This window comes from Mesorhizobium sp. B2-2-3, assembly GCF_006442405.1.
Taxonomy (GTDB): Bacteria; Pseudomonadota; Alphaproteobacteria; order Rhizobiales; family Rhizobiaceae; genus Mesorhizobium.
In genome coordinates this window covers 1-55,773 of record NZ_VFWC01000017.1, presented here as the reverse complement: position 1 = coordinate 55,773, position 55,773 = coordinate 1, and the positions used below count along the sequence as shown (strand labels likewise).

The following is a 55,773-nucleotide window of genomic DNA, read 5'->3' as shown; positions in this document are numbered from 1 at the left end:
CATCTCGCCGATGACCAAGTACCGCGTCGAGGGACCGGACGCCCAGGCCTTCCTCGACCGCGTCACGCTGCGCGACGTGACCAGGCTGAAGCCGGGCCGCGTCCATTATACCGCATGGTGCGACGACGAGGGCTTCGTCCTCGATGACGGCACGCTGTTCCGGCTCTCGCCGATGCGGTTCCGGCTGTGCTCGCAGGAGCGGCATTTGCCTTGGCTGCTCGACAGCGCCATCGGGTTCGATGTGACGGTGGAGGAAGAGACCGAAGCCGTCGCGGGCCTGGCACTGCAAGGTCCGACCTCTTTCGCCGTGCTGCGTGATGCCGGTTTTGCCGATGTCGGAAAGCTGAAGGCATTCGACCTCGCCGAATTCCCGCATGATGGCGAAACCGTCACCATCTCGCGCACCGGCTTCACCGGCGACCTCGGCTATGAATTGTTCATGCCGGTCGACAAGGCGCTGAGCCTGTGGGACCGGCTGATGGCGGCCGGCGAACTGCGCGGCATCCGCGCCATCGGCTATACCGCGCTCAACCGCGCCCGGATCGAGGCCGGGCTGATCGTCGCCAATGCCGACTTCACGACAGCCGAACACGCCATCCGTGCCGACCGCTTGCGCATGCCCGACGAGATCGGGCTCGGCTTCATGATCGACCTGGAAAAGGCCCATTTCAACGGCCGTCGCGCCATCTTCGAGGGACGCGCCAAGCGCACGCTGCGGCATGTGCTGGTCGGGCTGGAGATCGAAGGCAACATCCCGGCCGAACACGCCATCGTCTATCACAGAAAAAGCCAGGAGGTCGGGCTGGTCAGCGCCGCCATGTGGTCGCCGATGGCCAAGCGCAACATCGCCATCGCTTCGCTGGCGCGACCACATGGTGATACTGTCGTCGACGACCTCTGGGTCGAGATCTACGCCATGCGCGAGCTGCAATACCAAAAGCTGATGAAGCGGGCCAAGGTGGTGCCGCGGCCGTTCATCAAGCTCGATCGTCGCACCGCCAATCCGCCGGCGGATTTCTGACCATGGGCGAGGAAGCCGACAAGCAGCAAGAAGAGGCGGCCGAACAGTGGGAACTGGTCAACACGCCACTCGGCGAAAAATGGTCGGGCCGCACACGCTATGCCGCCGCCATGTTCTTCTACAAGCGCGGCGAGATGAGCGCCGAGACGCTTGAGGTCTACCGCATCTGCGCGCGGCTCGATTCGGAAAACCCGCTGCCGATCATCCGCGACCGCGGCGTCGGCAAGGACTGGCTGAAGCGCATGGGGTTCGGCTGACCTGCCTATCCTATGGTTTTCTCCAGCATGGCCAGCCAGTTTCGGTAGGCGATCTTTTCGATCAGCGCGCGGCCGAAGCCGCGTGCGGCGAGCGCATCGATGAGCTTCGGCAGACCGGCGGCGTCGCCAATGACGGCCGGGATCATGGCTCCGTCGAAATCGGAGCCGAGGCCAACCCCATCCTCACCCAGCGCCTGCAGCAGGGAATCGATGTGGCGCACCATGATGTCGAGGCCGGTATCGGCATTCATCTTTCCGTCCTCGCGCAGGAAGCCGGTGGCGAAGTTCAGCCCGACCATGCCGCCGGTTTCGCGAATCGCGCCGAGCTGCCAGTCGGTGAGATTGCGTGAGTGGCCGCAGATCGCATGCACGTTGGAATGGGTCGCGACCAGCGGCGCATCGCTGAGCGCGGCGACATCGCGAAAGCCCTTTTCGTTGAGATGCGACAGGTCGATCATGATCCTGAGTTGGTTGCAGGCCTTGACCAGCGCCTTGCCGGCATCGGTCAAGCCGGGACCGGTATCGGGCGAGGACGGAAAGCGGAACGGCACGCCATGGCCGAAAGCGTTCGGGCGGCTCCAGACGATGCCGAGAGAGCGCAAGCCGGCGGCATGCAGCACGTCGAGCATGGTGAGTTCGGGATCGATCGCCTCGACCCCTTCGATATGGAATACCGCAGCGATCGAGTCGCGCGCCATGGCGCCGCGCACATCTGCGGCATTGCGGCAGACGCTCAGCGCTCCGGCCCGTTCCAGCCTGAACAGGATCGAGGCCATCGCAATCGTCGAGGCCAGCGCATCGCTGTGCGGGAGTTCGGGCGGCAAAGGCTCGGCATCGCTGGGCGTCGACGGGACAGCGCCGCGCCGGCCTCTCTCGACAGGGGGCGGGAAGATCGCGAACATGCCGCCGGCAAACCCGCCGGCCCGTGCGCGCGGCAGGTCGATATGGCCGCCCGATTTCCCTTCCATGAACAGCTTTTCGACGTCCGGGTCTTTCGACTGATAGAGTCTGAGCAGCGTGTCGTTATGGCCGTCGAAGACGGGAACGAGATCGGTTTCGGTCATGAAGGGATCATTCGGTTCGATGTGTCGCACGCCGCCCGCGATATATCATATCTACTTAGGCAAGATGGGCCGAGCGTGCAAATGCCAAAGCCGTGCTGGCCTATCACACTGTTTTACTCCCGCGGGTCCCGACTGGTAAAGCGCCGGCTGATCCTACCCCTTCAGCACGTCGGCCCACTCCGGATGACGGCGGAACTGGGCGTTGGCGAAGGGACAGAGCGGGATGATCTTCTTGCCCGCCGCGCGCGCATCCTCGACGGCGCGGGTGACGAGCCGAAGCCCGGCACCCTGGCCGCGAAACGCGTCGGGTACTTCGGTGTGGTCGATGATGATCTGGTGCTCGCCGATCCTGGTGAAGGTCATCTCCGCCTCGGCGCCGCCCGGACCACGCAGCACGTAGCGGCCCTTGGAACCACGATCTTCGAGTTCGATCTCCGGCAGTTGGTCAGGCATCACTTACTCCTTGGGCCACGCCGGCAAGGAGCCGCCGCGCCGCCTCGATTTCGTTCGGCCGCACTTCGTGCCCGCCTTCATGCCACTCCACTGTGACATCGGCGCCATCGGCGCGCAAATAGGCTTCGAGCCGCGAAGTCAGGTTCGGCGGACAGATCGGATCCCGCCTGCCGGCGGTCACCAGAATGCGGCGCCCGGCAAGACTGCCGTTCACCTCCGGTTCGAACGGGATCAGCGGGTGCATCAGCACCGCCGCGTCGAACAGGTCAGGGGCTTCGAACAGCAGCGACGCCAGGATGTTGGCGCCGTTGGAGTAGCCGAGAGCGTGTATCGCCGACGGCTTCGCCGCTGCTATCTGCGCCTTGACGAAGCCCGCCATCTTCCGAGTCGCGCGCGCCAGGTCCTGCATGTCATAGACGCCCTCGCCGGTGCGACGGAAAAAGCGCGCAGCGCCTTGTTCAGACACATCGCCGCGTGGCGAGATGATGGTTGCCTGGGGCGCGAGATCGCGCCCCAGCGAGACGAGCTGGCCCTCGTCGCCTCCGGTGCCATGGAAGACGAAGAGCAGCGGACCGCCCGGCGAACCGGGCAGCACCTTGTGGATGTAGCTGTCTGTGCTCATGACCCCGCCCCTCAGTCTTCCAGCTTCTGCAGATGCTTTTCGAGATAGGGCCGCAGGTGCTGATGCTGCGCCGGCAGCTTCAAGGCTTCACCGAGATGGGCGGTGTCCTCGTCGCGGTCGAAGCCCGGCTCGTTGGTGGCGACTTCGAACAGAACGCCGCCCGGCGTGCGGAAATAGATCGCCCAGAAGTAATCGCGGTCGATCACTGGCGTCACCTGGTAGCCGGTATCCATCAGCGCCTTGCGCACTTCGAGCTGCCTGGCTCGATCCTCGACGGCGAAAGCGACGTGATGGACCGAGCCCGCGCCGAGATCGGCAAAGGCGGCACCGGGTAGCGATTCGATGTCGACGACGTCGGCGCCATTGCCGTTCCTGATCGCCAGCCGCCTGACATTGCCGGATTTGTCGAGCTCCTCATAGCCCATGAACTTCAAGAGTTCCTCGGTGGCGCCGCCATCCTTCAGGCGCAGCGACACGGAGTGAAAGCCCCGGATCGCCTCGTCGGCGGGAATGCCGCCCTTCACCCATGGCGCGCGCGTGTCGGCCCTGTCCTCGACGAGCGCGAAACCGTCGCCGTCCGGTCCGGCGAAGGCCAGACGCTTCTCGCCAAAGGTCTCTTCGCGCGACAGGCCGGCGATACCTTCCTCGGCGAAGCGCCTTTCCCAATAGGCGAGCGTGCCTTCCGGCACCGAATAGGCGGTGGTGCCGACTTCGCCGACGCCGTGACGGCCCTTGCCGATATTGGGAAACGGAAAATAGGTCATCACCGAACCCGGCGTGCCGAGCTCGTCGGCATAGTAGAGGTGGTAGACGTCGGGCGCGTCGAAATTGACCGTTTTCTTGACCCGGCGCAGGCCGAGCTTCCCAGTGAAGAACTCATTGTTCTGGCGGGCATCGCTGGCCATCGAGGTGACGTGATGCAAACCCTTGATCTGGTCGAGCATGAGTGCTGCTCCCTTGTTCTATTGCGGCCCCTGCCGCTGTCCTCGCCAATATGAGCATCGGCCTGTTCCCGTCAAAGGCGACAAAGACGGGATGGACTGTACTCTGGAAGTGAACAATCGAAAGCAGTTTGTTCACCGAACCACCAGCAGCCCGGGCTTGCGCCGGGGCGGGATTTCGGTTCCATGAGCGACGCTCGCACATTAGCCAAGGATTATCGCCAGTGACCGGAAAAGGCAGGCGTCCGAACGTTCTCCTGATCACCTGCGACCAATGGCGCGGCGATTGCCTTTCGGCGGCCGGCCATCCCCTGGTGAAGACGCCGAATGCCGACGCATTGGCAGCGGAAGGCGTATTGTTCAAGCGGCACTATGGCGGCGCGGCACCCTGCTCGCCGGCCCGTGCCTGCCTCTATACCGGCCTCTACCAGATGAATAACCGGGTTTGCCGCAACGGCACGCCGCTCGATGCCCGTCACGGCAATATAGCGCTTTCGGCGCGCGCGCTGGGCTACGATCCGACGCTGTTCGGCTACACCGACGTATCGCTGGATCCGCGCCGGCTCGCTCCGGCTGATCCGCGGCTGCGAAGCTATGAAGGCGTGCTTCCTGGTTTCACGGTGCGCCAATTGCTGCCAGAGCATCAGAAGCAGTGGCTGTCATGGCTGGGAATGCAGGGCATCGATACCGACGCCGGCTCCCCCGCGATCCATCGACCGGCGAACGGGGCAGGCGACGCCGGCTCCGTGACGACTGCGCCGCCCGTCTATTCGAAGGAGCAGACGCCGACGGCTTTTCTTGCCGGCGAATTCATCCGATGGCTGGGCGAACAGGATCATGCCGCGCCCTGGTTCGCGCATCTCTCTTTCATCAGCCCACATCCGCCCTTCATCGCGCCTGCACCATACGACGCGATGTACGACCCCGCCGACGGCCCCGGCTTTCGCCGCGCGGCAGGCTGGCAGAAAGAGGCGGACAGCCATCCCTATCTCGCCTACGATTTCGGCAGGCAGAAAAAGCACAAGTTTCGACCTGGCGCCGCCGGCAGCGTACATGACTGGAGCGAGGATGATTTCCGCCGCATCCGCGCGATCTATTACGGCATGATCTCGGAAGTCGATGCGCAGCTCGGCCGTATCTGGCAGGCGGTCAAGACGGCGGGCGCGTGGGACGACACGGTCATTGTGCTTACCTCCGACCATGCCGAGATGATGGGCGACCATTTCATGCTGGGCAAAGGCGGCTTCTTCGACGCCAGCTATCATATCCCCCTGGTCATCCGCGACCCACGTCACGGCCACACCGCAGGCGTGGCCGTCGACCGCTTTACCGAGGCGGTGGACATATTGCCGACCTTGCTCGACCTGCTGGGCGGCGAACCGGCGCCGCACCTCGACGGTCACTCGCTGCGGCCGTTCATCGCCGGCGAGGAGCCGTCGGACTGGCGCGACGCCGCGCATTGGGAATTCGATTTTCGTTCGATCGCGGAAGGCGAAGCCGAACGGCATTTCGGCCTTGCCTCGCGCCAGTGCAATCTCGCCGTGATCCGCACGGAAAAATTCAAATATGTGCATTTCGGCGGCGGCCTGCCGCCATTGCTGTTCGACCTGGAGAAGGATCCCGCCGAGCTCGCCAATCTGGCCGCCGATCCCGCCTATCTCCCGATCAGGCTCGAGTTCGCCGAACGGCTGCTTGCCTGGCGGGCCGAACATCTCGACCAGTCGCTGACGCTGGCGGAGCTGACCAGGGATGGCATTGTGGGCTATGCAAGTAGGGCAGTAGGGGAATAGGGAATCCCTATTGCCCTACTGCCGTTGTTGCTATCTCACGATCATCCGCTGCTGCTCGCGGTTCTGCGCATAGCTGCCTTTGTCATAGGCGGCCTGGGCCTCGAGCTGCTCCTTGGTGAAGGTCGTGTAGAGATATTTGTTACCGTCCTTGTCGGTCATGAATTTCAGGTTGTCCATGCCGACGGCGACTTCCTTCTCGCCGACGCCGAGGAAACCGCCGACATCCACGATGACCGCGTCGGTCTTGTTGTCGGGCGTCAGCACGACATCGCCGATCTCGCCGACCTTGACGTCGTTGGCGCCATAAACTGTGGTACCCTTGAGATCGTCGCCCCTGACCTCGCCGACAGGCATTTCGGTCAGTTTGGATTTGTCGATCGCTGCGGTCTTCGTCTGGTCGGGAGCGGTCGCATCAGGCGTGGAGGCGGACGGGGCCTGCGCCGTCTTGTCCATCGGAGCCGTATTGGTTGTCGGCGCGACGGCCGGGGTGGACGCAGCAGGTGCGTTCGATGCCGTCGTGACCGGAGCCGGATCATAAGCCTTGCGGTTGAAGTCCGGCAATGCCTGCAGCTCTTCCTTGGTGGTTTGGGCCACCAGCCAGCGGTCGCCGTTTTTCTCGGCCCACTGGGCCTTGCCGAAATCATACGTGACGTTCTTCTCGCCGATGCCGAGGAAGCCGCCGACGCCGATGACCAGTGATTGCGCCTTGCCTTCCTTGGTCAGGACGATGTCGTTGACGTTGCCGATGTTCTGCGCATCGTCGCCGGTCCCGTTATAGACGCTCTCACCGATGATATTGGTGGCGAGATTGCCGTCGGCGCGCTTCACCGGTTCCGCCGGAGCCGCGTTCATGTCGACTGGCGCCTGGGCGGTATCGCTCGGCGCGGATGTTGACGGCGCCTGTGCCGCTGTCGATGCGGCCGGTGCCGGAGCATAGGGCTTGGTGTCGAACTCCGGCTGCGCCGTCAACTGGTCCTTGGTCGTCTGGGCGACCAGCCAGCGGTCGCCGTTTTTCTCGGCCCACTGCAGCTTGTCGTAATCGAACGCGACATTCTTCGTCCCGACGCCCAGAAAGCCCCCGACGCCGATGACTATGGATTTGGCCTGACCGTCCTTGTCGAAGACGATGTCGGTTACTTTGCCGATATTCTCGGCATTGTCGCCGGTGCCGTTATAAACCGATTCACCGATGATGTTGGTGGCGATGCTGCCCTCGGCGTGCACCACAGGAGCGGCGGGTTGCTCCGCGCCAGGCGCAGCCGGTGTCGGAGTTGTCTGCGCATGCGCGCCCGTCGCCACGAACATGGCAAGAGCAGTCGTGGCTAAAAGATTGCGGATCATGATGGTGTCTCCTCGTGCCTGATTTCATGCATGCCGCACCGGCCTCCGCCGTCACCGGCGACGGGCGAACGCGGCATTCGCCTGATCACAACGTCGTGACTGCGCCCATTGTTCCGACAAAAGCCAGGACGCATATTCTCCGCACACGCGGCTCGCAACTTGCGTCCTGCAAAGGGAAATTCGCCGCATCATCCGGAACCTTTTTGCCACTTGCGCCGTTCAGCCGACGGCTGGAGCTTCTCCGGCTCGGAGTTTTTTTGAGAACACGGAGGGGACATGCGGTTTGCGGCGGTGCTGAACCGGGACGGTGGCACCTTGCGCACCCTCGACCTGGATGGCTTTCGCGATCGCATGCGCGACCTGCTGGAGGCAGCAGGCCATTCCATCGATATCGACGTGGTTGCCGGCAAGGACATCGTGCCGGCATTGGACAACGCGGCTTCGCGTCGCGGCATCGACGTGGTTCTCGCCGGCGGCGGCGATGGCACGATATCGGCGGCGGCGGCGCGGCTGATGGGCAAGAAAAAGGCGCTGGCCATATTGCCCGCAGGCACCATGAACCTCTTCGCGCGCGGGCTCGGCATCCCGCAGACGCTCGATGCGGCTTTGCGATCCTTCGCCGATGGCGAGGTGATGGCGGTGGACATCGCCACCGCCAATGGCCGGCCTTTCGTGCATCAGTTCTCGATCGGCATGCACGCCAAGATGGTGCAGCTACGCCAGAACATGGAGTTCGGCTCCCGGCTGGGCAAGATGCGGGCATCCGCGAAAGCGGCTTGGCAGACGATCAAGAATCCGCCGGCGATGACGGTCACCCTGACCATTGGCGAGGCCGAGATCACGGCGCGAACCACCGGCGTCGGCGTCACCAACAACCTGTTTGGAGAGGGTCACCTGCCCTTTGCCGACAATCCGGCGGGCGGCGTGCTCGGCATTTATGTCACCGTCGCGCGGCAGCGCGCCGAACTGGTCAAGTTCTTTTTCAACGTCGCGCGTGGCAAATGGCGTGACAATGAACATGTCGAAATCCATCAGACAGAGCGGGCTGTGCTGAAGATCCGGTCGGCGGCCAGGAAATACCGCGCCGTCCTCGACGGTGAACTTATCAAGCTCGAGGACGAAATTACCATCGAAATCCACCCGGGCGCCTTGAACGTGCTGGTGCCGCGGCACGCCATGCGGGCAAAGGCGGCCTGATGCAGGGGCAGCCGACGAGGAACAGAAGTCTAGCCGCTCGGAGCGCTGCCTTGTTCGGTGGTCGGGGATTTCGTGTACTCGCCGTAAATCTCGACGATGCCCCAAACGACAAAGGCCAGGAGAAGTCCCGCAATCAGGATCCGCAAGCCGTGCCAGCCCCAGTGTCCCTGACGCGCTTTGTTTTCAGGAATGGTCTTGGGCATAGCCGGCCTCGATGCGATGTGGACGCGTTGAGCGTCTCTGGCAAAACATCTTCGGGTAACGGTTCCTTGCTACGAAGGTTCCGCGTTTGGCCAAGCCCTTCGCCGGCAAGTCGGGAAGGCGAAGTCGGAGGGCTCGCGAGGAAGCGTTGGGGGCGCTGGTGAACAAGGCGGCGAAATTGGCGCCGGGCCTTCCGGCCGAAGTAATGCACGTCGTCAACGACGCCGGCCGGCTGGCCGTGCTGCACGGCTTGCAGGCGCTGGATACGATGGCTGACGCCGACTTCGACGGCGTCAGCCGCCTTGCCGCGGCCGCCATGCGCGCACCGATCGCGCTGGTTACGCTCGTCGACGTCGAGCAGCAATGGTTCAAGTCGCGTGTCGGCCTGGACGAGATCGAGACCGCAACCGACATCTCCTTCTCCGCCCATGCGATTGCCGCGGGCGGCGAACTGATGGTGGTACCCGACGCGACCTTGGATCCGCGTTTTAAAGCCAACTCACTGGTCACGGGCAAGCATCACATCCGCTTCTTTGCGGGCGCGCCGGTGACCGTCGCCGGCGCCAGGATCGGAACGCTCTGCGTTTTCGACCGCAAGCCCCGTCCCTTTCCATCGCGCGTCAGGCTCGACCAGTTGAAGGCGCTGGCCGGCCTAGCCGCCAGCCTGTTCACGCTGAAGGATGCGACGCGCAGCGGCGCCATCGCCGAGGCAGCGCTGGTTCGCGAAGAAAAACGGCGCGCCATAGCGCTCGACGCGGCATCGCTTGCCAGCTGGGCCTGGGACATCCGCACCGACATGATCGAATGCGATGGTTTGCTGCCGGAATTGTTCAATCTGCCGCGATCGAACCGGTTGCGGGCGCGCGACATCCTGATGGCAATAGATCCACGCGACGTCTATCAAACCGAAACCCGCTTCCGCGACGCCTTGGCCGGCGGCGACGACTATTTCGGCGAGTACCGCGTGAAAGGCTTCCATCCACCCCGCTGGCTGGCGACGCGCGGCCGCGTCATCGAGCGCGATGGCGACGGCAAGCCGACGCTGATCTTCGGGGTCAATTACGACATATCCGAACGCAAGCTTGGGGAGGAAAGGCAAAGGCTGCTGCTTCGCGAACTCAATCATCGCGTCAAGAACACGCTGGCGACCGTTCAGGCGCTGGCGACGCAGACCGTGCGCCATGCCCGGCAGCCGAGCGCTTTCCTGGAAGCCTTCGGCGCCCGGCTCCAGGCACTCGGCATCGCCCATAATCTGCTGTCCGACCGGGAATGGCGCGGCATCGGCATCCATGAACTCGTCCAGATCGAGGTGAGGCCCTTCGACACCGCCGAGCAACTGCGCATGACGATCACCGGTCCCGATCTGTTGCTGTCGCCGGACCAGGCAGTGGGGCTGGGCCTGATCTTGCACGAACTGGCCAGCAACGCCCTGCAATATGGGTCGCTGTCGGCGACATCCGGCAAGGTCGATCTGAGCTGGAAGACACAAGGCAGAAAAAGCGACCGGCGCCTTGTCTTGACCTGGCGCGAAAGCGGCGGTCCTGCGGTTGCCCCGCCCGAGCGGCACGGTTTCGGCTCGATCCTGATCCGCCGCAGCCTGGCCAAGGTCATCTCCAGCGAAGTGGCGCACGAGTTCCGGCCGGAAGGCGTCTTTGCCGAAATATCCATGCCGCTGGAGGATCTCTCCAAGTGACCGGCCCACCTTTAATCCGGGCCCAGCCTTCATCCGGTCAGCCTCAATCAGGATCGCCGCCAGCCGGCCCGCCGGGACCTGGTTTCACGTTCTCGCGGTAGATGGCATAAGCCGCCAACGCCACGGCGGGACCGAGAATGGCCCCGAGGCCGCCCTTTCCCTTGAGCAGCGCCGGCAGAGCGGCCAGTGCGGCGGTGACCCCGATTGCCGTCATGTCCGCCTTGCGCCGTTCTGCCCGGCGCCGTGCGCGCGAGCCGGCCGAGAAGCGATAGATCAGCAAGATCAGGCCCGCGACGATCAGAAAGCCGACGCCGAATCCCAACGCCGCAGCGAGCGGCCCATAGCGGTCCGCAGCCCAGATATAGCCGGCCCCGATCAGGAAGCCGAGACCGCACAGCGCCGCAAGCGCGGCAAGCGCATAGACAATTGCAGCCGTGCGCGCGCGGCGCATGGCTGCAACGGTTTCGCCCGAAGCCAGGCCCGAGACAAGGGAAGCCAGCAATCCCATTTGAGCGGGACTAGCGGCGCGCCAGGAGCGCAAACAGGAAGCCGACGCCGGCGGCGATCGCCAATGAAGTCACCGGCTTCTCGCGCACGCTTGCCGCTATCTGCGCCTCGATATCCCTGGTGTTGCTGCGCAGGCTGTCAAAGGCTGCCTCGCCTTGGGCGCGCAGATGCTCGACACCTTCGGCGGCGGCACGGCGGGCGGTGCCGTATCCATGCTCGCCTGTCTTGGCCAACTGCTTCGTAAGCTTGTCGATATCGGCCTTCAACTGCCTGATATCGGCTTCGAGGTCCGAGTTCGCCCGCGCTTCGCTTGCGTTCTTTCCTGCGGCAGCTGCCATCGCTTAACTCCCTGTGATTGCTGTGGTTTCAACGCGCTGCATGTCTCAAGGTTCCGAGCCCCTCGGATAAACGGGCATGATCCCGCAAAGCGGGTGTCGGTTTGCCGAAAAGATCACGCTCAATCCAATGGATAGAGGCCATCCTGGTTCCATCGATCTGGACCCTAGCTCAAAACGGGTCCTCCTGCATCCGGTCAGATCAGCGGCCGCCGTTCCTTGCCCAGCCCCTCCCAGCCGGCAAGCTGCTTCAACCCTTCATGATCGATGATCTCGCAGCCGCCATCGCGCCAAGCGATCAGCTTGCGATCCATCAGCTTGCGAATCGTCTTGTTGGTATGGACCAAAGACAGGCCGAGGGTATCGGCGATGTGCTGCTGCGTGAACGCGATCCGGGTGAACCGCCCGCCATTGAGGCCAACGGCCTTGGCCCGGCTGCCGATGAAGGCGATGAGATAGGCGGTGCGCTCGATCGCGCTGCGGCGGCCGACGCTGAGCAGGTTCTCATCCAGCATCCGCTCCTCGCGCGACGCGATCCAGGTGATGTCATAGGCCAGGCCCGGATGGTTGCGGAAAAGCTCATACAGGGACTCCCGCTCGAACACGCAAAGCAGCATCGGCGACAAGGCTTCGACGGAATGCTGCATTTCGCCCATCACGCCGCCTTGCAGCCCGATGAGATCTCCGGGGACGGCGTAGTTGAGGATTTGACGGCGGCCATCCGACAACAGCTTGTAACGGAAAGCCCAGCCCGACAGCACCGTGTAGAGATGGGCGCTGCGGCGTCCTTCCACCAGCACCGTTGCGCCCTTGTCGACCGCGAGCTCGCCTTTCTTCAATTTGTCGATGAAGGCCAGTTCCGATCTCTCGAATTTGCGGAAACCGGCAGCGGCCGCAGTGGGCAATTCTCGCAATCGTACCGGCGGCTGGAGGAAGCAAGGCCGTTCTGGATTGACATTTCGACCGCTCCTCGAGAGCCGCGGGCTCAGCCGCTGCGTTAGCATGTCTTTTTTAAATGACAGCGCGTCAAATAGCGATCATGACTCGCTGCGTTTCAAGGAGCCATTGCCTGTGTCGCCTTTGCTTGACGGATTGCGCATTCTTGTCCTGGAAGATGAATTTCTCATCGCCATGGATGTCGAGCAGCTTTGCCGTGATCACGGCGCCGACGACGTGGTGCTTGTCCGTGACCTGGCCGAGATCGATGGCCGACAGGTTGCCACCCAATTCGATGCGGCGATCGTCGACCTCATGCTGGGGGGCACTCCGACTTTCGACTTTGCATCGCGCCTGCGTGAAACGGGCGTGCCCTTCGTCTTTGCCTCCGGTTATTCGGATGCGGACGAGATCAAGGTTGCCTTTCCAGGGATAAGGCTGGTCAGCAAACCTTATTCGGGCGAAGATCTTGTGGAAGCGGTGGCCCGGGCCTGCGGACGAGTCCCGCCCGCCTGACGACGTCGCATCGCGTAAGAGTCAGAGCGGATGCGATGGCGATTCTGTCAGCCGTTTCGATGCGACGCTTTTTTAGTGCGCCGCCGTGCCGGTGACCTGTGCTGAGATCGCATCGGGACCGTACTCGTCTTCGCCGGAGATTTTCAGTATCTCCTGCAGGCGCGTGCGGGCTCGGCTGACGCGGCTCTTGATCGTCCCGACCGCGCAACCGCAAATCTCGGCCGCCTCCTCGTAAGAGAAGCCCGAGGCGCCGATGAGGATGATGGCCTCGCGCTGGTCTTCGGGCAGTTGCTCGAGCGCACCGCGGAAATCCTTGAGGTCGAGCTGGCCGTGCTGGGCGGGATGCACCGCAAGCCTGGCTGTCATGATGCCGTCGCTGTCCTGCACCTCGCGGCCGCGTTTGCGCATCTGCGAATAGAACTCGTTGCGCAGGATGGTGAAGAGCCATGCCTTCAGGTTGGTACCGGGCTGAAAGCTCTCATGCTTGTCCCAGGCCTTGACCAGCGTTTCCTGCACGAGGTCGTCGGCCTTGTCGGCATTCTGCGTCAGTGACACTGCGAAGGCACGCAAGCTCGGTATTGCCCCAAGCAGATCGGTCTTGAAGCCTTGTGAGACCGTTGCCATGCCTCAGTCCTTTTTCTGTGCGGGCTCGGCCCGCTCCAGTTGGCTGAGCAACTGCGCGAAACGATCCGGCACATCGTCGGAGACCAGCTCGTCGTAATACTGCTTGAGTTTGCGTCCGATTTCGGAATTCGGCCCGAGCGGGTCGCCCACGCCGTTCCGGCGCCTGATTGAGGCGCCAGTCAAGACATCTTTCGTCATTTCCTTCATTTCGCCCTTTAATCCAGCCCCATAGCCGCTCAACATAACTCAACACAACACAAGCGGCATCCTCGTCTGGTTGCCCATCCCCAATTCAAACGCCGTTCAGGCGTATTAGTTCCCGGGGCCGGAACTTTTTGCGAAAGCCCGCGTTTGTGTCGTTGGGGCTTGCAATGGGGCTTGACCCGCATTTTTAGTCAATCACGTCATCTGAGGGAGACGTCCGTCATGAGTTTATCCGCCACCATCGCTCCGCACCTGCCGTTCCTGCGCCGCTTCTCGCGTGCCGTATCGGGATCGCAGGAGAGCGGCGACGCGCTGGTTGCCGCGATGCTCGAGGCCATCATCGCCGATGTCGACATTTTTCCCGAGGCATCCAGCGACCGAATCGCGCTGTACAAGGTCTTCGCCAAACTGTTCACGTCCGTCGCCATCCGCGTTCCACAAGAACAGGCGCAATCGGCATGGGAACAGCGCGCCGCGGCCAATCTCAATGCGATCGCGCCGCTTCCCCGCCAGGCCTTCCTTCTGGTGGCCGTCGAGGGTTTCAGCGAGGATGAGGCGGCCGAAATTCTTGGCGTCGGCGAACAGGAATTCTCAGAACTGCTTGCCCAGGCGAGCAACGAGATTTCCCGCCAGGTGGCGACCGACGTGCTGATCATCGAGGATGAACCGCTCATCGCCATGGATATAGAGGAGATGGTCGAGAGCCTGGGCCATCGGGTCGTCGGCACCGCCCGCACCCATGCCGAAGCGGTGACGATGTTCGGCAAGACGCGGCCGAAGATGGTGCTCGCGGACATCCAACTCGCCGACGGCAGCTCGGGCATCGAGGCGGTGAACGAGATTCTGTCGTCGACTTCCGTGCCGGTGATCTTCATCACCGCCTTTCCCGAGCGTCTCCTGACCGGCGAGCGGCCCGAACCGGCTTTCCTGGTGACGAAGCCGTTCAACCCGGACATGGTCAAGGCGTTGATCAGCCAGGCTCTGTTCTTCGACCGGCAGGCGAAAGCAGCCGCATAGCCATGCGCAACTGAAGTCGCAAACGCGCGCAAAAGCAGGGCGCGACCAGCCGGAAGGTTCCGCTGGCCGCGCCTTGCTTTTCCGCGCCACGATGGTGCGCGGGGGATCGTCTTTTTCGGCAAAAAGTGGAACAAACCGCATCCACCCACGTTTTTCTCACATAGTTGGAAGGAGATGGAACCATGCTTTACTGGGCGCTTGTATTTCTTGTCGTGGCAATCATCGCCGGCGCGCTTGGTTTCGGCGGAATTGCCGGTACATCTGCCGGGATAGCGCAGATATTGTTCTTCATCTTTCTCGCTTTCCTCATCATTTCGCTTCTCGCCGGCCTGTTCAGACGGGCCTGAGAGTTATCAGGCGAACACTGGAAGCCGCACCCCTCAAACGGTTTCCAGCCACCGCCGGGTGGTGTCCCACAAGGACGCCGCCCGGCGGACCGCTTTTGGGCGTCTGGTTCCCGTAAAACCTGCCTTGGAACCCATTGGACGGTGAGCCGTTCAGCCTGAGTTGGGTGAACAGGTCGGATGCGTTCCAGGGCTCGAGATACCAAGAAGCACGAGCGGGGGGACGAGGTCATCGCCCTGCATCCCGCCGAAAGCGGCATGCAACTTGGCCGGGCGCTTCTCCACGCACTGCACAATGCCGGCATTTCCGTCCTCTACCAGGACCGCGACATGAAAACGGTCTGGGCGCGGAACATGCGTGCGCCCTGGGCCGCCGACAGCAGCGAGGGCGACGGCATCCTGCCGCCGGCACAGGCCGACCGCATTGGCGCTGCCAAGCGCAACGTCGTCGCAAGCGGCGATCCGCAGCGCCTCGAGATCGGCGTCCCGATGGAGGACGGCATGCGCTGGTTTCAGGTCTGGATCGACGCCGACCATGGCGAGGCCGGCGACGTGCAAGGTGTCGTCACCACCATGGTCGAGACGACCGAGCAGCGACGCCGCGAACAGACGCTGACGACGCTGTTGCGCGAAGTCACGCACCGCTCGAAGAATTTGCTGGCAATCATCCAGAGCATCGCCACCCAGACGGGACGCTATTCCGACAGCATCGGCGATTTCCTGACCCGCTTTCGCGGCCGGCTCCAGTCGCTGGCCTCCTCCCAGGATTTGGTAACCTCCTCCAACTGGCGCGGTGCTGCCCTTCGCGAACTCCTCGCCGGTCAGGTCGGCCGCTACGGGACGGACGCGTCGCACAGCCTTCGCTTCCGCGGCGCAAATCCTTACCTCAACCCCAACGCCGCGCTGCATATCGGCCTTGCGATGCATGAACTGGCCGTCAACTCGGTCAGCTATGGCGCCCTGTCGCGGCCGGAGGGCTTCGTCGAAGTGACCGCCGTCCTCGACACCGCCGCCGATGGCGGCATTGCCCTGTCGCTGACCTGGGCCGAAACCATAGGAACCGACAGCAACCAAGAGGGCAAAAAGCGCTTCGGCAGCGTCGCACTGGAACGCGTAGTGCCCTCTTCCCTGAACGGAACGGCGCGCCTCGAGATCGCGGATGGTCGCCTCGAATACCATCTCGTTGTTCCGCACGGCAATTTCGAGACGGAGTAGGCGACCGCCATTTTTTAACCGGCTGTTCACCATAGAAGCAGATGCTGTTTTTGCCAGATACCGATGGAACTGCCGAGCCGACGAGCATGCTTTCGAGGGCTTTGCCGCAGCATAGTGGGGAGGAGCGCGTTGACGGTCGCCGATATCAACAGACTCGGGCAGGCCGCTCGCATTTCGATGGGCGAATTCCAGGATCCCGAGACATCCACGGCATCGCCGGTTGCTCATGGCATCCTGCCCATCGTCGCTCCGGCGTTGGCCGCGGCAATTGTCCTGATCGCCCTGTCCCAGCTGGCCTGATCCCGCCCCCACGTTCGCGCGCGCACATCGCTCGGGTTTTTCGGCGGCCGAGGCATCGGAAAGCTGCGCCCAGAAAAAGACTCTCTTCACCAACAATAAATTGGAGCAGCAAAGGTCGTTTTTTCATGCTAAGTGACGGCTGGAGCTTATTAAAGTGAGGACACGAAGTGAGGAGTGACCCTATGCGGAAAATTCTTATTGCCATGGCTGCCGTGGTCGCCGTCAGCGGCTGTACCTCGACCGAGCAGGATGTCGTCGGCGGCGGCTTGATCGGCGCCGGCGTGGGCGGCTTGGTCGGCGGCGGCAAGGGCGCGCTGATCGGCGCGGCCGTCGGTGCCGGCTCCGGCCTGCTGGTCCGCAACCTGCGCAATGGATACTGCCAGTATCGCGATCATCGGGGTCGCATCTACACGGCTCGCTGCAACTAAGGTAATTCCGGCGGGAAAAGCGCGGAGCGGTTTTCCCGCCGGAATTGCGAGCAAGGAGCGGATCGGCGATCTATCAGACGCTGAACCGCTCCGAGCAACTTGAATCGCCGCTGTCGGGCTCATTCGCGAACCCGGCAGCGGTGCGGCAATTTATTGGCCGCCGCGGGAAGCCTGGAGCGATTCCGCCAAGGCCCGATGGCATTCACGCCGGCAGCGGAATCCTGATTTCCACATTCAATCCGTCATCGCGATAATCGCGGTGGATCGTGCCACGCAGCTCACGCGTGACATTGAGGTCGATCAATTTGGTGCCGAAGCCGGTCGTGGCCGGGGCGTCGACCTTCTTCTGCCCGGTTTCCTGCCAGCTCAGAGCCAAGACCCGGTCACGCCCGCGCCCTTCGACCGACCATTCGATCCTGAGGGCGCCGACCGTATTGCCGGCCTCGCCATATTTCAGCGCATTCGTTGCCAGTTCGTGGAAGGTGAGGCCCAGTGCCTGCGTCGTGGTTTCGTCAAGCAGCACCTCCGGCCCGGACAAAAGCTCTTCCGGCAGCTCCTTTCCGAACACTTGGCCAAGCTCGATGCGCAGGAGATCGCCGAGATCCGCCTTCTGCCAGCGCGAGCGCGTCAGCATGTCCTGGGACGCGGCCATTGCCTGTAGCCGGGCCGAGAAAGATGCCGAGAACTCATTGACGTCGCTGGCACGTGACGCGGTCTGGCGCGCGATCGCCAGCACTCGCGTGATCGAATTCTTGATGCGATGCTTCATCTCCTGCAGCATCAAATCCTTTTCGAGCAGGCTCTTTTCCGTCGTCTCATGCAGCAGCGATGCTGCCTCGTAGGCTCGCTCCTGATAGCGCGCGACAAGCGCGATGGCGCCGGCCAGCAGCAACCCGAACAGGCCGAGCATGACTGGGATGGCCCGCGACGATGGCTGCGAGAAGGCGCTTGTCGGCCTGAACTGCACGGTCCACGGACGGCCCGCCACGCTGATCTTGCGGGTGACCAACAGTCTGTCGCCAAAGCCCGACACGGGCGGCGTCTCCGACCGGAACAGCAAATGATCCGGATCGACGCCGCCATCGTAGATTTCGGTGTTGACCGGCAGCAGCGGCGCGCGGCTGAGCGCGATCTGGAACAACTCCCTGGCCCGGAAGGCCGCGTAGAGAAAGCCTACCGTCGAGGATCGCGATGCGTTTATGGCATCAGGTGCGGTCTCGACGTTGAGCCGCACGAAGACGAGAAAGCCGGTGAAGGTCTGTGCTGCACCCGTGTCCTGGCCGAGTTGCACCAGCCCGCTCGCGTGCTGCTGGTCATCTGCCATTGCCTTCTCGATTGCCGCGCGCCGCACGGGCTCGGTGAACATGTCATAGCCGATGCTGGCCTTGTTGGACGGATCGAGCGGCTCGAACAGCACAACGGGCGTGCGCCATGGCTGCGTCGTATCCGGATAGATCGCACGCCTGACGCCCTGGTCATGCAGCATGTCGCGTTCGACCGTTGCCTCGTCGCCTGCTTTCACCAGCCGGAGAAAGCCGATGCCGCGCAGGCCGGCGAAATTGGTATCGACATTGAGGGCATTGAAGAACGCTTTGAACTCGCTCTGCGAGATGTCGCCATTGCGGGCGTCGAACAAGGCTTGCGACGAGCGCAGCAGCGACAGCTGCAGGTCGATCCGGCTCTCGATACGGTTGAGCGCATCGTCCGCGGTCGCGTCGAACTTGATGCGAGCCGCCTCTTGCGTCGCGAAATAGGCGAACCCCGCCATTGTCATGCTGATCAGCGCAACGGCAACGAAAGCGACGATTGGAAAAAGCTTCTTCAACGGACAATGCGGCCTATCAGCATGTGAGCCCTTTATGGGCAAGTCGCCCGGTCAACACAATGGCAAGGCCAAGCCATCCCGCCGGCTGGCATATCACCTGATCGGCAGATCGGTAACGGGCTCAGGCCAGCAGGCTTCAGGCGGCGATCTTCAACGCGCCTGGTCCGGGAATGGCGCCAGGCGGACATTTGCCCAGGATGATCATGCCCAGCACCTCGTCCTGGGTCACATCGGTGGTGCGGGCAGTGCCGACGACCTGGCCGTTTTTCATGACGCACACCCGGTCGGCCAGTTCGAATACGTCGTGAATGTCATGGCTGATCAGGAAGATGCCGATGCCGTCGGACTTGAGCTGCCTGACCAGTTCCCCGACCTGGGCCGTTTCCTGCGGTCCAAGTGCTGCCGTCGGCTCGTCCATGATCAGGATGCGGGCGTTGAACAGGATCGCGCGTGCGATCGCCACCGACTGCCGCTGTCCGCCCGACAGCTTGATCACCGGCTCCTTGAAGCGCTGGAAGCGGGGATTGAGCCTGCCCATCACCTTGCGCGCCTCGGCCTCCATGGCGACATCATCGAGCGTGCCCCAGGCGGTCCTCAGCTCGCGGCCGAGGAACAGGTTGGCGGCGGCGTCGACATTGTCGGCGAGCGCCAGGGTCTGGTAGATCGTCTCGATGCCGTATTTCTTGGCATCGCGCGGGTTGGAGATCGAAGCCTCTTCGCCGTTGACGAAGATTTGGCCCGCGTCACGCTTGTAGGCGCCCGACAGGATCTTGATCAGTGTCGACTTGCCGGCGCCGTTATGGCCGAGCAGGGCCACGACCTCGCCGGGGAAAAGATCGATCGAGGCATCGTCGACGGCGCGAATGCCGCCGAACGCGATTGAGATGTTGCGCATGTCGACCAGCGGGTTGCCGGCGGGAGCGATCCTGTCAGCCATGATTGTCCTCCTCCCTCAAACGCGTTTGCGATAGACGGTGTCGAGCCACACCGCGATGACCAGCACGGCGCCGACGACGATGCTCTGCAGCGGCGAGTCGACGCCAAGCAGCACCATGCCGGATTGCAGCGACTGCATCAAAAGCGCGCCCAGCATGGCGCCGATGATAGTTCCCGAACCGCCGGCGAGCGATGTGCCGCCGATGACGGCCGCCGCGATCACCAGCAATTCATCGAGCGTTCCGAGCACGTTGGTGGCCGAGTTCTGCCGGGCTGACGAGATCGCGGCGGCGATCGTGGCCAGCACGCCCATGATCATGAACACTTTCATCGTGATCCAGCGCGTGTTGATGCCGGCGAGGTTGGCTGCTTCCGGATTGCCGCCGATGGCAAAGACATAGCGGCCGAAACGGGTGCGTTTGGTGATGAAGGTCATGACCAGCCCGACGGCGATGGCCATCAGCACCGGTATGGCGATGCCGTGGGCGATGAACAGGCCGCCCTCGGGCACGGTTATGTTGTTGGCGGCTGCATATCTGTTCACGATGCCGACTGGCCACGGATAGGAATTGGCCAGCCAAACCGCGCCCATGATGACGGCGCAGGTCAGCACGCCGATCAGCGTCTCGGCCCAGATCGGACGCAGCGGGAAACGGAAGCGCTTGCGCTGTACCCGCCCGTTGAACAGCGCAAGCACCACCGCAAGGCAGGCGGCGATACCGACCACCCAGCTCCAGGTCGCGCCGATCGATCCGGCCGGGCCGCCGCCCATCAGCTGGAACGTCGCGTTGAGCGGCGCCACCGTCTGGCCGCTGGTAACCCACCATGCCGCACCGCGCCAGACCAGAAGCCCGCCCAGCGTCACGATGAAGGCCGGCACTTCGAGATAGGCGATGACGAAGCCCTGGAAGGCGCCGATCAAAAGGCCGAGCACCAGGCCGATGACCAGCGCGAGCACCCAGATCCATGGATTGCCGAGCTCGAGACCGACCATCCGCACTAGGAAATGCACCTGGGCGAAACCCATGACCATGCCGATCAACCCTTCGGCGGAACCGACGGACAGATCGATATTGCGCATGACGATGACCAGCACCATGCCGCAGGCCATGATGGCGACGGCCGAGGTCTGCACCGACAGGTTCCACAGATTGCGCGGCGTGAGAAAGGTACGGCTGTCGAAATCGAGCGGATTGACGCCGAGACGCAGGCTGGACAAGACATGCAACCCGATCCAGATCAGCAGCAGCGCGCCGATCATGCCGAGCATGCGCGTGTCGATCTCGGTCGCCTTAAGGAACCGGGCGACGGCGCCGAGTTCCGACGCACGCGCGGTGTCGGCCTGCGGGTTGGACGTCGTATCGGTCATGATTTTCTCCCGCCGGCCTGCCCGTCCGATGCGGGATGCCGGAAGCCAGCCTAGAAGTTACCCGCCCGGGGCGGAAAAACAAATTTTCTTGAAAAAACGCCGCGGCTTGGCAGCCGCGGCGTTCATCGCATGAAATGGAAGATCAGTTGCAGGCCGCTACGCTGCCCGCCGCGACGCCGGCACAGACCTCGTCTTTCTTGATCCAGCCGGCGTCGATGACGACGTTGAGATTGTCCTTGGTGATCGCAACCGGGGTCAGGAACAGCGATTTGACGGTGTTCCCACCGGGCGTTGTGAAGTCCTTGACGCCGGCGATATCGGTCATCTTCTTGCCGTCGGCCAGCTGCGAGGCGATCTCGGCGGCATTCTTGCCGAGTTCACGCGCGTCCTTCCACACCGACACGGTCTGCGTGCCGAGCGCGATGCGGTTCAGCGCCGCGTGGTCGCCGTCCTGGCCCGAGACCGGAACGGTACCGGCCAGGCCTTGAGCCGTCAGCGCCGCGACGACGCCGCCGGCAGTGCCGTCATTGGCCGCGACGACCGCGTCGACCTTGTTGTCGTTGGCGGTCAGGAACTGCTCCATGTTCTTCTGCGCATTGGCCGGCAGCCAGCCATCCGTATAGGCTTCGCCGACATTCTTGATCTTGCCGCTGTCGATGGCGTCCTTGAGCACTTCCATGGAGCCCGAGAACAGGAAATCGGCATTCGGATCGGCACCCGAGCCCTTGATGAAGACGTAGTTGCCTTCCGGCTTCACCTTGAACACTTCGCGGGCCTGCATGCGGCCGACTTCCTTGTTGTCGAAGGTCAGATAGAAGACGTCCTTGTTCTCGATCAGGCGGTCATAGCCGACGACCGGAATGCCTTCGTCGAGCGCCTTCTGCACCGCCGGGCCGATGGCGGAGGCGTCCTGCGCCAGGATGATCAGCGAATTGGCGCCCTGGGAGATCAGGCTCTCGACGTCGGTGAGCTGCTTGCCGGGATTGGACTGGGCGTCGGCGGAAATATACTTGTCGCCGGCGGCTTCGATCGCCTTCTTCATGGCGGCCTCGTCGGTCTTCCAGCGCTCTTCCTGGAAGTTCGACCAGGAAACGCCGATGACCTTGTCCTTCGCCTGCGCGACCGACGCGAGCGTCAGCGACATGGCGACACCCGCCAGGATGGCGGCTGTGAATCTCTTCATCTTAATCCTCCCTGCGCCGCGTATGGCGCGACCAAACAGGCCCGTAGGCCGGCACAAAGGCTCTATTTTTTCGAGCCTCGAAAAAACACTGGTCCATCGTCGGAACGCTGTCAACGTCGATTCTGATGTATTTTGATGTCCTCGTGAATTTTTTTCGAGCTCCGGAATAAATAATGACAGCCAAGGCCGGTTCTGCCAGTATTTGACGGTCGTCGGGATCCTGGGGAGAGAACGCGGCGACGGGGAGGATGCGAGAAACATGTCGGTCGGAATCCGCCACGACGATTTGCGCCGACGCAACCGGGCAATGGTGATCGCGGCCGTGCGCCGTGCCGGGCAGCCCTCGCGCACCGAGATTGCCGCGACCACCGGGCTCAGCCATTCCACCATATCGGCGATCTCCTCCGACCTGATTGGCGAAGGCATCCTGGCGCAGAGCAAGCCGAGCGAGGCCGGTGCGCTGAAACGCGGCCGGCCGCAGGTCGGCCTCAGCCTCAACCCTGAAGCCGCGGCGGTGATGACCGTGGTGCTGTCGCTGAATTTTCTCTCCGTCGCCGTCATCGACTATGCCGGCCAGGTGATATCTGAAGAGCAGCGCCGGCTGGACACGCTCACCCTGTCGCGCGAGGCGCTGATCGGCGAATGCGTGGCCATCGTCAGGCGGCGGTTCGAGGATCCCGACCTCGACGTCGGCAGCATCGCCCGTATCGCGCTGGCGATCCAGGGCATCACCGACACGGATGCGCGCACCATGCTGTGGTCGCCGATCACGCCGCAGACCGACATCGCCTTCGCCGACATACTGGAGGCCGAGTTCGGCATTCCCGCCACCATGGAGAACGATTGCAACATGATGGCGGTGGCGCTGCGCTGGCGCGATCCCCAGCGCTACCGCGACGACTTCATCGCCATCCTTTTGTCGCACGGCATCGGCATGGGCTTGGTGCTGAAGGGTGAACTGTTCACCGGCACCCATTCATCCGGAGGCGAGTTCGGCCACATGATCCATCGCCCCGGCGGGGCGCTCTGCCGCTGCGGGCGGCGCGGCTGCGTCGAGGCCTATGCCGGCAACTATGCCATCTGGCGCAACGCGAGGCAGCTTGGCGAGGACACCGAGCCCGTCGACGTCAGCGACGCCGACATGCGCACCCTGGCGGCCTCGGCGCGCGAAAAGGACGGGCCGGAGCGCGAAGCCTACCGCAAGGCCGGCGAGGCGCTGGGTTACGGCCTTGGCAGCCTGTTCGCGCTGATCGATCCGGCGCCGGTCGCCATGGTCGGCGTCAGCGCCGCCGCCTTCGACCTGATCGAGCCGGCTCTGCGCGAGGCCATTGCCCAGACCGCCGGCGGCCAGCACTCGAAATCGATTTCCTTCGACACCGAGCCGAACGAACTGCCACTGATCCGCGAGGGCTGCGCCATGCGCGCGCTGACCTTCGTCGACCAGGAGATTTTCGCGCCGGGGGCACAGGCGAAATCAGGCGTGGGCGAGAACGTTGCGTGACATATCCCTAGTCTTCGCGAATCGCATACCCCGCGCCCCGAATGGTGCGGATCACGTCAGGCATGCGGCCATTGTTGACCGCCTTGCGCAGCCGGCCGACATGCACGTCCACGGTGCGCTCGTCGATATAGATCGTTTCGCCCCAGACATTGTCGAGCAGTTGGCTGCGCGAGAACACGCGGCCGGGATGTCGCATCATGAATTCGAGCAGGCGGAACTCGGTCGGCCCGAGCCGGATCTCGCTTTTCTTGCGGTAGACCCGGTGCGATTCACGGTCGAGCACGATGTCGCCGACCTTGAGCACGCTGGACAGAACTTCGGGCTTGGCGCGGCGCAGCAGCGCCTTGACGCGTGCCATGAATTCCGGCGTTGAGAACGGCTTGACCAGATAGTCGTCGGCGCCGGTGGAGAGACCGCGCACCCGGTCGCTTTCCTCGCCGCGCGCCGTCAGCATGATGATCGGCAGCCGCTCGGTCTCGGGCCGCATGCGGAGACGGCGGCAGAGCTCGATGCCGGACACCGCCGGCACCATCCAGTCGAGCACAAGAAGGTCAGGGACATTCTCCTGCAAGCGGATCTCGGCTTCGTCGCCGCGCGTCACCACCTCTACCTGATAACCCTCCGATTCCAGATTGTAACGGAGCAGCACACCCAGCGGCTCCTCGTCCTCCACCACCATGATGCGTGGCGCGATCATCGACTGGTCACCCCTGCCGTCAAGCCGCTGGCGCCGACATCGCCGTCTCGTCCTGCTTCGGGCGATTGGCGGGCAATTGCGTGCCGGTCAGCACATAATAGGCATTTTCGGCAATGTTGGTCACGTGATCGCCGATGCGCTCGAGATTCTTGGCGCAGAACAAAAGATGCGTGCAGGCGGTGATGTTGCGCGGATCCTCCATCATGTAGGTCAGCAGCTCGCGGAAGACCGACGTGTATTTGACGTCGATGCGTTCATCGTCGGCGCGCAGCTTGGCAAGTGCCGCGGCATCGCGCGCCGCATACTCCTCGATCACGCCTTGGACCTGGATCAGCACAAGCTGCGCCATGGCGTCGATGGAGTGCGACAGGTCGCGCGGCGTGGCGGCAAGGCCGACGGTGCCGACGCGCTTGGCGATGTTCTTGGCGAGATCGCCGATGCGTTCGAGATCGCCCGCCATGCGGATCGAGCCGACGACATGGCGCAGATCGTCCGCCATGGGCTGCCGCTTGGCGATCAGGGTGATGGCGCGGTCGTCGAGTTCGCGCTGGCGCGCATCCATGATCGCGTCGTCGGAGACGACGCGCTGGGCGAGCGCGTTGTCGGAATTCAGGAGCGCCTTGGTCGCGCCGCCGACCATCGATGAGGCGAGATCGCCCATGTCGCGGATCAGCCTGCTGATCTGTCCGAGATCTTCGTCAAAGGCTGCGACTGTGTGTTCGGCCATGATCTTGGTCCTCGTATGCCTGGGATCAGCCGAAGCGGCCGGTGATATAGTCCTGCGTGCGCTTCTCGCGGGGCGACGTGAAGATCTTCTCGGTGCGGTCGAACTCGACCAGCTCGCCCAGATACATGAAGGCGGTCTGCTTCGACACGCGCGCCGCCTGCTGCATGTTGTGGGTGACGATGACGATCGTATAATCGGCCTGCAACTCGTCGATCAGCTCCTCGATCTTGGCGGTCGACAGCGGATCGAGCGCCGAGGCAGGCTCGTCGAGCAGGATGACCTCCGGCTTCACCGCCACCGTGCGGGCGATGCAGAGGCGCTGCTGCTGGCCGCCCGAAAGGCTGAGGCCGCTGGCGTTGAGCTTGTCCTTGACCTCGCTCCACAGTGCCGCGCGCTTCAGCGCCTGCTCGACACGGCCGTCCATCTCCGCCTTGCTGAGCTTCTCATAGAGCCTGACGCCGAAGGCGATGTTCTCGTAGATCGACATCGGGAACGGCGTCGGCTTCTGGAACACCATGCCGATCTTGGTCCTGAGCAGGTTGAGATCCTGCGAACGGTCGAGGATATTCTGGCCGTCGAGCAGCACTTGGCCCTCGGCGCTCTGCCTCGGGTAAAGCTCGTAGATGCGGTTGAAGACGCGCAGCAGCGTCGACTTCCCGCAGCCCGAAGGCCCGATGAAGGCGGTGACGCTGCGCTCGGGCAGCGACAGGCTGATATCCTTCAGCGCCTTCGACTGGCCATAGTAGAAATTGAGGCCCTTGACCTCGATCTTGGCTTTCTCGACCGCGACTTCGGGCGTATTCAACTCGGTGGACAACATCGGTTTCATCTGTCCTCTCTGCGTCCGGTAAGGCTGCGGGCGAAGATGCTCAGCCCGAGAACCGTAAGGGTGATTATGAGTGCGCCGGTCCACGCCAGCTGCTGCCATTCCTCGTAGGGGCTGAGAGCGAACTGGAAGATGGTGACGGGCAGGCTGGCCATCGGCGCATTGAGATTACTCGACCAGAACTGGTTGTTGAGTGCCGTGAAGAGCAGCGGCGCCGTCTCGCCGGAAATGCGGGCGATGGCCAGCAATATGCCGGTGACGATGCCCGACAGCGCCGCACGGTAGGCGACCGAGCGGATGACCACCCAGCGCGGCGCGCCGATCGCGGCGCCGGCCTCGCGCAGGGCGTTCGGCACCAGGTTGAGCATGTCCTCCGTGGTGCGAACGACGACCGGGATGACCAGGATGGCCAGTGCGACGGCACCGGCAATCGCCGAGAAATGTCCCATCGGCCGCACCAGCAGCTCGTAGACGAACAGGCCGACGATGATCGAGGGTGCCGACAGCAGGATGTCGTTGATGAAGCGCACGACGGTGGTGAGGCGCGAGAAGCGGCCATATTCGGCCATGTAGGTCCCAGCGAGGACACCGATCGGCGTGCCGACGATGACGGCGATGACTGTCATCATGATACTGCCGTAGATGGCATTGAGCAGGCCGCCGGCATCGCCGGGCGGCGGTGTCATTTCGGTGAACACAGAGAGCGAAACACCCGACAGGCCCTTATAGAGCAGTGCGCCGAGGATCAGCGCCAGCCAGGCCAGGCCGATGCCCGCCGCCGCGACGCATAGCGTCATCATCACGGCATTCCTGCGCTTGCGTCGATTGTGAAGCGATGTGGCCGTCGACATCGGTCAGGCTCCCGTGCGGCTGTCCATGCGCAGCAGCATGTAGCGCGCAAGGGCAAGGATCAGGAAAGTGATGACGAACAGGATCAGGCCGAGCGCCACCAGCGAAGACGTATAGAGATCGCCGTCGGCTTCGGTGAACTCGTTGGCGATGGTCGCCGAGATCGTCGTGCCGGGCGCGAACAGCGAGGCGCTGATGCGGTGGGCGTTGCCGATGACGAAGGTTACCGCCATGGTTTCGCCGAGCGCGCGGCCGAGGCCGAGCATGACGCCGCCCATGATGCCGACGCGGGTATAGGGGATGACGACGCGGCGCGTGACCTCCCAGGTCGTGCAGCCGATGCCGTAGGCCGATTCCTTCAGCACCGCCGGCACCGTGTCGAAGACATCCTTGGTGATCGAGGTGATGAAGGGCAGGACCATGATGGCAAGGATCAGCGCCGAGGTCAGAAGGCCGATGCCGTAGGGCGGGCCGGCAAACAGGCTGGAGAGTCCCGGCACGTCGTGGAAAAGCTTGATGATGAAGGGCTGCACCGTCGTCTGCAGGAACGGCGCGAACACGAACAGGCCCCAGATGCCGTAGATGATGGAGGGTATGCCGGCAAGCAGCTCGACGGCGATGCCGATGGGGCGCCGGAGTGGCCGCGGGCAGAGTTCGGTAAGGAAGATGGCGATGCCGATGCCGATGGGAACGGCGATCAGGATGGCGATGGCGGCGGTGACGATGGTTCCGTAGATCGGGGCCAGCGCTCCGAAATTCTCGGTGACCGGGTTCCACGATTCGGTCGTCAGGAAGGAGAACCCGAATTTCGACAGCGCTTCCCACGAGCCGGCAAACAGCGAAATCGCCACGCCGCCGAGGATGAGCAGGACGAGGATGGCGGAAAAGCGTGTCGCCGTCCGGAAAATCGTATCGGTGAGCGCGAAGCGTCGGACCGTCGCTTCCCTGGCCCGCATGGCGGCCGACGATGGCATGGCTTCGGAGACGGCGGTCATCTGGCCCTCGCGTTTCAAGGAAGACAGGGAGGGCGCCGTGAAGCGCCCTCCTCGTTCAGCAGGGATTACATGGCGGAATAGAGCGGCTTGCCGTCTTCGCCGACGATGTCCTTGGCCCACATGTCCTCGACGCTCTTGACGACCGCGTCGGGGATCGGAACGTAGTCCAGCGCCCCGGCCATGTCGTCGCCCTTGGCGTAGGACCAGGCGAAGAACTTGAGCGCTTCACCGGTCGCCGCCACGTCGCCGGGCTTCTTGTAGACCAGGATCCAGGTCGCCGACGTCATCGGCCAGGATTCGGCGCCCGGCTGGTTGGCCAGGATGACGCCGTAACCAGGCTGCGAGCTCCAGTCGGCATTGGCCGCCGCCGCCGAGAACGCCGCCGCCGTCGGCTCGACCTTCTTGCCGTCCTTGTTGATCATGTCGGCATAGGTCAACTTGTTCTGCTTGGCGTAGGCGTATTCGACATAGCCGATCGAGCCACCGGTCTGCGAGACGTTGTTGGCGACGCCTTCATTGCCCTTGGCGCCGATGCCAACCGGCCATTCGAGCGCGGTGTTGACGCCGACCTTCGACTTCCAGTCGGCGCTGACGTCGGCCAGGTAGTAGCTGAAGTTGAACGTGGTGCCCGAACCGTCGGAGCGATGCACGACGGCGATCGCCTGGTCGGGAAGCTTGACGTCGGGATTGAGCTTGGCGATCGCCGCGTCATTCCAGTTGGTGATCTTGCCGACGAAGATATCGGCCAGCGTCGGGCCGTCGAGCACCAGTTCGCCCGGCTTGATGCCTTCGAGATTGACGACCGGAACGATGCCGCCCATCACCATCGGGAACTGTGCAAGTCCGGTGGATTCGAGATCCTCGCCCTTCAGCGGCGCATCGGAAGCGCCGAAGGTGACGGTCTTGGCTTTGATCTGCTTGATGCCGCCGCCCGAGCCGATCGACTGGTAGTTGAGACCGATGCCGGTCTCCTTCTTGTAGGCATCGGCCCACTTCGCATAGATCGGGTAAGGGAAGGTGGCGCCGGCACCGGAGATGTCAGCTGCCATTGCCGCGGAAAGGGTGAGGGTGGACGCCGCAGCCATTGCGATCGCAACGGCCGCCGAGCGGATGAAATGTCTCATATGGCCTGCTCCTGTTCGGAAGATGGTCTCTCGGCGCCATTCCTTGCCAGCGCCCGCTGAGGCCAATAGCGTTCGATTATAACAGTCGCATGACAGTTTCGTGTCAGCCCGGTAACGCGTCGCCGGCGCTTGGAAAGGCGATGGCGATTAGCGGCTGCGGCATGGCGCCGGTTTGCCTTCGGGAATCAGGGACTTGCGCGATCCGGCCACCCAAACAGCCATCGGATTCGGCATGGATCGCTGATCGAAGAAAAGCCGGACGGGAGCGCGTTGCTCGAGGCCAGAGGATGTCTTGGCCGGGCCATCGCCAAAAACAGGTCCGTTGGGGTAGATTGACGCTGCTTCATACTGGCGGTCGCTGCTCCCGCCCGTAACTAGAAGAGAGCGGAAATTCGATGCCGTCATTGTCCCGGCTGGACGCCGGCTTTGATATGGTGCGATCGCACCATAGTCTTGCTCGAAGGGCTGCAGCCGGCCCCGGGTGATTCTCGCCGCAATCCGGCCGAAGGCGCAAAGTCTATCCCGCGTTGCGCCGGGCCTGGCGACCGGCGCCGACCCAGCGCTCGACCTTTTCGAGCAGGGCCCTGGGGCTGATCGGCTTGGGCAGATAGTCATCCATGCCGGCGTCCAGGCAGCGTTCGCGATCGCCCTTGAGCGCATGCGCGGTGACCCCGACGATCGGCACATGCGTGCCGGTTTCCTCTTCCAGCCGGCGGATGGCGGCGGTTGCCTCGAGCCCGTTCATCTCCGGCATCGAGACGTCCATCAGGATCATGCACGGATTGAGCCTGCCGAAAGCGTCCAGCGCCTTGCGGCCATTGCCGACGATCTCGAAACCGTAGCCGGTCTCGCCGAGGATCTGGGTGAAGACCATCTGGTTGACCTCATTGTCCTCGGCCACGAGGATGTCCAGCCGCTGCTCGCCGCCAGTCGCGGCAAGCCGAGGCCTGACCGGCGGCGGCTGCAGCAACGCGCGTTGCCCTGCCGCCGGTGGCGGTGACTGTGGATTGTTCCCGCCGCCTCCCTCGACAGCAAGCGGCCGGGCGACATCCGTGGCGTGGCGATGCCGCTGGATGGTGGCGACCAGCGTTTCCAGGAGCACCGAGGAGCGTGCGGGCTTGATGAGTTGGGCATCAATGCCGAGATCGCGGTAACTGGTGTTGGCCAGCGACTGGTCGACGGAGGTCAGCATGATGATCGGCGTGTCGGCAAGCCCGGCGGTGTTGCGCACGACACCTGCCATCTCGGCACCGCTCATCTCGGGCATCTGATAATCGAGCACGACGCAATCGACCGGCACGCCGTAGGCGGCGGCCGCGATCAGCACTTTCAGTCCCTCGGCGCCGCTCTCGGCCGCGCAGGAATCGAAGGTCCATGACGTCATCTGCTCGGTCAGGATGGCGCGGTTGACGGCATTGTCGTCGACGATCAGCACCCGCGCGCCGGTCACGTCCACCGGCATGATGCGCTGCGCGTTCTGTTGTCCGGCCCTGGGCAGCGTGACCGTGAACCAGAAGGTCGACCCCTTGCCTTCGGCGCTTTCCACGCCGATGTCGCCGCCCATCAATTCGACCAGCCGCGAGGTGATCGCGAGCCCGAGCCCAGTGCCCTCATGCCGCCTCGTCGAGGAGGTGTCGACCTGGCTGAATTTCTCGAACACCTGTTTCAGCTTTTCCTCAGGGATGCCGATCCCGGTGTCGGTGACCGAGATCGTCAGCCTGGTTCCGTCCGGCACACTTTCGCCGGTGACGTCGACGAGCACATGGCCTTCTTCGGTGAACTTCACCGCATTGCCGAGCAGGTTGGTGACGATCTGCCGGATGCGGCCGACATCGCCGATGAACAGGCTTTCGAGCCCAGGCTCGATGCGCACGATGAGCTCGAGGTCCTTTTCCTTGGCCCGCGTCGACACCAGCGTCGCCACGTCCTCGATCGCCTCGGCGAGATTGAAGGGGGCGGGATCGAGCACCAGCTGGCCGGCATCGATCTTGGAGAAATCCAGGATATCGTTGATGATGGTGAGCAGCGCGTTGCCCGATTTGACGATGATGTCGGTGAAGGTCTTCTGCTTCGGATCGAGATCGGATTTGGCCAGGAGTTCGGCCATGCCCAGCACGCCGTTCATCGGGGTGCGAATCTCATGGCTCATATTGGCGAGGAATTCCGACTTGGCGCGGTCGGCAAGTATGGCGCGCTGGCGCGCCTCGCGCAGTTCCGCCTCGCGCAGCTTCAATTCGGTGATGTCGGTGGTCGACCCGATCAGGTAGAGCGACCCGTCGGACGCGATCATCGCGCCCTTGCGGGCGAACTGGTGGCGCACGCTGCCGTCCGGGAGCATCACCGTCTCCTCGACCTCCTGGGTTTCGCCGCTGCGCAGCACCGCGAGGTCGCCATTGACGAAGGCTTCGCCGTCGGGCCCGAAAATTTCGATATCGGTCTTGCCGATCGCGTCCTGCTTGCTGAAGCCGGTGAGATCGCACCAGCCCTTGTTGACGTAGAATTGCCTGAGATCGGAGCGTTTGGCATAGATCGACACCGGCACGTTGTCGATCAGGCTGCGGAATACCTCGTTCTCGCGCATGCTTTCTTCCAGCGCCCGCTCGCGCGCCTTGACCTCGGTGATGTCGGTGCTGGAGCCGACCAGATGCACCGATCCGTCCAGCGCCACCAGCCGGCTCTTGCGCGTCATCAACTGCCGCACCGTGCCGTCGCGATGGGTGACGGGCTCCTCGACCTCCCTGACGCTGCCCGTGAGGGCAACCTCGGTATCGTCCAGGCTGTAGCTTTCTCCATCCCCGTCGCCGAACAGCTGCCGATCGGTGCGGCCGATAACGTCTTCCTTGGCGAGCCCGGTGATCGCGCACCAGGCCTTGTTGACGAACTCGATGCTGAGGTCCTGCGCCTTGATGAAGGCGGCCACGGGCAGTTCGTCCAGCACGTGCCGGAACAGGTCGATCTGCCGCATCGAATCGTGCAGCGCCTTTTCGCGGCTCTTGATCTCGGAGATGTCGACGCGCACGCCGATGAACGTGCCGTCATCGGTGCGCATGTCATAAACCTGATACCAGCGGCCGTCGGGATTGAGACGTTCGAAGGATGAGTATGGCAGGTGGTAACGGGCGAGGATGCTGTCCAGCCAGCCATCGAGATCGCCATCATAGAGCGCATCGACCCGCGGATCGCCGCTCGAGCGGAAATAGCCAGCCGAATGACCGAGTGCCAGCGCGTCGCGGAAGGTGCGGCCGGGCTGCCACGCCGGCTTCAGCGCCGGCAGCGTGTCCTGCATCTTGCGGTTGGCGAAAACGAAATTGTCCTCGCGGTCGTAGATGATCACGGCGGCCGGCAGCGATTCCAGCACGCTGGCCAGGTGTTTGCGGGCGTCCTGCGCCTCGGTCTCACGGCCCTTCATGTCCGAGACGTCGAACAGGAAGCCGGCCACGTAGTTGCGGCCGCTTACCATTCTAACGCGGTTCTTCCTGACGACGCGCGAGCGGTTGACGCCGTCGACCTGGAAACTTTCCTCCACCTCGTAAGGCCGCCCGGTCGCCAGCACCGCGCGCTCGCTTTCCTCGTACAGCGCGACCTCGGCGGGCGCGAGAAAATTGCCGCCGGGCTTGCCAAGCATGGTTTGCGGCGTCTGGCCGAACAGGCCCGCAAACGCTTCGTTGACGAAGACGAAGCGCAGATCGTCGTCCTTGACGAAGATCGGATCCTTGACGCCGTTGATCACCGCTTCCGCCAGTCGCGCCTTTTCCAGCGCGTCGGCCAGCTCGGCCTCGCGATCCTTCATGTCGGTGACATCGACATAGGAGATGAGCCGCTTGCCGCCGGCCAGCGGCGCCAGCGATGCAACCAGGGTACGCCCGTCATTGCGCGGCAATTGTCTCGAGCCGGCGACGCCGGCCCTGATCTCGGCCTCGCGCTCGGCGGTATGACGCTGCCAGGCAACGTCGTCGGCGCCGTAGGAATCGGCGGCGCGGCTGGCCTCCATCAACTCGCGGAAGCCCGAGCCGATCCCGGCGCGCTGGGGATCGATTTTCCACAAATTGTAGAAGGCCTGGTTGATCACTTCGGCGCGCAGGTCGGCGTCGAGGACCATGATCCCGATCGGCATCGAATCGACCATCGTGCGAAGGTCGGGAAGGCCTCCCGAAGACGCCTCTCCTTGCTGCTTCTGCTCCAGTTCTTCGAAGGCGACGGCCAATCCCGTGACATTGCGTCCAATGCCACGATAGCCGGCGAATTTCCCCTCGTCATCGAAGCGTGGAAAGCCTGAGGTCAGCACCCAGCGGCAATCGGCGCGACCTCCCTTCAGTTCGTAGACAAAGTCACGGAACGGCCGATGCGCCTGCAGATCCTCCAGATGCATTGCCGCGCTGCGGTTGCCGTTCAGGACCTGCTTCAGGAAATCGAAACGGAAGCGGCCGAGCACGGCGGCCGGGTCGATGCCCGTGACCGCCTGGTAGTTGTGCGAAAGCCAGGAAAAGCGCAGCTCGGCGTCGGTCTCCCAGATCCAGTCCGAGCCCGTTTCGACCAGCTGGCGTAGCATGGCCAAATCCATGCCTGCGGTGAACGAAGCCGCGTCGTTCACCGCCATTTCGCCCGACCCGCGCTCGCCGCGCACGCCGGCTGTCTCGTTCGCTTCAGCCATGCCGTCCCCACCCCGAATCCAAGGCCGAACCCTCCCTCCGCGGTTCGTCGGCGGAATGTGCCCGAGAAGCATTAACGATCCGCTAACCTTAACAAGCCGTTGCGCACCGGACGGGCCCTGGCCTGCGCCATTGCGCCCGGTTGTCGGCCTGATCGAAGCCGCGCTATAAGCCAATATTGGGGTGTTGCTGATGTTTGGACGGATTGTGCCTTGCTTGCTGAGCGCGGCGCTGCTTTTCGGCAGCGGCTGTTCGCGCAGCTATGACGGCACCGTCGTCATTCCGCGCCCGCTCGATGCCCGGCGTTTCTGGGACCGGCCGCCGCCCAATGTGGAATACGGGCCGTCCGGAATGGAAAACGGCGCTTTTCCGGCGCCGCCACAACCGCCAACCCGGTTTTCCGAGCGCAGGCCCGCGCCGCGCGCCGCACCGAGACGTCATCTTTCAAGAGTTTCGAGGCCACCTCCGCCGTCCTCCGATGAGGAAAAGCCCCTGGCATGCAGGAATGTCAGCGAACCCGGAAAGAGGGTTCGCATGGTCTGCGACTGATGGGTGCCACCCAAAACTGACCTTGGCTGAGAAACCGGCGCCTACAACCGGGGGCGGATGATCATTCGGCTGGGAAGAAGGCCGGGCCGACTATTCTCACCGGCCGCTTGCCGGCCTCTATCGACTGATGCTGGGCCGCCCCGGAGGCTTCGGCGTCCGCCGCGGGAATTGCCGCGACGCTGCCGAGGTCCGGCTTGGCCGACGGCAAGGGGATGATGGCATTGGTCATGTTTGTGGGCGTTACCGTTCGGGCCCTCAATTCGGCGACCCTGCTGTAGTAGCGTTTTAGGTCACATGCCTTGAAATTGACGTCGTCGCGGTAGCGGAATGCGGTCGGCAGATCGGTGTAGGGCTTGCGCGTGTCGAGAGAGACCATCTTTTCGGTTTCGAGGCTGACGTCGCTGAGCGTATAGAGGTCGACGCCCGGCTCGTCGCAGATGTAGCGGCATTGATCGGCCATATCCTTCACATCGTCGCTGCCGGCGAACTGCGACTTGGGTGCTGGGAAGAAATATCCATCCGAAAGGCGCACGCAGAACAGCATCGCGTTGCCGGCGCCCGTTGCCCTCGCCGCTGGCGCCGCCGCAGACACCGATTGGGTCTTCGCCGCCGCGCGCTTTGCCGCTGGCGCGCAGCCAAGCGCGACAAAGCGTGCCCGCAGCCCCGACATGTCCCGGCCTGAATTAGAGGCCGCCGCGATCTGGCGCTGCACCTCGCTCCTGTTCCTGGCAAGATCGGCGCATGCGTTGAAGAAACCACCGAGGGAATTTTTCGCCGTACACTTGCGCTGCCTCTCGATGCCTTGGATCGCGGCAAGCTGGCGGTGCAACTGGGCGAGCTCGGGGCTCGTGCCGCCGCCACGGCCGGCCGAAGACAACTGATTTTTTATTGCACTGCAACTGTCGGCATAAGAACTGGACATGCCGAGCGCGAGCACGGTCAAGGTGACGAGCGCGATCATCATGGGGGACCAGAAACGGATCATCGGAAGGACGCGGTCATTGTTGCTGAGAACCTGGAATGACAACTCTTTCGATTTCGGTAAGCTTCCACTAAATGAGTTTCATCTAATCTTTCTAGTCTCCATGCATTGAGAGACTTGCCTCTAGTTTAATAGAAGAATCCCTGTGAATTCAATATTGCATTTTTATTTCAAGATTGAGACGAACTGCAAAACAATGCAGCCGGACCGACGGCTGGCAGGCCTGCCGGATCACTCCGGCGTTATCGGCATCCGGTCCTGAAACCTTTGCCCGGCCTTTCGCGTTGAAGCGCGAAGGAGAACGCAGATGTCGATCCAGATCACGGTATCGGAACTGACAAGAAATCTTTTTCATTCCCTGGGACTTGACCCGAGGCCCCTGAGCGCCGAGCAAAACCTGCTGCTGGAATGCTATCTGGCCGGGCAAATCCCGGAATCGGCCTGGAACGACTACGTCTTCGAGACACCCGACCTGGCGCGGCACGCTGAGGCGCGGCGTACCAGTCACTGACCGGTGAAGGCGGTGCTGGGCGAGTGGTTTGGTAGTAGCTACCTGAGCGGCTCGCTGACCCTGGCAGATGTTTTCCCGCAGGAATTGCGTAAAAAATGGAAGCGGGATCGGCGATCCGCCGAACGCCGAACGCCGAACGGCGCTAGCACATTAAGCCGCGGCGCGCCCTGCGCGGAGAGTTGCGGAAAACAGCTATTGGCGGATCTTGGGAGATACGAATTGCAAGGTGAACACGTTGCCGGCAATCCCTTGCGCCAGTTGCGGCGAAAGGCTGAGCGGCGTGCAATCCTTCACCGCGGTCATTGCGGCGTCGATGAACGACTTTCGCGCCTTGTCGTCGCCGGCCACCTTGGCGGCGGTCGGCCGTGGCGGACCAAGCAGCGTGCCGTCGCGCTTGAAGCTGAAGCTCAGCGTGACGATGGAATTTCCGGCATCCACCGGCGGCGTCCAGCATGCCTGGATCGCCGTGCCAACTTCCTCCATCGTGTTGAGCTGGGCGGCAGCCGATGGGCAGGTGGCGCCAATCGCCAATGCGCCGCTAATCAGGAGCATTCCAGCGGTTCTTTTCATTGCAATTCCTCCACCGTCGACCCTTCCGGCCGCCCGCGTGCGATCGTCAGGATTGATGGTAGGGCTGGAGATGGCAAGGGCAATATGCTTTGGCGAAAGCTCTTGCCGAAAGCATTGGAGGCAGCCCCGCCCGCAGCGGCCGGCCAAAAAACAAAAGGCCGGCAGTGGGCCGACCTTTGTTTTCACCGCAGCGCCAGTACATCCGTGGTCGCGGGTGAATTGTCTCCAATAGACAGATTATAGGTAAACGAAACGTTAATCGAAGCCGCCATGCCATAGCTCCGAGCCCGGCTTTTGCCAGCGCTCCATGCGGTCATATGCGCGCATATGACGAAGCTTCCGCGGAGGCCTTGAACATTGTTTGATGCTGGAGGGATCATCAACGGCTGAGCCGTCGCCTTCTTGGTACGCCCAAGGGGAATCGAACCCCTGTTCCCGCCGTGAGAGGGCGGTGTCCTGACCGCTAGACGATGGGCGCGTTCAAGAACCGGCGATATAGGCTGGCGGCGGAGAAAAAGCAACTGGGGTCCGCCGGCTTTCCCGGGATCAAGAAAAAGCTGGCTGCTGCTAGCGTTTTGGCTCGATCAGGTCCCATAGATTGCCGTGGAGATCGACGAAAACCGCCACCGTGCCGTAGGGCTCCAAGCGCGGTGGCTCGCGAAATTCGACGCCCTTCGCCACCATCGCCGCATGATCGCGGGCAAAGTTGTCGGTTTCCAGGAAGAGAAAAACCCGCCCGCCGGTCTGGTTGCCGATGCTCTTCCTTTGTGCCTCGTCGGAGGCCTCGGCCAGAAGCAGCCGCGCGCCGCGCCCGCTGGCCGGCGCGACCGTCACCCAGCGCTTGCCGCCGCCAAGGTCCACATTCTCCAGGAGCACAAAGCCCATTCGCTCGACATACCAGTCGATTGCTTCGTCATAGCTGTCGACGACCAGCGCAACGGTGGCGATATGACGGTTTTCGGCAAAGCCGGTCATTGCGCGCCGGGCTTCATTTGTTGCGGATTGCGAAGCGGCCGATTATGCGCCGCTCGCCCATATCGTAGACGAAGATCGTGCGGCTGCCATCGACAAGTTCGGCCTCGATCGAGACGCGATTGCCGGATAGCGACTGGCTGACCACCCTGGCGCCGACCGGCAGCACGATGTCTCCGCTGAGCGGTTCGCCGGCGGGCACCTGGATGTCGCCGGCCAGCGGCGGGCTCACCGGCGCTGCCTTGCGTGATTTGTAGACAATCGCCGCGATCACCACCATAAGGGCCAGCAAGAGCAGGCCGAGATTGATGGCCATGAAGCGGATGAGCCTGCCGCGCACCTTTTCGATCTCGGGGTTGAGCGGCTTTTCCCCGCCTTCAACAACGGCGTCTTCGTCGGCGGCGGGGCGGGCCATGGCAAACATTCCGGAACGATTCTCGATGAGCGCTCATAACGAAGAGGCCCCCGGATTGATAGAGGACCAATTCATGCAGGCAGAACCGATCGTGCTCGTGGCCGGCGCCGACGATGCCGGCCAGCGCATCGATCAGTGGCTGGCAGGCAGGCTCGGCCCGGAAATGTCGCGCAGCCGCGTGCAGATGCTGATCAGGCAGGGCGCGGTCTTGGTCGACGGCAAGGCCGTTGTCGAGACCAAGTGCAAGATGTCGCCGGGCGAAACTGTCTCGGTCGCCATGCCGGAGCCGGAACCGGCGGAGCCACAGGGGGAAAACATCGCCCTCGATATCCTCTATGAAGATGACGAACTGATCGTCATCAACAAACCCGCCGGGCTTGTCGTCCATCCCGGCGCCGGCAATTGGACCGGCACGCTGGTCAATGCGCTGATCCATCATTGCGGCGACAGCCTGTCCGGCATCGGCGGCGTGCGCCGGCCGGGCATCGTTCATCGCCTCGACAAGCAAACCAGCGGCGTCATGGTCGTGGCCAAGACCGACCGCGCCCACAAGGCGCTTTCGGAGGCCTTTGCCGATCACGGCCTGACAGGCGATCTCGAGCGCGCCTACCTGGCGCTGGTCTGGGGCATACCGCAGCGGCCGGCCGGAACGGTGGATGCCCCACTCGGCCGCGCCGCCGACCGTGTACGTCGCGCCGTAGTACCCGAAGGACGCGACGATGCCCGCCACGCCGTCACCCATTTTGCGGTGCAGGAGCGCTTCGGCGAAAACCAAAAGGAATTCGCAACCGCAAGTCTGGTTGAATGCCGGCTGGAGACCGGCCGCACCCATCAGATCCGCGTCCACATGGCCCATATCGGTCATCCGGTGCTCGGTGATCCCGATTACGGCCAAGCCTTTCGCACCAAGGCCAACCGGTTGCCCGAACCGCTGAGAAGCCAGGTCAAGGCCTTCTCCCGGCAAGCTTTGCACGCCTGGCTCCTTGAATTTCGCCATCCGACTACCCATCTATCGATGAGGTTCGAGGCACCGATACCGAGGGACATGGAGGAACTCGTCGGCGGCTTTCGCAGTCTTTGAATCCGCCGCCCGGCAAGCTTCAAATCAATCATCAAAAAACCTGACTGGCGTTGTTCACTTCAGCGTGACACACTGTTTCGTGTTGAACAAATGCCTGTCTTTTCTGGTTTTGTTCCTGTATATATCTGATGTCGCGAGCGAGCCTTTGGTGCTCGCGTCACATGCCCGCCGCGTTTCGGGGGCATCACTCCAATAGAGAGGGGGCGCTATCATGGCCCAGTCACTACCCAGTATCGTTTCCGGCGAAGGCGGCCTCAGCCGCTACCTGGAAGAGATCCGCCGCTTTCCGATGCTTCAGCCGCAGGAAGAGTACATGCTCGCCAAGCGTTATGCCGAGCATGAGGACACTTCCGCAGCGCACAAGCTCGTCACCAGCCATTTGCGGCTCGTCGCCAAGATCGCCATGGGCTATCGCGGCTACGGCCTGCCGATTGGCGAAGTGATCTCGGAAGGCAATGTCGGCCTGATGCAGGCCGTCAAGAAATTCGAGCCAGAGCGTGGCTTCCGCCTCGCGACCTACGCCATGTGGTGGATCAAGGCCTCGATCCAGGAATACATCCTGCGCTCGTGGAGCCTGGTCAAGATGGGCACGACCGCCAACCAGAAGCGTCTGTTCTTCAACCTGCGCAAGGTGAAGGGCAAGATCCAGGCGCTTGACGACGGCGACCTCAAGCCCGACCAGATCGCCGAAATCGCCACGAGGCTGAACGTCTCGGAAGCGGAAGTCGTGTCGATGAACCGCCGCCTGTCGGGCGACGCCTCACTCAACGCGCCGATCCGGGCGACGGAAGGCGAGTCCGGCGAATGGCAGGACTGGCTGGTCGACGACCACGAAAGCCAGGAAGAGATGCTGATCGAGCAGGACGAGCTGGAAAACCGGCGCGGCATGCTGTCGGGTGCTCTTGCGGTGCTCAACGAACGCGAACGGCGCATCTTCGAGGCGCGCCGCCTCGCCGATGAGCCGCTGACCCTGGAAGAACTGTCGGCTGAGTTCGACATCAGCCGCGAGCGCGTGCGCCAGATCGAAGTGCGCGCTTTCGAGAAGGTGCAGGATGCCGTCAAGGCCGCCGCCAAGCGCCAGACCCAGGCGCTGCGCACCATCGAGGCGCAGCCGGCGGCTTAAAGCCGGCATCGGCAACAAGATAAAACGGCGGCGTCAGGAGACTGGCGCCGCCTTTTTGTATACCGCAGCGGGTGCTGTGATTGCTTCAAAGCCCATCCAGCGGAAATTTCAGATACCGTCGGCCATTGGCTTCCGGTTCCGGCAGGCGTCCGCCATTCATGTTGACCTGCAGCGCATGCAGGATCAGCCTCGGCATCGGCAATGTCCGGTCGCGCGCCTCGCGCAGGGCAACGAATTCGGCCTCGCCGCGCGCGGCGGCAAGATGTATGTTGTCGGCTTTCTGCGCGGCAACCGTGCTCTCCCATAACGCCTGGCGCCCGCCGGGCTGATAATCATGGCCGACAAAGACGCGCGTGTCCTCCGGCAGGGCCAGAATGCCCTGGATCGAGTGCCACAGGCGCGCAGCGCTGCCGCCGGGAAAATCCGTCCTTGCCGTGCCGCTGTCGGGCATGAACAGCGTGTCGTGAACAAAGGCTGCATCCCCGATCACATAGGTGATCGACGCCAGCGTGTGCCCGGGCGAGAAAAGCACCCTTGCTGGAAGCGTTCCCACCCGAAAAACCTCGCCGTCGCCGAACAGCCGGTCCCACTGCGAGCCGTCGGCGGGGAAATCCGGCCAGTTGTAGATCGCCTTCCACAATTTCTGGACCTCGACGATCCTCTCGCCGATCGCCGTCGGCGCCGCGGTCCTTTGCTTCAGGTACTGCGCGGCCGAGAAATGATCGGCATGCGGATGGGTGTCGAGAATCCATTCGACGCTCAGTCCCTCCGCCCTGACGAAATCCAGCAGCGCATCGGCATTGGCTGTCGAAACTGCGCCGGACTTCTCGTCGAAGTCGAGGACCGGATCGATTATGGCACACCGCTTCGTCACCCGGTCGGCGACGACATACTGGATGGCGCCGGTCGGCTTGTCGTGGAAACCGGTGACCTCAGGCTTTGCCGAACCTATGTCCAATCCGACGTCCCCTCCGTTAGCCAGACAGGAATGATTTTCTCTGCCAGAGCAACATAAGAGCATGCTTGTCTAGCGGGGCCCTGCCGTCAAGCACGCCTTGCCAGAAAAGCGACGGAAGTCGAAAAATGCCGGCCAGGCAACTGGAGCAACTCCAAGCGGTTTCCCGGGAAAGGCGCGTGGCGCTTTGCCCAAGGAATTGCGCAAAAACAAAGAGATGGTTCGCCGTTTCCGTGAACCGGAGAGCCGCTTTACGCGGAAGGCTGCTTGGTCTTCCTGAGATAGGGCAGGATGGTCTCGTAGGCGCCGAAGCGCTTGATGGCGTCCTCGTTGGAAACGGCCGCGGTGATGATGACGTCCTCGCCCTGTTTCCAGTTCGCCGGCGTCGCCACCTGGTGCTTGGCGGTCAACTGCATGGAATCGACCGCGCGCAGGATCTCGTCAAAGTTGCGGCCCGTGGTCATCGGATAGGTCAGCACCAGCTTGATCTTCTTGTCGGGCCCAATGACATAGACCGAACGCACGGTGGCATTGTCGGCGGGCGTGCGGCCTTCCGAGGTCTCGCCGGCACCGGCAGGCAGCATGTCGTAAAGCTTGGCGACCTTGAGATCCTTGTCGCCGATCAGCGGATAGTTCACCGAATGGCCGGTCGCCGTCTTGATATCGTCCTGCCATTTGCCGTGGCTTTCGACCGGATCGACCGAAATGCCGATGATCTTGACGTTGCGCTTCTTGAACTCGCCCTCGAGCCCCGCCATCGTGCCCAACTCGGTCGTGCAGACGGGAGTGAAATTCTTCGGGTGGCTGAACAGCACCGCCCAGCCGTCACCGATCCACTGGTGAAAGCTGATCGGTCCTTGCGTGGTCTCGGCGGTGAAATCCGGGGCGATATCGTTGATGCGAAGGCTCATGTTGTTTCCCTACCCTTGAAATGTTGCCGGCAACGGCTGGCGAGCGCTCAAATCTTTTTAACACCTCGGCGGCAACCCACAAATGCCTAAAGCCACAGGCGCCCGTCACGCCCGCGAAAAAATTTCTCTTCTTGCCGCCAAGTTCGGCAGGAATTTCCGAGGAGACCGCTTATGCCTTGTTGACGGCCAGCGTCGCCGCAAGATCTTCCATGCGCTGCGCCAGCGCGCCAAGCGCGTTGGTCAGCACGCTGTCGCTCTTGTCGGCCTTGGTCAGCGCCTCGTCGCGGGTCTTGCGCAAGGTCAGCACTTCGCTTTCCATGCCCTTGACGCGCTTCTGCAGCTCCGAGAGTTCATCCATGACCATGATGCCGGCCATGACCGTCAGCCGCTGGTCGCCGATCTCGCCGAATGAATCCTTCAGATGCGAGACGTAGCGGTCGAAACGCTCGGCGAGATCGATCAGATGCTCTTCCTGGCCTTCGTCGCAGGCCATCCGATACTGCTTGCCGTCGATGGAAACCGTGACCTGTGCCATCAGCCTACCTATCCAACACAGCGCGGATGGTTTCCATTGCGGTCACCAGTCGTCGCGACACTTCCTTGTTGGCATCCTCCAGCCGCTCGGCGCGCGCCTCGGAACTGTCGAGCTCCTGCGCCAGCCGCGAGCGGTCGGCATTCATCCGCTGCACCTCGGCCTCGGCTTCCGAATAATCGCGCTCATGCTCGAGCTTGGCCGCGACGGCGTTTTCCAGGCCTTCCATGGCCTTGCCCAGCCTTGCGATGACTTCCTTGAGTGTCGTTTCCCCGGTCATGGCCTCGTCCTGTGCCCTGCCCATCACCGAATCGCTCGCGTTCAGAACGCGTTATCTCTGAAACATTAGGCACCGGGTGAAGGCGACGTCAACAAAGCTCTCGCGACTGTCCCCTGCTAACGCTAATATAGGCCTGCCCGCGGCATCACAAGGCCGGCAAATGCGCGCCGGTTTGTTGACTAAAAGTGCGCGCCTGCTATGTGTCGCGCACGCTTTTCAAGGGCTCTCCCAAGGCCCCAAACCCCACCCCGGAGGAACCATGACGTCGCGTGAACAACATGACCGGATGGCCAATGCGATCCGCTTTCTCTCCATGGACGCGGTCGAGAAGGCGAACTCCGGCCATCCCGGCCTGCCCATGGGCTGCGCCGACATTGCCACGGTGCTGTTCACCCGTTTCCTGAAATTCGACGCCAAGGCGCCGCATTGGGCCGACCGCGACCGCTTCATCCTGTCGGCCGGCCACGGCTCGATGCTGCTCTACTCGCTGCTCTACCTGACCGGCTACGAAGACATGACGATCGACCAGATCAAGCACTTCCGCCAGTTGGGCTCGAAAACCGCCGGCCATCCCGAATATGGCCACGCCGCCGGCATCGAAACGACCACCGGCCCGCTCGGCCAGGGCCTTGCCAATTCTGTCGGGTTCGCGCTCGGCGAGCGCATCATGAACGCCGCCTTCGGCAACGACCTCGTCAGCCACTACACCTATGTGCTGGCCGGCGACGGCTGCCTGATGGAAGGTGTCTCCCAGGAGGCGATCGCGCTTGCCGGGCACCTCAAGCTCAACAAGCTGATCGTGTTCTGGGACAACAACAACATCTCGATCGACGGCCCGGTGTCGCTGGCTGACAATACCGACCAGGTCGCGCGCTTCCAGGCTTCCGGTTGGAACGCCAGCCACATCGACGGCACGGATCCGGAAGCCATCGCCTATGCGATCGAAGCCGCCCGCCATTCCGACAAGCCGACGATGATCGCCTGCAAGACGACCATCGGCTTCGGCGCCCCGACCAAGGCCGGCACCAACAAGGCGCACGGCTCGCCCCTCGGCGCCGACGAGATCGCCGGCGCGCGCAAGTTCTTCAACTGGGAGTCACCCCCCTTCGAGGTTCCAGCCGACATCCTCGATGCCTGGCGCACGGCCGGCACGGCCGGCGCCGAGGCGCGCGCCGACTGGGAAGGTCGCCTCGCCAAGGCCGACGCCAAGCTCAGGGCACAGTTCGAGCGCCGCGTTGCCGGCAAGCTGCCGTCCAACTTCGACGCCGTCATTGCCGACTACAAAAAGAAGCTCTCCGCCGACAAGCCGAAGGTCGCCACCCGCAAATCTTCCGAAATGGCGCTGGAAGTCATCAACGGCGCCGTGCCCGAAACCATCGGCGGCTCGGCCGATCTCACCGGCTCCAACAACACCAAGACCAGCCAGACCAAGAACATCACCCCGGACGACTACGGCCAGCGCTATGTTCACTACGGCATCCGCGAACACGGCATGGCTGCCGCCATCAACGGGCTGACGCTGCATGGCGGCCTGATCGCCTATGGCGGCACTTTCCTGTGCTTCTCAGACTATGCCCGCCCCTCGATGCGGCTGGCCTCGCTGATGGGCATCCGCTCGATCTTCGTCATGACCCATGACTCCATCGGTCTCGGCGAAGACGGCCCGACCCATCAGCCGGTCGAGCATGTGGCGGCACTGCGCGCCATCCCCAACCACAACGTGTTCCGTCCGGCGGACGCGGTCGAGACCGCCGAATGCTGGCAGTTGGCCCTTGAATCGGAAAAGACGCCGTCAACGCTGGCGCTGACCCGACAGAACCTGCCGACCGTGCGCACCGAATTCACAGAGAAGAACCTGAGCAGCCAGGGCGCCTATGAGCTCGCCGCCGCCAGCGGCGAAGCCGCGGTGACGATCTTCGCCACGGGTTCGGAAGTCGAGATCGCGCTCGGCGCCCGCGACCTCCTGGAGAAGCACGGCCATCCGACCCGCGTCGTCTCGGTTCCTTGCTTCGAACTGTTCGATAAGCAGAGCGAGGACTACCGCCGCAAGACGATCGGCAATGCGAAGGTGAAGATGGCGATCGAAGCCGGCATCCGCCAGGGCTGGGATCACCTCATCGGCTCCGATGGCATCTTCATCGGCATGACCGGCTTCGGCGCCTCGGGAACGATCGAGCAGCTCTATCCGCATTTCGGCATCACCGCCGAGGCGGCCGCCAAGGCGGCGGAAGCCCGCCTGCATGGCAAGTAAGGCCTGCTTGTTGCCCAAAAGTGTATCTCGATTTTGGGACAGCGACATGTATGAAACAAGAACGCTCGGCGAAACCGCGTACAGCGGTTCCGCCGGACTGACCTAATCGATTTAAATCCACGTCGCCGCGGCTGGATTCTTTCCGCTTCCGCCGCTATGAAGCTGCGGACCAATCGTCTGCCCTCCAGCTCCCAAGGAGAGAAAAATGACCGTCAGAGTTGCCATCAACGGATTCGGCCGCATCGGCCGCAACATCCTGCGCGCCATCCATGAATCCGGCCGCAAGGACATCGACGTCGTCGCCGTCAACGACCTCGGCCCGGTTGAAACCAACGCCCACCTCCTGCGCTACGACAGCGTACACGGCCGCTTCCCGCACGAAGTATCGGTTTCCGGCGACCAGATCACCGTCGGCAAGGAGACGTTCAAGGTCACCGCGATCAAGGATCCGACCCAGCTGCCGTGGAAGGAGCTCGGCGTCGACATCGCGCTCGAATGCACCGGCATCTTCACCGCCCGCGACAAGGCAGCCGCACACCTGACCGCCGGCGCCAAGCGCGTCCTCGTTTCGGCGCCCGGTGAAGGCGCCGACCTCACCGTCGTCTACGGCATCAATCACGACAAGCTGAACAAGGACCACATCGTCATCTCGAACGCGTCCTGCACCACCAATTGCCTGGCGCCGCTGGCCGCAGTCCTGCACGAGACGGTCGGCATCGAAAAGGGCATGATGACGACGATCCATTCCTACACCGGCGACCAGCCGACGCTGGACACCATGCACAAGGATCTCTACCGCGCCCGCGCCGCGGCACTCTCGCAGATCCCGACCTCGACCGGTGCCGCCAAGGCCATCGGCCTGGTGCTGCCCGAGCTCAAGGGCAAGCTCGACGGCATCTCGATCCGCGTGCCGACGCCGAACGTCTCGCTCGTCGACTTCAAGTTCATCGCCAAGCGCTCGACGTCGGCGCAGGAGATCAACGAGGCGGTGATCGCCGCCTCCAATGGCAAGCTCAAGGGCATCCTGTCGGTTACCCATCATCCGAACGTGTCGATCGACTTCAATCACGACCCGCACTCCTCGATCGTGGCGCTCGACCAGACCAAGGTGATGGACGGCAACTTCGTTTCGGTGCTGTCCTGGTACGACAATGAATGGGGCTTCTCCAATCGCATGGGCGATACCGCGGTCGCCTTCGGCAAGACCATCGCCTGATCGCGGGCCCATCTTCCAGAGACTTGAAACGCCCGGTTTCGTCCGGGCGTTTTCGTCGGAGTGCTCGGCAACGCGTCGCTTCGCTCCTGCTAAGCCCAAGGACGACGAAGTTGTGGGGCTTCGGCCCAAAAAACCGCTCTCCCGCCTTGCGCCGGCCATGCCTTCGCCCCACTCTTCCTTGAATCGAGAGAAGAGGCAGGGGACAAGTCACGGATGGAGCATGCGATCTATCTCGTCACGCTGGTGGGCACCGCGCTTGTCGTCGTCGCCGCGTTTTCGAGCCTGATCGCCTTCCGCTTCGGCGCACCGCTGCTGCTTCTGTTTCTCTGCATCGGGCTCGCCACCGGGACCGATGGCCTCGGCATCGAGTTCGACAACGCCCGCATCGCCTATTTTGCCGGCTCACTGGCGCTGGCGGTGATCCTGTTCGATTCCGGCTTCGGCACGCCTCTCAATGCCTTGCGGCAGGCAGCCGGGCCGGCGCTGTCTCTGGCCACATTCGGCGTGATCCTCACCACTGGCCTGTTCGGCGCCGCCGCCTACTATATGCTCGATCTCACCTGGCTGGAATCCTTCCTGCTCGGTGCCGCCGTCGCCTCCACCGACGCGGCCGCCGTGTTCTTCCTTTTGCGCGCCGGCGAGATCAATCTGCGCGAGCGCGTGCGCTCCACGCTGGAGGTGGAGTCCGGCACCAACGATCCGATCGCCATCTTCCTGACCATCACCCTGGTCGAGATCATAGCCGCCCATGCCGACCCCGAGGCCAATGTCCTGGTCACCAACCTCGTCCTCGGCTTCCTCATTAACATGGGCCTGGGCGCCATTGTCGGCGTGCTGGGGGGCCTCGCCATCGTGCGCCTCGTCGACCGGCTCAATCTCGACCATGGCCTGCTGCCGATCTTCGTGCTGACCCTATCGCTGATGGTCTTCGCCGCCGCCGGCGCCATCGGCGGCTCCGGTTTCCTGGCGGTCTATCTTGCCGGTCTCATCGCGGGTAATTCCGACATCCGCGCCGTCACCATCCTCAAGCGCTTCCAGGACGGCATGTCCTGGCTGGCGCAGATCATCATGTTCCTGATCCTCGGCCTGTTCGCGACGCCCTCGCAATTCCCGGCGATCATGGTGCCGGCGGTGCTGCTTGGCCTGTTCCTGATGTTCGTCGCCCGGCCGATCGCGGTCTGGCTTTGCCTGGTCCCGTTTCGTCTGCCGCGCCCCGAAGTCGCGTTTGTTTCCTGGGTCGGCCTGCGCGGCGCCGTCTCGATCCTGCTTGCCATCACTCCCTTGCTCGGCGGGCTGGAGAATGGCCGCACCATCTTCAACGCCGCCTTCATCATCGTCCTGGTGTCACTCGTCATCCAGGGCTGGACCGTTGGTCCGCTGGCGCGCCGTCTCGGCCTGATCGTGCCGGCGCGGCTCGGACCTCTGGACAAGGTCGAGCTCGAACTGCCGGGCTCGGCCCATCACGAACTCCTCGCCTACCGCGTCGCGCCGGGCAGCCCGGTGGCGCGCGGCGAGCGCATCCCTCGCTGGGCGCGGCCCTCGCTGGTGTTGCGCGACGGACGCTCGATGCGTTTCCAGGACATGGGCAGGCTTGCCGCCGGCGACCAGGTCTACATCTTCGTGCCGGACCGCTATCCACGCCTGCTCGACAAGCTGTTCGCCAGCCGCGCCGTCGTCGACCCCGAGGACGCCGATTTCTTCGGCGCCTTCGCCGTCGATCCGGCGCGTTCCGCTGCCGAACTGGAAGCCGCATACGCGCCGGGCCTGAGCGAGGCGGAACAGAAGCTCACCGTCGGCGCCCTGGTCACGGCGCGGCTCGGCGGCCATGCCGAATATGCCGACCGCGTGCTGATCGGCCCGATCGAGCTGATCGTGCGCGACGTCGACGACAAGGGCAGGATCACAGGCCTGGGCCTCTCCTTCGAACCGACCGCGCCCGTGGCGCGGGTACCGGTCTTCCTCAGCGCCGGCGAGATCGCCGACCGGATCAAAGCCTTCGTCCAGACCTGGCGCAAGCCGGTGGAAACACCGATCACCGCCGCACGCGCAGACGAGAAAACCGAGCCGGCGGTGGAAAAGGCAACGACCGAAAGCTGACACGGCGATCCTTTGCGCCGCACCCATCCGCCTGCCGTGACGCTTCGCGACGTCGACGCCTTCGCCTTCGCCTTCGCCTTCGCCTTCGCCTTCGCCTTCGCCTTGAAAATTTCGCGCCCTCCCCAGCCAAGTCTTGCATCGTCGTCGGTGCGGGGTATGGTCCCGGCGACTTCTCAGCGAAAGGAACCAGCATGGCCAGCTTCAAGACACTGGACGATATCGGCAACATCAATGGCAAGCGCGTGCTGGTGCGCGTCGACCTCAACGTTCCCGTCGCTGACGGCAAGGTCACCGACACGACCCGCATCGAACGCATAGCGCCGACCATCGCTGAATTGTCAGGCAAGGGCGCCAAGGTCATCCTGCTCGCCCATTTCGGCCGGCCCAAGGACGGTCCCTCGCCGGAATTCTCGCTGGAGCCGATCGCCAGGGCGACGGCCGAGGTGCTTGGCCGTCCCTTGGGCTTTGCCGGCGACTGCGTCGGCGACACGGCGGGAAGCGCGGTCGCCGCCATGAACAAGGGCGACGTGCTGCTGCTCGAGAACACCCGCTTCTACAAGGCCGAGGAGAAGAACGACCCGGCCTTCACCGAACGGCTCGCCGCCAATGGCGATATCTTCGTCAACGACGCCTTCTCCGCTGCCCACCGGGCGCATTCCTCGACCGAGGGACTGGCGCATCTGTTGCCAGCCTTTGCCGGCCGCACCATGCAAGCCGAACTGGAAGCGCTGGAGAAGGGCCTTGGAAATCCTGTTCGCCCGGTGGTCGCCATCGTCGGCGGCGCCAAGGTCTCGACCAAGATCGACCTGCTGATGAACCTGGTCAAGAAAGTCGACGCGCTGGTCATCGGCGGCGGCATGGCCAACACCTTTCTCGCCGCACGCGGCACCGATGTCGGCAAGTCGCTGTGCGAGCACGACCTCGCCGCTACCGCCAAGCAGATCATGATCGAGGCGGCCGAGGCCGGCTGCGCCATCATCCTGCCCGTCGACGGCGTCGTGGCGAAGGAATTCAAGGGGGGCGCGGCCAGCGAAACCGTGGCCATCGCCGACGTGCCTGCGGATGGCATGATCCTCGATGTCGGCGAAAAGACCGTGAGGGCCGTTGCCGACTGGATCGACCGCGCCGCGACCTTGGTCTGGAACGGGCCGCTCGGCGCGTTCGAGATCGAACCCTTCGATCGCGCGACGATGGCGGCAGCCAGGCATGCGGCGGCGCGCACCAAGGCCGGCAAGCTGGTTTCGGTGGCCGGTGGCGGCGATACCGTGGCGGCGCTCAACCAGGCCGGGGTTGCCGACGATTTCACCTATGTCTCGACTGCCGGCGGCGCCTTCCTCGAATGGATGGAAGGCAAGCCGCTGCCGGGCGTCGACGTGCTCAAGCCTTGAGACGATCAACTCGAGGCGAGCGCGCGGCGTTGCCGGGACTTTCGATCGATTGGAGCTTTCCGGCGTCATTCCTTTGGCGGTAGTGTCCTGTCAGGCGCAGAACAACACCGTCAAGGAGAAGCACGATGAGCGAACGTCTCGAAGACATTGCCGCCGCGATGGTGGCCAACGGCAAGGGCCTGCTGGCCGCCGACGAAAGCTCGGGAACCATCAAGAAGCGCTTCGACGTCATCGGCGTCGAATCGACCGCGGACAGCCGGCGCGACTACCGCGAGATGATGTTCCGCACCAGTGACGCCATGACCAGGTATATTTCCGGCGTCATCCTTTACGACGAGACTATTCGGCAGAAAGCGGCCGATGGCACGCCGCTGGTCGATATCATCAAGGCTTCAGGCGCCATCCCCGGAATCAAGGTCGATGCCGGCGCCAAGCCCCTGGCCGGCTTTCCCGGCGACACGGTCACCGAGGGCCTCGACGGCCTGCGCGAGCGGCTCGCCGACTATTACAAGCTCGGCGCCCGCTTCGCCAAATGGCGTGCCGTGATCGACATCGACAAGGCAAAGGGCGTGCCGTCGGTCACCTCGATCAGCGCGAACACCCATGCGCTCGCCCGCTATGCGGCCCTTTGCCAGGAAGCCGGCATCGTGCCGATCGTCGAGCCGGAAGTGCTGATGGACGGCGCCCACGACATCGACACGTGCTATGAAATCTCGAGGGCGACGCTGACGAAGCTCTACGACGAGCTCTACGCGGCCCGGGTGGTGCTCGAGGGCACGATCCTGAAGCCCAACATGGTGCTGGCGGGCAGGAAGTCGGGCGCGGTGAGCAGCCCTGAAGAGGTCGCGCAAAAGACCATAAAACTGTTCCGTGAGGCCGTGCCGGCGGCGGTGCCGGGCATCGCCTTCCTCTCCGGCGGCCAGGAGGACGAGGAAGCGACCGCCAACCTCAACGCCATCAACGCCATCGGCCCGCATCCGTGGAAGCTGACCTTCTCCTATGGCCGCGCCCTGCAGGCTGCCCCGCAGAAGGCCTGGAGCGGCAAGGCATCCAATGTTGCCGCGGGTCAGGCCGCCTTCACCCACCGTGCCCACATGAACCACCTGGCGGCGCTTGGACAATGGAAGCCGAGCCTGGAGCAGGCTGCCTGACCACGGTTTTCCGTCTCTATCGGACCCGGGCCATGCGCCCGGGTTTTGCTGCGCTCCGCCGGACTTGGGATGAAGCGCCTCCATCCCTATTTCTCTCCAGCGCAGCCGGCGCGATGTCGGCTCATGCCCGTCCCGAACGTCCTTGGGATGAAGCCAGGGAGAGGTTCATGCATCGCAACAAGGTCGTTTCACGCGAGGATTGGTTCCGGGCACACAAAGCGCATCTGGCGCGCGAGAAGGAATTGACGCGATTTCGCGAGCGCATCGCGGCGGAACGGCGCGAACTGCCTTGGCTGAAGGTGAGAAAGGACTACGTCTTCGAAACCGAGCAGGGTCCAAGATGCCTGGCCGAACTGTTCGCCGGCCGCAGCCAACTGATCGTCTATCATTTCGTGTTCGGGCCCGGCTCGACCCATCATTGCGAAAGCTGTGCGTTCGTCGCCGACCACATGGACGGTGCCAATCAGCATCTGAGACACCATGACGTGTCGCTTGTCGCGGTGTCACGCGCGCCGCTCGCCGAGCTGCTGCCCTACCGAGAGCGCATGGGTTGGAAATTCGACTGGGTCTCATCCTATGCCTCGGACTTCAACTTCGACATGCAGGTGTCGTTCACCGACAAGCAGATCGCATCCGGTGAAGCGATCTACAATTTCGAGACGCCCGTTCTGAAATCGAAAGACCTGCCGGGCACCACCGTGTTCTACCGGGACGAGACCGGCGACATCTTCCTGACCTTCATGTCGCGCGCCCGCGGCAGCGAACAGCTGATCGGCGCCTATCAATATCTCGACCTTGCGCCGAAAGGCCGCGACGAGACCGGGCCTTATAGAACCTTGATGGACTGGGTGCGGCTGCATGACCAGTATGGAAACAGGTCGCAAGCGGACAGGGCTTAGGCATTCAGCGATCCCATCGAACATTGGACGCTTGAAGGCGTCCGCCACCGGTGCAAGGATCGTTCACCTCCGGCGCAACATGCGTTAATTGCTGCTCGATGCGACGCTTTCCGGCTCTCCTCACCTGGCTCGCCTTCCCTGTCTATGTCTGGCAAGGGCTTGGCGTACGCCGACGCACCTCGCGCATGCTGCCCGCGCAAGGCCCGGTCATGCATGAGATCGCCGGCGGCCAGCCGGCGGTCTGGCTGCTGGTGCTGGGCGATTCCTCCGCCGCCTCGGTCGGCATCGAAAAATCCGAGAATGGCCTGGCCGCGCAGCTGGCCGTCCTGATCTCGCAGCGAACCGGCCGCGCCGTGCGCTGGCGCGCCGCCGGGTTCAATTCGGCGACGTCGGGGCAGATCCGCGACCACGTCCTGCCCAATCTCTCGGCCGATCCGTGGACGCATATCGTGCTCGCCATTGGCACCAACGACACCAAGAATTTCCACTCCGTGCCCCGCTTCAAGAGGGCGTTCGGCGGTCTGCTCTACGCCCTGCGCGCTAAATGGCCTGAGGCCCGCGTGGTGTGGTCTCCTGTGCTGGAGTTCACGCAAGCGCCAGCCATGCCGCCGCTGCTCGGCAAGATCCTGGAAATTCGCGCCGGTGAGATGAACCGGATGGGCAAACGTCTTTGCCTCGAACGCGGTGCGGTGCCGGCGCCGCGCTTGCCGATCACCAATCCCGAAGCCGGCTTCGCCTCGGACGGATTTCATGCATCGGAAGCCGGTTACCGGGCCTGGGCCGAGCACCTCGTCGGCTGCGTGATCGAAGAGTGATTGCCGCCGGCTCGTGCCGGCCCGATATTCCATCCTGCGCATTCCAGGCTTCCTGGAACTGCGCTACGTCCAATGTCCAAGCACGGCCGTTATCGAAATGGCCGCCATGGCCAGGAGCGCCAGCTTCCAGAAGTCGCTGCGCCGTTTCAGCCCCGGCCAGCCGAGCGGCTTGATCAACTGGATGACCATGATGCCAAGGATGACGAGGGCGAGGAGTTTCGACATGCCGCCTTTGACCAGCATCGCGGTCGGCTGTCAAAGCGCGTCGTTCGTCGCTCGAATAAAATAGGCGCCGCGATCCGGACTGGAACGCGGCGCCAGCCTTTGATCGGGGAACGATCTACTTCAGCGGCTTGAGGCCGGCCTCGATCGAAGCGCGCTTCGATTCCAGGAATGGCGGCAGGGCCAACTTTTCGCCCAGCGTCTCCAGCGGTTCGTCGGCGGTGAACCCCGGCCCGTCAGTGGCGATCTCGAACAGGATGCCATTCGGCTCGCGGAAATAGAGCGAGCGGAAATAATAGCGCTCGACCTCGCCGCTCGACGGCAGACGGAATTCGGCCAGCCGCGCCGTCCATTGATGCAGCGTCTCCTGGTCCGGCGCCCTGAAGGCGACGTGATGAACCGCACCGGCACCTTGCCTTGCCGGCGCCAGTCCCGGCTGCACCAGGACGTGCAATTCCGCCGCCGGCCCACCCTCGCCCATTTCAAAGACCTGAACCTGGCCCTCCGGCGAGGCATAGTCTCGGACCTTGCGCATGTTCATCACTTGCGTCACCACTGCTTCGGTATTGGTGAGGTCGGGAACGCTGATGACGATCGGCCCGAGCCCGCGGATCTGGTGTTCGACCGGCACGCGGCTTTGCGCCCAGGGGCGGCTGTCGCCCTTGCCGTCATCGCTGACGAGGCGCAGACGCTGGCCCTCGGGGTCCTCGAAATCCAGGCTGGCGTAGCCACCGATGTCGGCAATCTCACTCGTGACGATATTTTCGTCAGTCAAGTGTTGCTTCCACCAGGCAAGGCTGTCCTGGCCACCAACCCTGAGGCTGGTCCGCACAATGCTGTGGGTGCCGCGTCGCTCGCGGCCGACCGGCCAGTCGAAGAAAGTAAGGTCGGTGCCCGGCGTCGCTTCGCCATCGGCATAGAAGAGGTGGTAGGCTGAGGTATCGTCCTGGTTCACCGTCTTCTTGACCAGCCGCAAGCCCAGCACCCTTGTATAGAAATGAAGATTTCCACGCGCATTGGCGGTGATGGCGGTCAGATGGTGAATTCCTGTCAGTTGAAGGCTCATGGTCGTCTCCCTGTTTTTGGGGAAGAATTTTCTCCTTCCATATCAGAACTTCGGATCCCTGGCTGGAGACCACGTATCCTGACAGTCCGTCGCCAAAGGCTGAACAATGGATCATGACCAGGCATGCATTAGTGAACGATCTCGGCCTTCTAAACCTGCTTCGGGGCGCGGTCTGATGCAGTGAAAACGATACCTTCACAGGGATAACGCACCGATCGCAACTATTATCCAGGCCCTGCCATCCTCCTGACAGACTGCTGTCAGGAGGGGTGTGCGATACTGTCTTCATTCACAGAGAGGAGACTAGCCATGACCGGTTCCACCATTCTGCGCGGCATGCAGCACTATGTCGGCAAGATTCGTACGATGCGCAACGAGATCCGCACCCAGCGGTTTATCAACTCGCTGCCGGCGGACATTCGCAAGGATATCGGCTGGCCGGACATGTATGCCGAACGTCGCCTTCGCGACAATTGAGACGAATTTTTCGGCAAAGCGGTTGGATGTAGGCGCCCCAACGCCCAGATGATAAGTCCGGCACGCGAGGGACGGAGCGAGCGTATGCCCAAGCAGAAGACAATCGGCCTTCTTTTCATAGACGGCTTCGCCGACTGGGAATATGGCCTGCTGGCCGCCTCGGCGGTCGAATGGTTCGGCGCCCGCGCGGTTTCGCTGACACCCGATGGCAGGCCCGTGAGCGGGATCAGCGGTTTCCGGCTGACGCCCGACCGCTCGGCCGGCGCCGATGAAAATGCCGATCTCGATGCAATCGCCGTCATTGGCTCCGACCGATGGGCGGGCGAGGCGCCGCCCGAGGTGGCGGAATTGCTCAGGGATGTTGCGATGCGGGATGGTGTCGTCGGCGGTATCTGCGCTGGAACGCTGGCGCTGGCCCGGGCCGGCATGTTCGAGAAGGCGAGGCACACCAGCAATGGCCGTGACTGGATCAACCGCCACATTGCTGGCTATGCCGGCGATCACAATTATCAGGACGTGCCGCATGCCGTGTCCGATGGCAAGATCGTTTCCGCGCCAGGTTCGGCGCCCGGCACCTTCGCGCTGGCTTTCCTGAAGACGCTCTATCCTGAACGAAACGGCGAACTTGCCGAGATGCGGACGCTGTTCGCCAGGGAGTATGCTGAACCCTCCTGACAGAATGGTGTCAGGAGCGCCATGCCATAGATGCGAGCGGTGAACAGGACGAGCGATGAAGAGCTGGACCGACAGATTGAACACGCCGGGGGTCAACGGCATCAGACCGGCCCCGCGCACGGTGGCAGATGGAGTCGAAGACCAGACGACGCTGGTGCCGACGGCGCAACAGGTCGACGAATTCATCCGCTCGATTCCCGAAGGCGTCGAGATGGACGTTCGCGTGCTGCGCACGGCGCTTCCCTTTGAACGTGGCGCCGAAGTGACATGCCCGGTCGCGATCGGCTATCATCGGCGTACCGTTGCCGAAGCAGCCATTGAGTATCTCGGGCGCGGCATGACGCTGAGCGATGTCGCGCCTTTCTGGCGCGAGCTCGATGCCAATGACGCCGACAACGAGGAAATTGTCCTTCGGCGCGGAATTTGTGGCCGCGCAGCGCAAGTGCGAAGGCTTGAAACCATGATGCATGCCGCCGAGTGTTCTGCGGTTTAGGAATAAAGGCATGCGCAAGAACACGATGCATGCAGCCCAACCGGTTTTGGGCGACATGCATAGGAACAACATCGAGGGACCATACGATGCGACGCGCCGACAGGCTCTTCCAGATCGTGCAGCATTTGCGCGGTGGCCGTCTGGTCACCGCGCAGAAGCTTGGCACATGGCTCGAGGTTTCCGAGCGAACCATCTATCGCGACATAGCCGACCTTCAGTCGACCGGAGTGCCGATCGATGGGGAAGCGGGCGTCGGCTACATGATGAGGGAGGGTTTCGACCTTCCACCGCTGATGTTCACGCGTGACGAGATCGTGGCGCTGGTCGCCGGCGCCCGCATGGTGCGTGCCTTTGGCGGTGCGGCCATGGCCCGGGCCGCTGATGAGGCTTTGGTCAAGATCGGCGCGGTGCTGCCCGATGCCGAAAAGGACCGTATCGCTCGCACCGAGATCCAC

57 protein-coding genes, 1 tRNA gene and 1 pseudogene (1 of these 59 only partly in view) are annotated in these 55,773 nt (G+C 63.2%); 26 read left to right on the top strand and 33 right to left on the bottom strand.

Features of this window, described 5'->3' with window-relative positions:
- On the top strand, positions 1-1,021 hold the 3' portion of the coding sequence (locus FJ951_RS25425; protein WP_140517898.1) for an aminomethyltransferase family protein. 203 nt of this gene lie to the left of the window's left edge; 1,021 of the gene's 1,224 nt are visible here — the last part of the coding sequence; the start codon falls outside the window, past its left edge; the stop codon is at positions 1,019-1,021.
- A gap of 2 nt (positions 1,022-1,023) precedes the next feature.
- A complete protein-coding gene (locus tag FJ951_RS25420) occupies positions 1,024-1,278 on the top strand; it encodes a hypothetical protein (protein WP_140517897.1) in 255 nt (84 codons plus the stop codon).
- Positions 1,279-1,283: 5 nt separating this feature from the next.
- On the opposite strand, the gene FJ951_RS25415 is transcribed toward FJ951_RS25420, so the two are convergent.
- The 4 genes from FJ951_RS25415 to FJ951_RS25400 all read right to left on the bottom strand — a co-directional run bounded on the left by FJ951_RS25415 (position 1,284) and on the right by FJ951_RS25400 (position 4,361).
- The gene (locus tag FJ951_RS25415) at positions 1,284-2,342 is read right to left on the bottom strand and encodes a dipeptidase (protein ID WP_140517896.1); all 1,059 of its coding nucleotides are present in this window, start codon (positions 2,340-2,342) and stop codon (positions 1,284-1,286) included.
- A gap of 153 nt (positions 2,343-2,495) precedes the next feature.
- Positions 2,496-2,795: a GNAT family N-acetyltransferase gene (locus FJ951_RS25410; RefSeq protein WP_140500600.1), complete on the bottom strand. Its 300-nt coding sequence runs from the start codon at positions 2,793-2,795 to the stop codon at positions 2,496-2,498.
- Entirely contained in the window at positions 2,788-3,417 is a 630-nt protein-coding gene (locus FJ951_RS25405) for an alpha/beta hydrolase (RefSeq protein ID WP_140517895.1), read from the bottom strand. The genes FJ951_RS25410 and FJ951_RS25405 overlap by 8 nt, the downstream gene beginning before the upstream one ends.
- Positions 3,418-3,428: 11 nt before the next feature.
- A complete protein-coding gene (locus FJ951_RS25400; RefSeq protein WP_140517894.1) occupies positions 3,429-4,361 on the bottom strand; it encodes a VOC family protein in 933 nt (310 codons plus the stop codon).
- Between the two features lie 221 nt (positions 4,362-4,582).
- On the opposite strand from FJ951_RS25400, the gene FJ951_RS25395 reads away from it, so the two are divergent.
- Positions 4,583-6,148 carry an alkaline phosphatase family protein gene (locus tag FJ951_RS25395; protein WP_140517893.1) on the top strand — a complete coding sequence of 522 codons (1,566 nt, stop codon included), beginning with the start codon at positions 4,583-4,585 and terminating at the stop codon, positions 6,146-6,148.
- A 30-nt stretch (positions 6,149-6,178) separates the two neighbouring features.
- On the opposite strand, the gene FJ951_RS25390 is transcribed toward FJ951_RS25395, so the two are convergent.
- Positions 6,179-7,489, bottom strand: coding sequence for a PRC-barrel domain-containing protein (locus FJ951_RS25390; RefSeq protein WP_140517892.1), 1,311 nt, complete (start codon positions 7,487-7,489; stop codon positions 6,179-6,181).
- A 276-nt stretch (positions 7,490-7,765) separates the two neighbouring features.
- On the opposite strand from FJ951_RS25390, the gene FJ951_RS25385 reads away from it, so the two are divergent.
- Positions 7,766-8,686, top strand: coding sequence for a diacylglycerol kinase family protein (locus FJ951_RS25385; protein WP_140500595.1), 921 nt, complete (start codon positions 7,766-7,768; stop codon positions 8,684-8,686).
- Between the two features lie 29 nt (positions 8,687-8,715).
- On the opposite strand, the gene FJ951_RS28550 is transcribed toward FJ951_RS25385, so the two are convergent.
- Entirely contained in the window at positions 8,716-8,889 is a 174-nt protein-coding gene (locus tag FJ951_RS28550) for a hypothetical protein (RefSeq protein WP_181165417.1), read from the bottom strand.
- 158 nt (positions 8,890-9,047) lie between these two features.
- Here FJ951_RS28550 and FJ951_RS25380 point away from each other — a divergent pair, with 158 nt between their 5' ends.
- Entirely contained in the window at positions 9,048-10,580 is a 1,533-nt protein-coding gene (locus tag FJ951_RS25380) for an HWE histidine kinase domain-containing protein (protein ID WP_246671781.1), read from the top strand.
- A gap of 43 nt (positions 10,581-10,623) precedes the next feature.
- On the opposite strand, the gene FJ951_RS25375 is transcribed toward FJ951_RS25380, so the two are convergent.
- From FJ951_RS25375 to FJ951_RS25365, 3 genes and pseudogenes are all read right to left on the bottom strand, one after another.
- Entirely contained in the window at positions 10,624-11,088 is a 465-nt protein-coding gene (locus tag FJ951_RS25375; RefSeq protein ID WP_140500594.1) for a hypothetical protein, read from the bottom strand.
- Positions 11,089-11,098: 10 nt separating this feature from the next.
- Positions 11,099-11,425, bottom strand: a complete 327-nt coding sequence (locus FJ951_RS25370; RefSeq protein ID WP_140517891.1) for a DUF883 family protein — start codon at positions 11,423-11,425, stop codon at positions 11,099-11,101.
- Between the two features lie 194 nt (positions 11,426-11,619).
- Positions 11,620-12,380 (bottom strand): annotated as a pseudogene (locus tag FJ951_RS25365) (Crp/Fnr family transcriptional regulator).
- A 44-nt stretch (positions 12,381-12,424) separates the two neighbouring features.
- Here FJ951_RS25365 and FJ951_RS25360 point away from each other — a divergent pair.
- Positions 12,425-12,874 (top strand): response regulator, encoded by a 450-nt coding sequence (locus tag FJ951_RS25360; protein WP_140500637.1) that lies wholly within the window; start codon positions 12,425-12,427, stop codon positions 12,872-12,874.
- A 72-nt stretch (positions 12,875-12,946) separates the two neighbouring features.
- Here FJ951_RS25360 and FJ951_RS25355 read toward each other — a convergent pair whose 3' ends face one another.
- Positions 12,947-13,498 (bottom strand): RNA polymerase sigma factor, encoded by a 552-nt coding sequence (locus tag FJ951_RS25355; protein WP_140500591.1) that lies wholly within the window; start codon positions 13,496-13,498, stop codon positions 12,947-12,949.
- Positions 13,499-13,501: 3 nt separating this feature from the next.
- The gene (locus FJ951_RS25350; protein WP_181165418.1) at positions 13,502-13,705 is read right to left on the bottom strand and encodes a NepR family anti-sigma factor; all 204 of its coding nucleotides are present in this window, start codon (positions 13,703-13,705) and stop codon (positions 13,502-13,504) included.
- A 219-nt stretch (positions 13,706-13,924) separates the two neighbouring features.
- Here FJ951_RS25350 and FJ951_RS25345 point away from each other — a divergent pair, with 219 nt between their 5' ends.
- The 5 genes from FJ951_RS25345 to FJ951_RS25330 all read left to right on the top strand — a co-directional run bounded on the left by FJ951_RS25345 (position 13,925) and on the right by FJ951_RS25330 (position 17,006).
- On the top strand, positions 13,925-14,719 hold the full coding sequence (locus tag FJ951_RS25345; protein ID WP_140500589.1) for a response regulator: 795 nt from the start codon (positions 13,925-13,927) through the stop codon (positions 14,717-14,719).
- Positions 14,720-14,901: 182 nt separating this feature from the next.
- The gene (locus tag FJ951_RS25340; protein WP_006203859.1) at positions 14,902-15,066 is read left to right on the top strand and encodes a DUF1328 domain-containing protein; all 165 of its coding nucleotides are present in this window, start codon (positions 14,902-14,904) and stop codon (positions 15,064-15,066) included.
- 177 nt (positions 15,067-15,243) lie between these two features.
- Entirely contained in the window at positions 15,244-16,278 is a 1,035-nt protein-coding gene (locus FJ951_RS25335) for a PAS domain-containing sensor histidine kinase (protein WP_140517890.1), read from the top strand.
- Positions 16,279-16,407: 129 nt separating this feature from the next.
- Complete coding sequence (locus FJ951_RS28545; protein ID WP_181167726.1) at positions 16,408-16,578, top strand: hypothetical protein; 171 nt, start codon at positions 16,408-16,410, stop codon at positions 16,576-16,578.
- A 182-nt stretch (positions 16,579-16,760) separates the two neighbouring features.
- Positions 16,761-17,006, top strand: coding sequence for a YMGG-like glycine zipper-containing protein (locus FJ951_RS25330; RefSeq protein WP_140500585.1), 246 nt, complete (start codon positions 16,761-16,763; stop codon positions 17,004-17,006).
- Positions 17,007-17,208: 202 nt separating this feature from the next.
- Here the strand turns inward: FJ951_RS25330 and FJ951_RS25325 are convergent, their stop codons facing one another.
- The 4 genes from FJ951_RS25325 to xylF form a co-directional block, all read right to left on the bottom strand.
- Positions 17,209-18,831, bottom strand: coding sequence for a CHASE domain-containing protein (locus tag FJ951_RS25325; RefSeq protein ID WP_140517889.1), 1,623 nt, complete (start codon positions 18,829-18,831; stop codon positions 17,209-17,211).
- A gap of 136 nt (positions 18,832-18,967) precedes the next feature.
- Positions 18,968-19,768, bottom strand: a complete 801-nt coding sequence (locus FJ951_RS25320; protein WP_140500582.1) for an ATP-binding cassette domain-containing protein — start codon at positions 19,766-19,768, stop codon at positions 18,968-18,970.
- A 15-nt stretch (positions 19,769-19,783) separates the two neighbouring features.
- Positions 19,784-21,136: a sugar ABC transporter permease gene (locus tag FJ951_RS25315; protein ID WP_140517888.1), complete on the bottom strand. Its 1,353-nt coding sequence runs from the start codon at positions 21,134-21,136 to the stop codon at positions 19,784-19,786.
- Between the two features lie 142 nt (positions 21,137-21,278).
- Entirely contained in the window at positions 21,279-22,319 is a 1,041-nt protein-coding gene (xylF, locus tag FJ951_RS25310; protein ID WP_140500579.1) for a D-xylose ABC transporter substrate-binding protein, read from the bottom strand.
- A 259-nt stretch (positions 22,320-22,578) separates the two neighbouring features.
- On the opposite strand from xylF, the gene FJ951_RS25305 reads away from it, so the two are divergent.
- Positions 22,579-23,820 carry an ROK family protein gene (locus FJ951_RS25305; protein WP_140500577.1) on the top strand — a complete coding sequence of 414 codons (1,242 nt, stop codon included), beginning with the start codon at positions 22,579-22,581 and terminating at the stop codon, positions 23,818-23,820.
- 7 nt (positions 23,821-23,827) lie between these two features.
- On the opposite strand, the gene phoB is transcribed toward FJ951_RS25305, so the two are convergent.
- From phoB to FJ951_RS25260, 8 genes are all read right to left on the bottom strand, one after another.
- Positions 23,828-24,517, bottom strand: coding sequence for a phosphate regulon transcriptional regulator PhoB (gene phoB / locus FJ951_RS25300; RefSeq protein ID WP_010911896.1), 690 nt, complete (start codon positions 24,515-24,517; stop codon positions 23,828-23,830).
- Positions 24,518-24,536: 19 nt separating this feature from the next.
- Positions 24,537-25,244, bottom strand: a complete 708-nt coding sequence (gene phoU / locus FJ951_RS25295) for a phosphate signaling complex protein PhoU (RefSeq protein ID WP_140500575.1) — start codon at positions 25,242-25,244, stop codon at positions 24,537-24,539.
- Positions 25,245-25,269: 25 nt separating this feature from the next.
- Positions 25,270-26,073: a phosphate ABC transporter ATP-binding protein PstB gene (pstB, locus tag FJ951_RS25290; protein ID WP_140500574.1), complete on the bottom strand. Its 804-nt coding sequence runs from the start codon at positions 26,071-26,073 to the stop codon at positions 25,270-25,272.
- The gene (pstA, locus tag FJ951_RS25285) at positions 26,070-26,921 is read right to left on the bottom strand and encodes a phosphate ABC transporter permease PstA (protein WP_140517887.1); all 852 of its coding nucleotides are present in this window, start codon (positions 26,919-26,921) and stop codon (positions 26,070-26,072) included. The genes pstB and pstA overlap by 4 nt, the downstream gene beginning before the upstream one ends.
- 3 nt (positions 26,922-26,924) lie before the next feature.
- A complete protein-coding gene (gene pstC, locus FJ951_RS25280) occupies positions 26,925-27,914 on the bottom strand; it encodes a phosphate ABC transporter permease subunit PstC (protein ID WP_140517886.1) in 990 nt (329 codons plus the stop codon).
- A gap of 65 nt (positions 27,915-27,979) precedes the next feature.
- Positions 27,980-29,038 (bottom strand): phosphate ABC transporter substrate-binding protein PstS, encoded by a 1,059-nt coding sequence (pstS, locus tag FJ951_RS25275; RefSeq protein WP_140517885.1) that lies wholly within the window; start codon positions 29,036-29,038, stop codon positions 27,980-27,982.
- Between the two features lie 517 nt (positions 29,039-29,555).
- A complete protein-coding gene (locus tag FJ951_RS25270) occupies positions 29,556-33,689 on the bottom strand; it encodes a PAS domain-containing protein (RefSeq protein ID WP_181172279.1) in 4,134 nt (1,377 codons plus the stop codon).
- Positions 33,690-34,297: 608 nt separating this feature from the next.
- Entirely contained in the window at positions 34,298-35,221 is a 924-nt protein-coding gene (locus tag FJ951_RS25260) for a DUF2865 domain-containing protein (RefSeq protein WP_140517883.1), read from the bottom strand.
- A gap of 304 nt (positions 35,222-35,525) precedes the next feature.
- Between FJ951_RS25260 and FJ951_RS25255 the strand changes: the two genes are divergently transcribed.
- Entirely contained in the window at positions 35,526-35,729 is a 204-nt protein-coding gene (locus FJ951_RS25255) for a hypothetical protein (protein WP_140517882.1), read from the top strand.
- Between the two features lie 192 nt (positions 35,730-35,921).
- Here the strand turns inward: FJ951_RS25255 and FJ951_RS25250 are convergent, their stop codons facing one another.
- The 4 genes from FJ951_RS25250 to FJ951_RS25235 all read right to left on the bottom strand — a co-directional run bounded on the left by FJ951_RS25250 (position 35,922) and on the right by FJ951_RS25235 (position 37,686).
- Positions 35,922-36,299 (bottom strand): hypothetical protein, encoded by a 378-nt coding sequence (locus FJ951_RS25250; RefSeq protein WP_140517881.1) that lies wholly within the window; start codon positions 36,297-36,299, stop codon positions 35,922-35,924.
- A gap of 403 nt (positions 36,300-36,702) precedes the next feature.
- A tRNA-Glu gene (locus FJ951_RS25245) sits at positions 36,703-36,777 on the bottom strand.
- 89 nt (positions 36,778-36,866) lie between these two features.
- Positions 36,867-37,274 (bottom strand): VOC family protein, encoded by a 408-nt coding sequence (locus tag FJ951_RS25240; RefSeq protein WP_140517880.1) that lies wholly within the window; start codon positions 37,272-37,274, stop codon positions 36,867-36,869.
- A gap of 13 nt (positions 37,275-37,287) precedes the next feature.
- Entirely contained in the window at positions 37,288-37,686 is a 399-nt protein-coding gene (locus tag FJ951_RS25235; protein WP_140517879.1) for a fimbrial protein, read from the bottom strand.
- 25 nt (positions 37,687-37,711) lie between these two features.
- Here FJ951_RS25235 and FJ951_RS25230 point away from each other — a divergent pair, with 25 nt between their 5' ends.
- A complete protein-coding gene (locus tag FJ951_RS25230) occupies positions 37,712-38,767 on the top strand; it encodes an RluA family pseudouridine synthase (RefSeq protein WP_140517878.1) in 1,056 nt (351 codons plus the stop codon).
- A gap of 211 nt (positions 38,768-38,978) precedes the next feature.
- Positions 38,979-39,890: an RNA polymerase sigma factor RpoH gene (gene rpoH, locus FJ951_RS25225; protein WP_027023478.1), complete on the top strand. Its 912-nt coding sequence runs from the start codon at positions 38,979-38,981 to the stop codon at positions 39,888-39,890.
- Between the two features lie 85 nt (positions 39,891-39,975).
- Here rpoH and FJ951_RS25220 read toward each other — a convergent pair whose 3' ends face one another.
- The 4 genes from FJ951_RS25220 to FJ951_RS25205 all read right to left on the bottom strand — a co-directional run bounded on the left by FJ951_RS25220 (position 39,976) and on the right by FJ951_RS25205 (position 42,568).
- A complete protein-coding gene (locus FJ951_RS25220) occupies positions 39,976-40,848 on the bottom strand; it encodes an MBL fold metallo-hydrolase (RefSeq protein ID WP_140500555.1) in 873 nt (290 codons plus the stop codon).
- A gap of 248 nt (positions 40,849-41,096) precedes the next feature.
- On the bottom strand, positions 41,097-41,756 hold the full coding sequence (locus tag FJ951_RS25215) for a peroxiredoxin (protein ID WP_140500553.1): 660 nt from the start codon (positions 41,754-41,756) through the stop codon (positions 41,097-41,099).
- 169 nt (positions 41,757-41,925) lie between these two features.
- Positions 41,926-42,291 carry a cell division protein ZapA gene (locus tag FJ951_RS25210; RefSeq protein ID WP_140500552.1) on the bottom strand — a complete coding sequence of 122 codons (366 nt, stop codon included), beginning with the start codon at positions 42,289-42,291 and terminating at the stop codon, positions 41,926-41,928.
- A 4-nt stretch (positions 42,292-42,295) separates the two neighbouring features.
- Positions 42,296-42,568, bottom strand: a complete 273-nt coding sequence (locus FJ951_RS25205) for a DUF4164 domain-containing protein (protein WP_140500550.1) — start codon at positions 42,566-42,568, stop codon at positions 42,296-42,298.
- 259 nt (positions 42,569-42,827) lie between these two features.
- Here FJ951_RS25205 and tkt point away from each other — a divergent pair, with 259 nt between their 5' ends.
- From tkt to FJ951_RS25170, 7 genes are all read left to right on the top strand, one after another.
- On the top strand, positions 42,828-44,819 hold the full coding sequence (gene tkt, locus FJ951_RS25200) for a transketolase (protein ID WP_140517877.1): 1,992 nt from the start codon (positions 42,828-42,830) through the stop codon (positions 44,817-44,819).
- A gap of 205 nt (positions 44,820-45,024) precedes the next feature.
- Positions 45,025-46,035 (top strand): type I glyceraldehyde-3-phosphate dehydrogenase, encoded by a 1,011-nt coding sequence (gene gap / locus FJ951_RS25195; RefSeq protein ID WP_140500546.1) that lies wholly within the window; start codon positions 45,025-45,027, stop codon positions 46,033-46,035.
- Between the two features lie 213 nt (positions 46,036-46,248).
- A complete protein-coding gene (locus FJ951_RS25190) occupies positions 46,249-48,132 on the top strand; it encodes a potassium/proton antiporter (protein ID WP_140517876.1) in 1,884 nt (627 codons plus the stop codon).
- A 191-nt stretch (positions 48,133-48,323) separates the two neighbouring features.
- Entirely contained in the window at positions 48,324-49,520 is a 1,197-nt protein-coding gene (locus FJ951_RS25185; protein WP_140517875.1) for a phosphoglycerate kinase, read from the top strand.
- A 125-nt stretch (positions 49,521-49,645) separates the two neighbouring features.
- Complete coding sequence (locus FJ951_RS25180; RefSeq protein WP_140500540.1) at positions 49,646-50,671, top strand: class I fructose-bisphosphate aldolase; 1,026 nt, start codon at positions 49,646-49,648, stop codon at positions 50,669-50,671.
- A 167-nt stretch (positions 50,672-50,838) separates the two neighbouring features.
- Positions 50,839-51,570 (top strand): thioredoxin family protein, encoded by a 732-nt coding sequence (locus tag FJ951_RS25175; RefSeq protein WP_140517874.1) that lies wholly within the window; start codon positions 50,839-50,841, stop codon positions 51,568-51,570.
- A 98-nt stretch (positions 51,571-51,668) separates the two neighbouring features.
- Entirely contained in the window at positions 51,669-52,385 is a 717-nt protein-coding gene (locus tag FJ951_RS25170; RefSeq protein ID WP_140500537.1) for an SGNH/GDSL hydrolase family protein, read from the top strand.
- Positions 52,386-52,448: 63 nt separating this feature from the next.
- Here FJ951_RS25170 and FJ951_RS25165 read toward each other — a convergent pair whose 3' ends face one another.
- Together FJ951_RS25165 and FJ951_RS25160 are read right to left on the bottom strand one after the other, a co-directional pair.
- Positions 52,449-52,628, bottom strand: a complete 180-nt coding sequence (locus tag FJ951_RS25165) for a hypothetical protein (protein ID WP_181165425.1) — start codon at positions 52,626-52,628, stop codon at positions 52,449-52,451.
- A 97-nt stretch (positions 52,629-52,725) separates the two neighbouring features.
- The gene (locus FJ951_RS25160) at positions 52,726-53,673 is read right to left on the bottom strand and encodes a ring-cleaving dioxygenase (RefSeq protein ID WP_140517873.1); all 948 of its coding nucleotides are present in this window, start codon (positions 53,671-53,673) and stop codon (positions 52,726-52,728) included.
- A gap of 309 nt (positions 53,674-53,982) precedes the next feature.
- Here FJ951_RS25160 and FJ951_RS25155 point away from each other — a divergent pair, with 309 nt between their 5' ends.
- The 4 genes from FJ951_RS25155 to FJ951_RS25140 form a co-directional block, all read left to right on the top strand.
- Positions 53,983-54,150 carry a hypothetical protein gene (locus FJ951_RS25155; RefSeq protein WP_140500534.1) on the top strand — a complete coding sequence of 56 codons (168 nt, stop codon included), beginning with the start codon at positions 53,983-53,985 and terminating at the stop codon, positions 54,148-54,150.
- A gap of 84 nt (positions 54,151-54,234) precedes the next feature.
- The gene (locus tag FJ951_RS25150; protein ID WP_140517872.1) at positions 54,235-54,825 is read left to right on the top strand and encodes a DJ-1/PfpI family protein; all 591 of its coding nucleotides are present in this window, start codon (positions 54,235-54,237) and stop codon (positions 54,823-54,825) included.
- A 55-nt stretch (positions 54,826-54,880) separates the two neighbouring features.
- Positions 54,881-55,318 (top strand): hypothetical protein, encoded by a 438-nt coding sequence (locus tag FJ951_RS25145; RefSeq protein ID WP_246671780.1) that lies wholly within the window; start codon positions 54,881-54,883, stop codon positions 55,316-55,318.
- A gap of 86 nt (positions 55,319-55,404) precedes the next feature.
- Positions 55,405-55,773: HTH domain-containing protein (locus FJ951_RS25140; RefSeq protein ID WP_140509693.1), on the top strand; the 369-nt coding region annotated here is incomplete at its 3' end.

Coding starts and splice junctions, on each gene's coding strand:
- phoU (WP_140500575.1), bottom strand. CDS start 25,244: ATGGCCGAACACACAGTCGCAGCCTTTGACGAAGATCTCGGACAGATC.
- phoB (WP_010911896.1), bottom strand. CDS start 24,517: ATGATCGCGCCACGCATCATGGTGGTGGAGGACGAGGAGCCGCTGGGT.
- FJ951_RS25390 (WP_140517892.1), bottom strand. CDS start 7,489: ATGATCCGCAATCTTTTAGCCACGACTGCTCTTGCCATGTTCGTGGCG.
- FJ951_RS25155 (WP_140500534.1), top strand. CDS start 53,983: ATGACCGGTTCCACCATTCTGCGCGGCATGCAGCACTATGTCGGCAAG.
- FJ951_RS25305 (WP_140500577.1), top strand. CDS start 22,579: ATGTCGGTCGGAATCCGCCACGACGATTTGCGCCGACGCAACCGGGCA.
- FJ951_RS25185 (WP_140517875.1), top strand. CDS start 48,324: ATGGCCAGCTTCAAGACACTGGACGATATCGGCAACATCAATGGCAAG.
- FJ951_RS25230 (WP_140517878.1), top strand. CDS start 37,712: ATGAGCGCTCATAACGAAGAGGCCCCCGGATTGATAGAGGACCAATTC.
- FJ951_RS25335 (WP_140517890.1), top strand. CDS start 15,244: ATGCGTTCCAGGGCTCGAGATACCAAGAAGCACGAGCGGGGGGACGAG.
- FJ951_RS25215 (WP_140500553.1), bottom strand. CDS start 41,756: ATGAGCCTTCGCATCAACGATATCGCCCCGGATTTCACCGCCGAGACC.
- FJ951_RS25190 (WP_140517876.1), top strand. CDS start 46,249: ATGGAGCATGCGATCTATCTCGTCACGCTGGTGGGCACCGCGCTTGTC.
- FJ951_RS25410 (WP_140500600.1), bottom strand. CDS start 2,795: ATGCCTGACCAACTGCCGGAGATCGAACTCGAAGATCGTGGTTCCAAG.
- FJ951_RS25415 (WP_140517896.1), bottom strand. CDS start 2,342: ATGACCGAAACCGATCTCGTTCCCGTCTTCGACGGCCATAACGACACG.
- FJ951_RS25205 (WP_140500550.1), bottom strand. CDS start 42,568: ATGACCGGGGAAACGACACTCAAGGAAGTCATCGCAAGGCTGGGCAAG.
- FJ951_RS25150 (WP_140517872.1), top strand. CDS start 54,235: ATGCCCAAGCAGAAGACAATCGGCCTTCTTTTCATAGACGGCTTCGCC.
- FJ951_RS25235 (WP_140517879.1), bottom strand. CDS start 37,686: ATGGCCCGCCCCGCCGCCGACGAAGACGCCGTTGTTGAAGGCGGGGAA.
- FJ951_RS25170 (WP_140500537.1), top strand. CDS start 51,669: ATGCGACGCTTTCCGGCTCTCCTCACCTGGCTCGCCTTCCCTGTCTAT.
- FJ951_RS25145 (WP_246671780.1), top strand. CDS start 54,881: ATGAAGAGCTGGACCGACAGATTGAACACGCCGGGGGTCAACGGCATC.
- FJ951_RS25270 (WP_181172279.1), bottom strand. CDS start 33,689: ATGGCTGAAGCGAACGAGACAGCCGGCGTGCGCGGCGAGCGCGGGTCG.
- tkt (WP_140517877.1), top strand. CDS start 42,828: ATGACGTCGCGTGAACAACATGACCGGATGGCCAATGCGATCCGCTTT.
- FJ951_RS25360 (WP_140500637.1), top strand. CDS start 12,425: ATGTCTTTTTTAAATGACAGCGCGTCAAATAGCGATCATGACTCGCTG.
- FJ951_RS25340 (WP_006203859.1), top strand. CDS start 14,902: ATGCTTTACTGGGCGCTTGTATTTCTTGTCGTGGCAATCATCGCCGGC.
- FJ951_RS25180 (WP_140500540.1), top strand. CDS start 49,646: ATGAGCGAACGTCTCGAAGACATTGCCGCCGCGATGGTGGCCAACGGC.
- FJ951_RS25165 (WP_181165425.1), bottom strand. CDS start 52,628: ATGCTGGTCAAAGGCGGCATGTCGAAACTCCTCGCCCTCGTCATCCTT.
- FJ951_RS25210 (WP_140500552.1), bottom strand. CDS start 42,291: ATGGCACAGGTCACGGTTTCCATCGACGGCAAGCAGTATCGGATGGCC.
- xylF (WP_140500579.1), bottom strand. CDS start 22,319: ATGAAGAGATTCACAGCCGCCATCCTGGCGGGTGTCGCCATGTCGCTG.
- FJ951_RS25260 (WP_140517883.1), bottom strand. CDS start 35,221: ATGATCCGTTTCTGGTCCCCCATGATGATCGCGCTCGTCACCTTGACC.
- FJ951_RS25350 (WP_181165418.1), bottom strand. CDS start 13,705: ATGAAGGAAATGACGAAAGATGTCTTGACTGGCGCCTCAATCAGGCGC.
- FJ951_RS25355 (WP_140500591.1), bottom strand. CDS start 13,498: ATGGCAACGGTCTCACAAGGCTTCAAGACCGATCTGCTTGGGGCAATA.
- FJ951_RS25370 (WP_140517891.1), bottom strand. CDS start 11,425: ATGGCAGCTGCCGCAGGAAAGAACGCAAGCGAAGCGCGGGCGAACTCG.
- gap (WP_140500546.1), top strand. CDS start 45,025: ATGACCGTCAGAGTTGCCATCAACGGATTCGGCCGCATCGGCCGCAAC.
- FJ951_RS25375 (WP_140500594.1), bottom strand. CDS start 11,088: ATGGGATTGCTGGCTTCCCTTGTCTCGGGCCTGGCTTCGGGCGAAACC.
- rpoH (WP_027023478.1), top strand. CDS start 38,979: ATGGCCCAGTCACTACCCAGTATCGTTTCCGGCGAAGGCGGCCTCAGC.
- FJ951_RS25420 (WP_140517897.1), top strand. CDS start 1,024: ATGGGCGAGGAAGCCGACAAGCAGCAAGAAGAGGCGGCCGAACAGTGG.
- pstA (WP_140517887.1), bottom strand. CDS start 26,921: ATGTCGACGGCCACATCGCTTCACAATCGACGCAAGCGCAGGAATGCC.
- FJ951_RS28550 (WP_181165417.1), bottom strand. CDS start 8,889: ATGCCCAAGACCATTCCTGAAAACAAAGCGCGTCAGGGACACTGGGGC.
- FJ951_RS25405 (WP_140517895.1), bottom strand. CDS start 3,417: ATGAGCACAGACAGCTACATCCACAAGGTGCTGCCCGGTTCGCCGGGC.
- FJ951_RS25330 (WP_140500585.1), top strand. CDS start 16,761: ATGCGGAAAATTCTTATTGCCATGGCTGCCGTGGTCGCCGTCAGCGGC.
- FJ951_RS25160 (WP_140517873.1), bottom strand. CDS start 53,673: ATGAGCCTTCAACTGACAGGAATTCACCATCTGACCGCCATCACCGCC.
- FJ951_RS25240 (WP_140517880.1), bottom strand. CDS start 37,274: ATGACCGGCTTTGCCGAAAACCGTCATATCGCCACCGTTGCGCTGGTC.
- FJ951_RS25385 (WP_140500595.1), top strand. CDS start 7,766: ATGCGGTTTGCGGCGGTGCTGAACCGGGACGGTGGCACCTTGCGCACC.
- FJ951_RS25315 (WP_140517888.1), bottom strand. CDS start 21,136: ATGACCGATACGACGTCCAACCCGCAGGCCGACACCGCGCGTGCGTCG.
- FJ951_RS25345 (WP_140500589.1), top strand. CDS start 13,925: ATGAGTTTATCCGCCACCATCGCTCCGCACCTGCCGTTCCTGCGCCGC.
- FJ951_RS25250 (WP_140517881.1), bottom strand. CDS start 36,299: ATGAAAAGAACCGCTGGAATGCTCCTGATTAGCGGCGCATTGGCGATT.
- FJ951_RS25175 (WP_140517874.1), top strand. CDS start 50,839: ATGCATCGCAACAAGGTCGTTTCACGCGAGGATTGGTTCCGGGCACAC.
- pstB (WP_140500574.1), bottom strand. CDS start 26,073: ATGAAACCGATGTTGTCCACCGAGTTGAATACGCCCGAAGTCGCGGTC.
- FJ951_RS25320 (WP_140500582.1), bottom strand. CDS start 19,768: ATGGCTGACAGGATCGCTCCCGCCGGCAACCCGCTGGTCGACATGCGC.
- pstS (WP_140517885.1), bottom strand. CDS start 29,038: ATGAGACATTTCATCCGCTCGGCGGCCGTTGCGATCGCAATGGCTGCG.
- FJ951_RS25400 (WP_140517894.1), bottom strand. CDS start 4,361: ATGCTCGACCAGATCAAGGGTTTGCATCACGTCACCTCGATGGCCAGC.
- FJ951_RS25255 (WP_140517882.1), top strand. CDS start 35,526: ATGTCGATCCAGATCACGGTATCGGAACTGACAAGAAATCTTTTTCAT.
- pstC (WP_140517886.1), bottom strand. CDS start 27,914: ATGACCGCCGTCTCCGAAGCCATGCCATCGTCGGCCGCCATGCGGGCC.